Annotated in this window: 34 protein-coding genes; 20 read left to right on the forward strand and 14 right to left on the reverse strand. The window is 64.5% G+C overall.

Going from position 1 to position 40,511, the window contains the following annotated elements; translation table 11 throughout:
* Positions 1 to 148: 148 nt before the first annotated feature.
* Positions 149 to 1,405 (reverse strand): tyrosine-type recombinase/integrase, encoded by a 1,257-nt coding sequence (locus ACE3TU_RS02255; protein ID WP_374619688.1) that lies wholly within the window; start codon positions 1,403 to 1,405, stop codon positions 149 to 151.
* Positions 1,406 to 1,963: 558 nt separating this feature from the next.
* On the opposite strand from ACE3TU_RS02255, the gene ACE3TU_RS02260 reads away from it, so the two are divergent.
* Positions 1,964 to 3,106, forward strand: a complete 1,143-nt coding sequence (locus ACE3TU_RS02260; protein ID WP_374619690.1) for a helix-turn-helix transcriptional regulator — start codon at positions 1,964 to 1,966, stop codon at positions 3,104 to 3,106.
* Between the two features lie 7 nt (positions 3,107 to 3,113).
* On the opposite strand, the gene ACE3TU_RS02265 is transcribed toward ACE3TU_RS02260, so the two are convergent.
* The 3 genes from ACE3TU_RS02265 to ACE3TU_RS02275 all read right to left on the reverse strand — a co-directional run bounded on the left by ACE3TU_RS02265 (position 3,114) and on the right by ACE3TU_RS02275 (position 6,615).
* Positions 3,114 to 3,629 (reverse strand): hypothetical protein, encoded by a 516-nt coding sequence (locus ACE3TU_RS02265; RefSeq protein WP_374619692.1) that lies wholly within the window; start codon positions 3,627 to 3,629, stop codon positions 3,114 to 3,116.
* A 198-nt stretch (positions 3,630 to 3,827) separates the two neighbouring features.
* Complete coding sequence (locus ACE3TU_RS02270; protein WP_374619695.1) at positions 3,828 to 5,894, reverse strand: glycosyltransferase; 2,067 nt, start codon at positions 5,892 to 5,894, stop codon at positions 3,828 to 3,830.
* A gap of 85 nt (positions 5,895 to 5,979) precedes the next feature.
* Positions 5,980 to 6,615 carry a hypothetical protein gene (locus ACE3TU_RS02275; RefSeq protein WP_374619696.1) on the reverse strand — a complete coding sequence of 212 codons (636 nt, stop codon included), beginning with the start codon at positions 6,613 to 6,615 and terminating at the stop codon, positions 5,980 to 5,982.
* An 841-nt stretch (positions 6,616 to 7,456) separates the two neighbouring features.
* On the opposite strand from ACE3TU_RS02275, the gene ACE3TU_RS02280 reads away from it, so the two are divergent.
* From ACE3TU_RS02280 to ACE3TU_RS02305, 6 genes are all read left to right on the forward strand, one after another.
* A complete protein-coding gene (locus ACE3TU_RS02280) occupies positions 7,457 to 8,737 on the forward strand; it encodes a PqqD family peptide modification chaperone (protein ID WP_374619698.1) in 1,281 nt (426 codons plus the stop codon).
* On the forward strand, positions 8,682 to 9,329 hold the full coding sequence (locus ACE3TU_RS02285) for a hypothetical protein (protein WP_374619701.1): 648 nt from the start codon (positions 8,682 to 8,684) through the stop codon (positions 9,327 to 9,329). The genes ACE3TU_RS02280 and ACE3TU_RS02285 overlap by 56 nt, the downstream gene beginning before the upstream one ends.
* A 394-nt stretch (positions 9,330 to 9,723) precedes the next feature.
* Positions 9,724 to 11,388: a hypothetical protein gene (locus ACE3TU_RS02290; RefSeq protein WP_374619703.1), complete on the forward strand. Its 1,665-nt coding sequence runs from the start codon at positions 9,724 to 9,726 to the stop codon at positions 11,386 to 11,388.
* Positions 11,389 to 11,433: 45 nt separating this feature from the next.
* Entirely contained in the window at positions 11,434 to 12,351 is a 918-nt protein-coding gene (locus ACE3TU_RS02295; RefSeq protein WP_374619704.1) for a 2OG-Fe(II) oxygenase, read from the forward strand.
* A gap of 2 nt (positions 12,352 to 12,353) precedes the next feature.
* Entirely contained in the window at positions 12,354 to 13,391 is a 1,038-nt protein-coding gene (locus ACE3TU_RS02300; RefSeq protein ID WP_374619707.1) for a GlcNAc-transferase family protein, read from the forward strand.
* 17 nt (positions 13,392 to 13,408) lie between these two features.
* Positions 13,409 to 14,551, forward strand: a complete 1,143-nt coding sequence (locus ACE3TU_RS02305) for a PqqD family protein (protein ID WP_374619709.1) — start codon at positions 13,409 to 13,411, stop codon at positions 14,549 to 14,551.
* 10 nt (positions 14,552 to 14,561) lie between these two features.
* Here ACE3TU_RS02305 and ACE3TU_RS02310 read toward each other — a convergent pair whose 3' ends face one another.
* The 4 genes from ACE3TU_RS02310 to ACE3TU_RS02325 form a co-directional block, all read right to left on the reverse strand.
* Complete coding sequence (locus tag ACE3TU_RS02310) at positions 14,562 to 15,662, reverse strand: nucleotidyltransferase family protein (protein WP_374619711.1); 1,101 nt, start codon at positions 15,660 to 15,662, stop codon at positions 14,562 to 14,564.
* 186 nt (positions 15,663 to 15,848) lie between these two features.
* Positions 15,849 to 16,820: an NAD-dependent epimerase/dehydratase family protein gene (locus tag ACE3TU_RS02315; protein ID WP_374619714.1), complete on the reverse strand. Its 972-nt coding sequence runs from the start codon at positions 16,818 to 16,820 to the stop codon at positions 15,849 to 15,851.
* Positions 16,821 to 17,251: 431 nt separating this feature from the next.
* Positions 17,252 to 17,776 carry a hypothetical protein gene (locus ACE3TU_RS02320; RefSeq protein WP_374619717.1) on the reverse strand — a complete coding sequence of 175 codons (525 nt, stop codon included), beginning with the start codon at positions 17,774 to 17,776 and terminating at the stop codon, positions 17,252 to 17,254.
* A gap of 20 nt (positions 17,777 to 17,796) precedes the next feature.
* The gene (locus ACE3TU_RS02325; RefSeq protein ID WP_374619719.1) at positions 17,797 to 18,897 is read right to left on the reverse strand and encodes a hypothetical protein; all 1,101 of its coding nucleotides are present in this window, start codon (positions 18,895 to 18,897) and stop codon (positions 17,797 to 17,799) included.
* A gap of 198 nt (positions 18,898 to 19,095) precedes the next feature.
* On the opposite strand from ACE3TU_RS02325, the gene ACE3TU_RS02330 reads away from it, so the two are divergent.
* The 8 genes from ACE3TU_RS02330 (at position 19,096) to ACE3TU_RS02365 (ending at position 26,632) form a co-directional block, all read left to right on the forward strand.
* Positions 19,096 to 19,356, forward strand: a complete 261-nt coding sequence (locus tag ACE3TU_RS02330) for a hypothetical protein (protein ID WP_374619720.1) — start codon at positions 19,096 to 19,098, stop codon at positions 19,354 to 19,356.
* Between the two features lie 33 nt (positions 19,357 to 19,389).
* Positions 19,390 to 20,043: a GntR family transcriptional regulator gene (locus ACE3TU_RS02335; RefSeq protein ID WP_374619722.1), complete on the forward strand. Its 654-nt coding sequence runs from the start codon at positions 19,390 to 19,392 to the stop codon at positions 20,041 to 20,043.
* Positions 20,044 to 20,153: 110 nt separating this feature from the next.
* Positions 20,154 to 21,161, forward strand: a complete 1,008-nt coding sequence (gene dctP / locus ACE3TU_RS02340) for a TRAP transporter substrate-binding protein DctP (protein WP_374619725.1) — start codon at positions 20,154 to 20,156, stop codon at positions 21,159 to 21,161.
* Entirely contained in the window at positions 21,161 to 21,679 is a 519-nt protein-coding gene (locus tag ACE3TU_RS02345; RefSeq protein WP_374619727.1) for a TRAP transporter small permease, read from the forward strand. Before dctP ends, ACE3TU_RS02345 begins: the two co-directional genes overlap by 1 nt.
* Positions 21,679 to 22,974: a TRAP transporter large permease gene (locus tag ACE3TU_RS02350; protein WP_374619767.1), complete on the forward strand. Its 1,296-nt coding sequence runs from the start codon at positions 21,679 to 21,681 to the stop codon at positions 22,972 to 22,974. The genes ACE3TU_RS02345 and ACE3TU_RS02350 overlap by 1 nt, the downstream gene beginning before the upstream one ends.
* Positions 22,971 to 23,870: a shikimate dehydrogenase gene (locus ACE3TU_RS02355; RefSeq protein ID WP_374619729.1), complete on the forward strand. Its 900-nt coding sequence runs from the start codon at positions 22,971 to 22,973 to the stop codon at positions 23,868 to 23,870. The genes ACE3TU_RS02350 and ACE3TU_RS02355 overlap by 4 nt, the downstream gene beginning before the upstream one ends.
* Positions 23,863 to 24,759 carry a dihydrodipicolinate synthase family protein gene (locus ACE3TU_RS02360; RefSeq protein ID WP_374619732.1) on the forward strand — a complete coding sequence of 299 codons (897 nt, stop codon included), beginning with the start codon at positions 23,863 to 23,865 and terminating at the stop codon, positions 24,757 to 24,759. The genes ACE3TU_RS02355 and ACE3TU_RS02360 overlap by 8 nt, the downstream gene beginning before the upstream one ends.
* Positions 24,760 to 24,766: 7 nt before the next feature.
* Positions 24,767 to 26,632 (forward strand): bifunctional sugar phosphate isomerase/epimerase/4-hydroxyphenylpyruvate dioxygenase family protein, encoded by a 1,866-nt coding sequence (locus tag ACE3TU_RS02365; protein WP_374619734.1) that lies wholly within the window; start codon positions 24,767 to 24,769, stop codon positions 26,630 to 26,632.
* A 102-nt stretch (positions 26,633 to 26,734) separates the two neighbouring features.
* Here the strand turns inward: ACE3TU_RS02365 and dgoD are convergent, their stop codons facing one another.
* The 4 genes from dgoD to ACE3TU_RS02385 all read right to left on the reverse strand — a co-directional run bounded on the left by dgoD (position 26,735) and on the right by ACE3TU_RS02385 (position 31,482).
* A complete protein-coding gene (gene dgoD, locus ACE3TU_RS02370) occupies positions 26,735 to 27,919 on the reverse strand; it encodes a galactonate dehydratase (RefSeq protein WP_374619736.1) in 1,185 nt (394 codons plus the stop codon).
* Positions 27,920 to 28,064: 145 nt separating this feature from the next.
* Positions 28,065 to 29,021 carry a trypsin-like serine protease gene (locus tag ACE3TU_RS02375; protein ID WP_374619739.1) on the reverse strand — a complete coding sequence of 319 codons (957 nt, stop codon included), beginning with the start codon at positions 29,019 to 29,021 and terminating at the stop codon, positions 28,065 to 28,067.
* A gap of 35 nt (positions 29,022 to 29,056) precedes the next feature.
* Positions 29,057 to 30,307: a hypothetical protein gene (locus ACE3TU_RS02380; protein WP_374619742.1), complete on the reverse strand. Its 1,251-nt coding sequence runs from the start codon at positions 30,305 to 30,307 to the stop codon at positions 29,057 to 29,059.
* A gap of 11 nt (positions 30,308 to 30,318) precedes the next feature.
* Positions 30,319 to 31,482, reverse strand: coding sequence for a hypothetical protein (locus ACE3TU_RS02385; protein WP_374619745.1), 1,164 nt, complete (start codon positions 31,480 to 31,482; stop codon positions 30,319 to 30,321).
* Positions 31,483 to 31,814: 332 nt separating this feature from the next.
* Here ACE3TU_RS02385 and ACE3TU_RS02390 point away from each other — a divergent pair, with 332 nt between their 5' ends.
* Genes ACE3TU_RS02390 through ACE3TU_RS02405 form a run of 4 tightly spaced genes read left to right on the forward strand, consistent with a single transcriptional unit; the run spans position 31,815 to position 37,998 of the window.
* Positions 31,815 to 33,494 (forward strand): amidohydrolase family protein, encoded by a 1,680-nt coding sequence (locus ACE3TU_RS02390; protein ID WP_374619748.1) that lies wholly within the window; start codon positions 31,815 to 31,817, stop codon positions 33,492 to 33,494.
* A 4-nt stretch (positions 33,495 to 33,498) separates the two neighbouring features.
* Positions 33,499 to 34,410: a hypothetical protein gene (locus tag ACE3TU_RS02395; RefSeq protein ID WP_374619750.1), complete on the forward strand. Its 912-nt coding sequence runs from the start codon at positions 33,499 to 33,501 to the stop codon at positions 34,408 to 34,410.
* Between the two features lies 1 nt (position 34,411).
* On the forward strand, positions 34,412 to 36,772 hold the full coding sequence (locus ACE3TU_RS02400) for a S8/S53 family peptidase (protein WP_374619753.1): 2,361 nt from the start codon (positions 34,412 to 34,414) through the stop codon (positions 36,770 to 36,772).
* Positions 36,766 to 37,998: a serine protease gene (locus ACE3TU_RS02405; RefSeq protein ID WP_374619755.1), complete on the forward strand. Its 1,233-nt coding sequence runs from the start codon at positions 36,766 to 36,768 to the stop codon at positions 37,996 to 37,998. The genes ACE3TU_RS02400 and ACE3TU_RS02405 overlap by 7 nt, the downstream gene beginning before the upstream one ends.
* A gap of 279 nt (positions 37,999 to 38,277) precedes the next feature.
* Here the strand turns inward: ACE3TU_RS02405 and ACE3TU_RS02410 are convergent, their stop codons facing one another.
* Positions 38,278 to 39,144 carry a phytanoyl-CoA dioxygenase family protein gene (locus ACE3TU_RS02410; protein ID WP_374619758.1) on the reverse strand — a complete coding sequence of 289 codons (867 nt, stop codon included), beginning with the start codon at positions 39,142 to 39,144 and terminating at the stop codon, positions 38,278 to 38,280.
* Between the two features lie 90 nt (positions 39,145 to 39,234).
* Between ACE3TU_RS02410 and ACE3TU_RS02415 the strand changes: the two genes are divergently transcribed.
* On the forward strand, positions 39,235 to 40,161 hold the full coding sequence (locus tag ACE3TU_RS02415; protein WP_374619761.1) for a LysR family transcriptional regulator: 927 nt from the start codon (positions 39,235 to 39,237) through the stop codon (positions 40,159 to 40,161).
* 3 nt (positions 40,162 to 40,164) lie between these two features.
* Here ACE3TU_RS02415 and ACE3TU_RS02420 read toward each other — a convergent pair.
* A partial coding sequence (locus ACE3TU_RS02420; protein WP_374619764.1) for a HutD family protein occupies positions 40,165 to 40,511 on the reverse strand: 347 nt, incomplete at its 5' end.

Raw genomic sequence — 40,511 nt, forward strand, 5'->3', positions numbered from 1 at the left:
GGCTGATGCCTCGCGCTGGGCAATCACAAACCAATGGGGAGCAGGCAACATCCCATGCAACTGGGGCCAACCGGATCTCCTCCAACAGCATCATCCACGAGCACTGCGAGGCACACGGGGGCCAGATTCCTGGACTGCGCGGAGACCGTCAGGGCGCTTTCTGCACGGGCGCCTCTGCCCCGATCCCAGACGTCACGAACTGCGCCCAGGCCTCCATCAGCGCCCGCCGCTTGCCGGCCTGCCGGCCCCGGCTGTACGCCCGCTCGACGTCACTGCCGACATTGTGGGCCAGCGCATGCTCGGCCATCTCTCGGGGGAACTCGGACTCCTCGCCCACCCAGGTCCGGAACGTCGCGCGCATGCCGTGGGCCGTCACGTCCGACAGCCCAAGATTCAGCCGCAGGAATGTCGACATGGCGGAGTCCGATAGCGCCCTGCCGGTTTGCTCCGAGGCAAACACCAGTCCCCTCGCACCATCTGCATGCATCGACTTCAGCAGGGCGAGGGCGGCAGAAGACAGGGGCACAAGATGCTCCTCCCCCATCTTCATGCGCGCGGCGGGGATCACCCACTGGCCGGACTCGAGGTCGATCTCCTCCCATCTCGCGCCGCGCGCCTCCATCGATCGGGTGGCCGTCAGGATCAGGAACGACAGGCACGGTGCCGTGACCCCCTTGCGCTCCTGCAGTCGGGCATAGAAGGCCGGCATGTCGCGATAGGGCATGGCCGGCTGATGGCCCTTCGGAACCACGGCGCCTGTGCTGCGGTCGCGCTTGACCTCCGGAGGCGGGCCAAGCAGCTCCCGCAACCCGCCCTCCCATCGTGCCGGGTTCTCGTGCGTGATCATGCCGTTGGCCCTCGCATAGTCGAAGACCCGCCGGACCCTGCCCGCGACGCGATGCGCGGTCTCGGGGACGGTCGACCAGTACGGGCGAAGGGCTGCCGCGACGTCGCTGGTTGTTATCGAGCCAATCGGCATCGGGCGCAACCTGGCGAGATAGTCCGGGCTCCTTGACTTGTCGCCCGGCCCCAGGACCGTCGTCTTCCACTGCTCGACGTGCTTTGGGTTCCGAAGGTTCTCGGTCGCTATCGGAACGAACTCCTCGGCGACCTTGCCGAAGGTCAGCTCCGCGGCACTCAGCGCCTGTTCCCTGGCCTCGCCCGGGTGCTTTCCCTGAACGACGTATGCCCGCGCCTCGAGGTGCCGCCGTCTCGCCTCGTGCAGGTCAACTCCCTTGGCTACCGTCCCCAGGCCGTATTCCACCGCCTTGCCGGCAAGCGTGAAGCGATACACCCAGCGCTTCTGGGTTTCGCCGAGCACGATCAGGTAGAGGCCGCCGCCATCGGCGTACTTGCCGGGCACGGCGGCGTCGACGAACTTCTTGTTGAGCCGGTTGGTAGCCATCCATCGCCTCCTGGGCCGGATGTCAGCTAGCACGGCTTCGGCCGCCAGGCCACCCCAAAAACCACCCCATTTGCGCCTGGATGTGCATGGTCTCGCGACGTTTCAGAGAGCACCATCGAACCACGATAACCTATACATATCAGCGCTCTGTGAGCATCTTGAGGTCTCTTTGTGTCTCACACTGCCTCACGAAATGACGGACTTTCTCTCCGCCACTTCTCCGATGAGCATCGGAAGCGCTGATGCAATACGTCCTCCTTGAGTGCGCCAGACATGCGGTGGTCAGCATGAACCTCGTGGACGGGCGAGGCGGGTTTCTTCTGCCTCTTGACGACGCGTTTGCTTTGCCGACTCTTTCGATCGAAGAGCATGGGCATGGTGCGGCTCCAATGGGGGGGGACCGTGGGACAGCCACTTTCGCCGGGGGAAGAGAGATTTCTTGGCCTGGCCGATAGGGGAGAACGTATTGGCGACGTGCCAGCTCCCCCGTATCAAGCGGTAGATGTCCGCCTGAAGTTCATCGGCGTCCGGTTCAGGCCAGGGGCAGCGCGGAGGCTGTTGCCCCCTGATCTCGAGCCGGCAGGCAACGACGGAGGCCTGTTCTGCGTCTACTCGGTGGCGTCGGGATGGGGAATTGCACCCTACACCGCCTGCTATGCTGCAGTGGAGGTTAAGGGTTTTGACGCGCCCGATGGTTCCTCAGGCTACTATATCGCCGCTGGATATTATTCGGGACGTGGTGGCCAGTTCATGCGAAAGCACTACAATACGAACGCCCTGGACGGGAGCAGCCACCAGTTTCAAGTAGGGGAGAGGCTGATCGGCGAAGGCGGTGCTGCCGATACGGCTGCACTAAGGCTCGTTCTAGGGGCGCCCGCGAGCGGTCCGCAGGTCTGGACTGGCGTGCATCACTACCTCGGCCTGGGCCCCAACGGCAAGGCGACGGTGTTTCCGATTGCGTTCAGTTGTCGCGTCTTCAGCGCGGAGCCAATCGCGGTGGAGATCACCGACGATGCGAGCGAACGGATGCAATGGGCCCGCCCGACCGAGTTGGTCTGGGGCATGGAACTGATTGAAGCATCACTGACATTCGGTGTGCCTCAGCCTGCCGCGGGACCGAACTACCTGACCGACACTGGCGGACAGGCCGCGCTCCTCGACACGTTTGCGCGCCTCGGACGCGGCGCAGTCATCGTCACCCCCACGGCCGAGGTCATCTCGATCAGCGCCGGCGCAAGGCCCTTCCTTGGCAGGGGCCTGGCTCTGGTGGACGGAAGACTTCGGGCCAGCAATCCCGCAGATCAGGCGGAATTCGTAGACAGGATCGCCTCTGCTACAGGCCAGACACTCGAGAGGGTTCTGTCATTGCCAATGGGAGTGCGGCGGCCGGATGGAAAGACCACCATCGTTGATGTCGTTCCCATGGGGCGAGCAGCGACAGGAGGCCCCGCAGCGTTGGTGCTCTTGAGTGATCCTGAGGCTCGTGAACCAGCCAATCGTTCCGCTACGCTCCAGCTACTCGGCCTGACTCCCGCGGAGGCCCGCATTGCCGAGTTGGTTGGCGCCGGCCTCTCACCCCGAGAGGCCGGCGAGACGCTTGGCAAGTCCGAGGGCACGGTTCGAACTACACTCAAGCATATCTACCAGAAGCTGCAAATTGGCAGACAGTCGGAACTTGCCCGCATCGTTGCGCGTCTCTAGCCAGGGGTCACGGCAGGCCGTAACTGCCGACCTTCACACCAGCCAACATCTCATAACCCGCATTCGCGCTCATCACGATGTCCGTGAACTCGAAGGCTCCAGAGATACCCTCGTACTTGCCTGTACCACCGGTCCACTTGCCGTTGAGGCCGTCAAAGCTCTCAAACAGCATGTCGCCGTCGGCGTCGGCGTATGCGCAGTTGCCGACAACGAGGTCGAAGCCCTGCGGGTTCTGGCGATACGCCATCGCGCACTTGCCCGTTAGCTTGTGACCGAAGCCCGAGCTTCCATCCGCCCGCATGAGCCACGACATCCAGCCGCCCGCCGCAGAGATACCGTCTGCCGCCTTCGGTCCGCGTGGGACGGGCCCAAATTCAGAAGTCGTCGTGTTCGTAAAGGTGTAGCGGAGTGCAACTTCGCCGGACCTGGGGAGGGCGTCCTGCGCGACCGCAGCCGAGGCCATGACGGTCGCGAGGCCAGCGAGAGAGCATAGGACGAATCGGTCGAGGAATGTGGTCTTCATCGGTGTTCTTTCCATCTATGTTGCTGCTCGACAAAGCGAGACGCAAAGCAACTAGAGCACAGTTGCCCTCCGCGAAGCTCCCATTTGGGAGCGGCGACGGACCTTGCTCTGGCCGGCATCCGAGCTGCGTTGGCCAGGTTTCAACGGCGCCGATGCAAAAGGCGACGGCGTCACGGTCACCCCGGCGATCGGTGCGTGTCATGCCCGTTCAATAATGAAACGCGCTTCGAGCTCGACGGCCAGCCTTCCCAGATCCGGCGCGAGGCGACTCCAGCCGACCCGGTATCTGTCCGATATCGCCGACAGAACGCGACCGTGGCTGCGCTTGCCGTCCAGCAGCGCGAGGAACGCAGCGGCACTGTCGCTGCAGATGAAGTCCTTCCCGGTCCCGCTGTGGCGCACGACGGTTCTGCCGGCGACGATCTCGATACTCGTCTCGGGCGAGTGCCGGAATACCGTAGCGCGGTCGATGACGGCCCCCGATTCCAGGAAGAGGGCTTCCCGCAGGTCGTCCTCCTGTGCATCCAGCGTGTCGATGATCTCGGTCGCACGGTGGATCGATCGGTGCCGCTCCAGAACGAAGGCGCGCCCGCGTTCGGCTATGCGGCGCCTCTCCTCCTCATGGCCGAGATAGTGGACAATCTGCCGCTCGAGCACCTCCAGGCCGGCGTCGGTCAGGTCGTAGAACAGGACGTGCTGGCCGTCGACCAGGGGATGGGGGATCGGCTGGACCATTCGGTCCACAAAGACCAGAGCGCCGGAGCAGATCGCTTCCCAGGTCCGAGAGTCTCCCTCCCAGGGATCGGGGTTGGCGTGCAGGACAATCCTGCTGGAATACAGGCACTCCTTGTACCTGGGATTTGTGCCCGATCGCCCGGCTGACCCGTCGGCGGAGACGGTCCCCACCTGCATCGCGAAAGCGTATTTCTGCTGCAGCGACTTGGCGAATGCGAGCAACCGGCCCCTGCCCTGGCGATACACCCAGCTGTCCGAAACGAAGTCATCGAAAAGGCAGCTGACATCGATGGGCCGCGCCGCCGGCAACCCGACGGGCGGCTCGACCATATCGTCGAGAACACAGTAGGCCGTCGGCACGACGGCGAGTCCGCCGTGGTCAACGGCCTGGTTGTCGGGCCGGTTGACGCAACTCCGCTTGAAATACAGTCTCCAGGTGAAGTCCTCCCGATCGATCACGACGCCGGGGTCGTCGTCGTAGTCGAGCATGACGGTCTTGTATCGGTAGTGGTCCTTGAGCCGCCGGAACTCGCCATGGCGAGGATTGTGCTCGACCAGATGGTTCTGGCAGAGCACGAGGATGTCCGCGGTGTCGGCATTGTCCACCAGGCGGACCCTGGGATGGGCGCCGAGGCCCTCCAGGGCCAGACGGACCTCGTTGCTCCGCGCCTCAACGTGATCGAAGCGCGGGAAATGCACGTCGTAGGTCTTCGCGGCAGGCGCCTCGGGCGCTCCCACCTGCCATAGCCGGCCGCCGCTGATGTCTTCCCAGAGCTCGCGTGCCTTGCTCAGCGGGAAGTTCTCCAGCCGGACGTGCGCCGGGTCCCGCCTTCGGATGCACTGCTTGATCTCAGCCAGGGATTGGCCCTTGCGCGCGACCATGGTGAAATCGTGCAGGACTTCGTGCTCCTCGAACATCAGCCCGATCGAAACGTCGTCGACAATGTCGTAGCGGATGTGCTGCCGGCGCTGCACCAGGCTCCTGGCCTCGGCAGCGCCGAGGAAGAAGCCGGAACCGCCAAAGAACGAGTTGCCGGGATAGCCGTCGAGTTCGTCCAGCGTTTCGATGCTCTTGCCGATGCCGACACGGCCCTTGCTCACCAGGTCGGTGCGGAGGACGTTGGTCCAGGCGATGCCGCCCGCATATCCTATCCGGTCCCTCAGTTGAACAAACCGGTCAAAGGTCGGCACCCGGATCAGGCTGCTCAGGTTCGTCCGGAAGAAGACGTCATACCTGTCCTGCAGCAGCGCCAGCGCATGGACGGTCTTGCTCAGTACACCCGGTATGATCTGCGTCTGGAAGGCGGGCGCGCACAGGCTGTCGAGATCGGATTCGGCATCCCTGATGCAATTGTCTGCAATGTGCCGGAATGGCCGGGGATCCGTATTGCGCTCCAGCAACATGTAGACGTCGATGTGCGGCCGCTCCGCCTTGAGGTGCCGGATGAGCTCGGTCCAATAGCCGGAGATATACTGAAGATAGACCGGCTGGTTGGTGGCCGCGATGACCAGGACGGCGATCTTCTTCATGGCCGCCCTGTCCCGTCTTCCGACGCGCGTGCGGCGTCGATGGAGAGAGCATCAACGGGCGCAGCAGCCGCTGCTGCAGAGCGGCCTAGCACGGCAGGCACTCGAGGTTGTGGCGCTGCTGGAAATCGAGGTCCTTGCGGTAGATTTCCTGCAACGCGCCGCGCAGCCGATCCTCGGTGAGGAGCACGTCGATCAACGACAGCTTCAGCGGAGTCGCCGACCTGTTGGCCGTATCATAGGGAAAGCCGACACCGGTGAGTTCGCGGAACGGCCGGTTGTTCTCAAGCTCGATGAAATGGTCGACCCGATCGATCCGGTAGCGGTCCAGCACGTCTGTTTGCGGCCGCGTGTGGTCATTCCATGCGGCAATGGTCTCGAGGTTCTCGAGGAACATCCCGAAGGCATCGGGGTGCTGCCCGCCTCGCAGCGCCCCGAGGAAGTCTCGATACGCGGCGTCGGTCATGGCCCGCCCGAGGTTGGTGAACAGCCATCCATCCTCGGTCTCGTACCGTGCATCGGTGATGCACCAATTGACGAATACGCTGATGGTCCGCAGGTATATGCTCCTGTAGAAAAAGACGATTTCATCGCTATCGGCGATCGCGTGAACGGGTCGATGGGGCAGCTTGTTGCTGCTGGAATATCCGCACTTGTAGTTGTTTATGAGAATGAAGCGCGGGTCGTGCGACAGCCGCTTCAGGCGAGAGTCGTAACTCGTCAATCCAATCTCCACCCGGTGGCTCGGCCAGCTGCCAGTCATGCCGACACATCACATTGTCGAGGTGCATACCGAGCCGCCGACGCCGTCACGACAGCCATCCAGACCCACGTCGCATGCCGCAAACGCGGAGACAGCCTAGTAGACCTGCGACCAGAAGTGCAGACACGACGAGCTGGTGCGGCCATATTGTCCGAGTCCGGTCGCTTGGTTGGCGGCCCGGTGATGCGGGCCGCTGCCCTGCCGTTTCGCAGGCCGTCGACGCGCTCAAGCAAACGCAACTATTCCGTAGCGAACCGGCGCTCTGGACGGCGCCCGTCCGGATTCCATCTTGAAAGACGGAGCGTCTTCATACTATCCATGATGGTCTTGCACAGTCGATCTGGGCTGAAGCTTTTTCATCGAGGGGTGCTGCTTTGAGCAGGGACGATTCCAAAGAGGAACTGAGGCGAGCGAAGGCCCTTCTGCAGTCGGCCGAGAGCGAACTACAAGGGTTGCGCGAGCAGGTCGAGAGGCTCGAACAAGCCGTCGCGGCCGGAGAAGACGACGAGATCAGTCCCACTCGCCGCGCGCTGACGCAGGCGGCGTGGACGGCCCCGATCCTCCTGTCGGTCAATCTGCCCAACGCCGTCTTTGCGAGTAACGCGTCGAGTCCGGTGAGCACTCCGGGACCGACGACAGCGCCGACCCCATCAGCGGCGCCGACACCGGCGGCTCCGACTTCGGCGCCGACGCCAGGGGCTCCGACCTCTGCTCCGACTTCGGCTCCGACAACGCCTCCGACCAGTGCTCCGACTTCGGCACCGACCAGCGCGCCAACCTTGGCACCAACACCTGCCCCCTGATGGACGGCGAGGTGGGCAGCGGCGCGATTCTGCCGCGCCGCAGCCTGGGTGTCCGGCAGTTTACCGCGGGCGATGAGCTCGTGCTGGTCTGCGACGCACGTCACGTGCGGAGCGATGGGCCGGCAGGGGCTCGGGCGGCGCTCACTCTGAACGCCTCGGGGCGCGCGATCTGGGAGCTGTGCGACGGCGAGCACCGCTTCGATCAGATCGTCGGCACGCTCGGAAGACGCTTCTCCGTGGGCGAGGACGTGCTTGGCCCGCAGGTCCGGCACGTGCTGGCACAAATGGAGCGGCAGGGCTTTCTGCGCGGGGTCGAGACACCGGCAGCATCCGGCCCGGACACGACATTCGTCATCGGCATCGAGGACAAGCCGTACTTCTGGTGGCAGGCGGCCATCTTTCTCGAGTCACTCGAAGGCAAGCTCCCCGCGGGATGGCGCCCCTTCGTCGTGATCTGCAACAATGGCAGGCCCGTCTCGCCGGAGCTGCGCAAGATCCTCGAGTGCTATGGAACCGAGTTCTGCACCGGCACCAACCATGCCGAAACCAACCGCATCGATGTGGGACTGAATGGCGGCGAGTGCCATGCCGCGCTCAACCGCGTGGAAGCGCTTGCTGCGGCCGGTCGGACCGTTGGCAGCGGCGAACTCGTCAGCGTGCTGGATTCCGACATATTCCTCTACGGGGACCTGAACCTGCAGGTCATGCCGACCAAGTGCGCCCTGTCGCGCAACTGGCACATCGCGGCCCCGAAATTCTTTTCCACCGTCGACAAGAACAACGGCAAGGGAATCGATCTCGGCAAGCTGCTCGATGCGATGGGATGCGAGCAGCCGTTCCGTCCGGGCGGCGTCAACGTCTTCGTGACGGGGGCAGTCGCGCAAAACCCGAAGTTCATTGCGGATTGCTTCCGCTTCGCCCATGCGCTGTTCCTTCTGGGGCGCGCTGCCGGAGCCGAGTCGGCCTGGATTGCCGAGATGCCGTGCTTCGCGCTGGCGCTGACCACCAACGGAATCGAGTACGAGCTCATCGAAGCCAAGGAACTGCTGGTTTCCGACTGCGACGAAGCGGAAATTCCCAACGGCGCCTTCTACCACTACTACAGCGATCCTAGGGATTTCGGCAGATCGGCATTTCGGGGTTCGAAATGGCATAAACAGGCCTACAGGAACAATTTCCTGGACACCGACTTTGAGCATTTCGCGCGCGAGGCAACGACAGACCATGAACGCTACTTCTTCGAACTCGCGAGGCGCTGCCGACAGCGGCTCGATGTATGAGACGCCGCCGGACCTGGTCGTCGACCAGATGGAGTTTCTGAAGAAGACTCCGACGCTCGGCCTCGGCTTCCGGAAGACGTCCGTCGACCCGGTCCTCCACGAAAGGCTGCTGCATCACCTGCGCAGCAACGTTCACAAGTTCACCTCGGAGCCGGAGACCGGGTTCATCCGGTCCGAGAATCCGAGGGCCTTTCCATCGCTGCTCTACCAGGACGAGGCGTTCAACCAGGCGTTGATGTCCGACCTGCTGCCCCTCCACGAGGAATGGGCCGGCAGGCCGCTGGTCAAGGCGGCCTGCTACGGCATTCGCGTCTATCAGCCGCGCAGCTACCTCTACAACCACTACGACCGGGCCCGCACCCATGTCGTCAGTTCAACGATCTGCGTCGACCATCGGCTGAACAGCCCGTGGCCCCTCTATATCGAGGATGCCGAAGGGCGCCCGCACGAGGTGTCGGTGGAACCCGGAGAAATGGTGTTCTTCGAGGGTGCCCGGCTGAAGCACGGACGCCCGTACCCGCTGGACGGGGAGTATTACGCAAACATCTTCGTCCACTATACGCCGCTCGGTTGGGAAGCCAATTTCAGCTGACGCCCTCCGGATCCTCGCAAGCGGCATGAAGTCCCTCATCCACAGCGTCTACCTTGGCGGGGCCGCCGGCCTCAGCAATCTGGTCATGTCGATCGAACTCGGCGTGGTCATGGCCAGTCTGACCGATCGTGTCCTCGTCCTGAAGGGCAATCATTTCCCGCGCGCCAACAGGGTCGACTATTCCGGGGAAGTCTCGAACCGCTACCCCAGTCGCGTGACCGACCTGATGGATCTGGGCGTTCCCTGGCTGAACGAGGAGAACGTCAATCTGGCGGGATACGCCGCGCAGGAGATCTGCGGGCAACCGGCCTGGGAGGCGGTCTGTTCCTTTCCAGGTCACCTGTCCACCGACACCGCCGACTTCAGGTCCTTTGCCGGACGCAGGTCGGCGAGAGTGATCGTCGGCGAGGAACAACAGGACATCCCTGCCCTCGCCTTCAGCGGTGGGCCGGATGCGATGACGCTCAGCTTCTATTCGTCGTTCTTCTACCTCGACCGGCCTTCGCAACTGGTTGCACACGACGCCCTGCGCCGCATGCGGCCCAAGCCGGAGATCGCGGACCTCGCAAACCGGATTGCCCGCGATCTCGGCGCCTTCAATGCCGTTCACATCCGTCGCGGCGATTTCAAGGTGACGTCCGGCGTCACGACGCTCGACCGCACCGGCGCAGAAGCCGTCGCGGCGATGGACAAGCATTTCAAGCGAAATGACCGGCTGGTCGTCTTGACCGACGAGGCGAACGACCCCTTCTTCGACGTGATCCGGGAGAGCTACGACGACCTGGTCTTCATCGACTGGCACATTCTGCGCCAGTACGGCCGGGAGTTTCACGACCTGCCGGCGCACGACAGCATTGCGCTCGCATACCTGTCGCAACTCATCGCGGCTCAGTCGATGGATTTCATCGGCACCATGACCAGCACCTTCACGGCGCTCATCCAGCGCTATCGCGGCAATTCGGGCAAGGAGGAGCGCTTCAAGTATCTCTGGAACGAGCTCCCGCCCGCCGGGGCCAGGATCGAGCCGGGACGGCATGCCCTTGGAGACGACGTGCCGCTCGACAACGGTGTGATGATCGAAGCCGGAAGCGGGCCATATAGCTGGAATCGCGTCAACCAGCGGTTCAACAATGGCTGGATGCGCGAATGGCCGGAGAGCTTCCTCGATGACGGGGCCGCACTCGAGAGATCTGCGCGGCGCGAGTACTCCGTCGGTTCCCGCAGGGAACTCGGACCTGCTCAAGCCTCGAAGGGGGACGCCGCCGAGGTCGAGACCCATGCGATCGGATTTCGGGGCCGATCGCTGCTGGTGAAGAGCAACGACAAGCGCCTCTCCGAATCGATCCGTCAATTGTTCAAGACCATGATCGTGTCGGACGCCGGCCCGGGTGACGGCGAACTCGTCATCGAGGTGGGCGACGGCAGTGCCCGGCTATTGCTGAACGGCGCGGAAATCGGGGCGCGGCCCGGCGGCGGCGCACTCCTGCGACCGCTGTACCGTGAAGTCGTCCGACAGTTCATTCACCTCCACCCCGAGCTCGTGTGGATGCACGCCGCATGCGCCGCGAGCGAGAGGGGCGCGGTGATCCTGCCCGGATCATGGGGCAGCGGGAAGACCACGCTTGCCCTCGAACTCGTCAAGAAATCGTACACGTTCCTGTCCGACGACATCGTGCCCTTCGACCCGGAGAACGGTACGGTGATCCCGTTTCCGGCGACCCCGCAGGTGCGGCCGCAAAGCGGCGCGAGTTCACGCGACGCGCTGGGCAGCCTGCCGAAATCCCCATTCCTGCTCGACGAGCAGCAGATCGCGGCCTCGCCCGCCCACCTGTCATTGATCGCATTCCCCTGGTTCGTAGCGGGCTCAAGGGCGGAACTTGCTCCAGTCTCGCCGGGCCACATGGTCGGCAAGCTGCTTGAAAACAGCCTGAGTTTCCCGGCCAACGAAGATGCCACAATCCAGAAGATGTGCGACGCCGTGGCCTCTCTTCCAGCCTACGACCTGTTTTACGATCGCGCCGATGAGGCTGCGGACCTGCTGGTGGGTGTCATTGCCTGAGCGTATGTCAACGTTCTGGAGCGTGCCGTCGAGGGAGCAACGGAAATGCGAAACGTCGAAGTCACCGTATCGTTGACGGATGGCCGCAGTCACACGTGCGTGCTGCCGGAGAACGCGCCGGTGCTGGCCGATCTCTATGTCGGAATGGCCGGCTCGCGGATGGCGGGGCACCAGGGAACGCTGATCCAGTTGCCAGCAAGAGGCGGACGGGCTGCGTTCTCGTTCATGTCGACATCCGTCCTGTCGGTGATGACCGAGCCGCCTGTCCTCGTCAATGCCTGCGGGCCGCTACCGGGGACCACACCTGCCGCCCTGCCCGCGGCACCCGGCGACCGGTTCGTGCGGATCGATGACTTCCTCACGCCTGCCGAGAACGAGGACCTGCTCCGGTTCGCGATCGAACAGGAGGAGAACTACACGACGAGCGGAGTCTACAACGACAAGCAGCACACGACCAACGCAAGCGTCCGGCGGTCAAGGGTCCTGTTCAAGATCGCGGAAACCCCATGGAAGCCGCTGTTCATCGAGCGCCTGAAACTGCACCTGCCCCACCTGCTCAAAACACTGAAGGTTCCGGCGTTCACTGTCGGTGAAGTCGAGATCCAGCTGACCGCCAGCAATGACGGCGATTTCTTCAAGCGGCATGCCGATACCGATCGCAACAACGAGTCGATCGCCTCGCGCCAGCTGACCTTCGTCTACTACCTCAATCGGACCCCGAAGCCCTATTCCGGCGGCAATATCCTGTTCTACGACGAGCGGGCCGGGACCGCCGACGATCGGGGTGCCGGCGTCAGTTCCGTGACTCCGGCGAACAACTGCCTCGTCTCGTTTGCCAGTGACCGCTGGCACGAGGTGGACATGGTCCGCTGCCCGAGCGGCGCGTTCGCCGACAGCCGCTTCACCGTCAATGGCTGGTTCCGCAGCCAGGCCACGACCGCAAGCGCCGGCCACCCGGGGTGAGGATGGACGCCAGGATCTTCGTGGCGATTGCGGCCTATTGCGATCCGGAACTGCCGCGGACGCTGGATGATTGCCTGTCCAGTGCCAGGTACCCGGAGGCTCTGCGCTTCGGGATATGCTGGCAGTACGACGAGAACGTGCCTGTCGATCTGTCGAGGTTTCGAGGCGACAAGAGATTCCGCTTTTCCGAACATCCGATCAGGGAAAGCAATGGAGGATCGTGGGCGCGCAACATCGCGCAGGGCCTCTGGGATGGCGAACCCTATTCGCTGCAGGTCGACTCCCACATGGCCTTTGCCCGCTATTGGGATGTCGAGCTCATTCGGATGATGCAGACCTTCCCGGCAGACAAGCCGCTGATCACGATGATTGCGCCGTTGTTCAGGATCGGCCAGGACAAGGAACTGCGGCGGCAGACCGACAAGGGAATCCGCGCGTCGCGCGTCGCGGACTGGTCGGCCGAATCCGGCTGGTCGCCCTGGCTCGACTGGGGGCTGGTCGGCAATGCGCGGTTTGTGCGCAACCGCTTCCTCTCCGGCGGCTTCGTTTTTTCGCCCGGACGATGGAACGAGGACGTGCGCCAAGACCCGGATCACTATTACTGGGGGGAGGAGTTCGCTCTGACGCTGAGGTCCTTCACCCACGGATACGACATGTTCCTGCCGGACTTGATACCCGTCTGGCACATGGAGCACACCAAGGCCCCGCCCAGACGACACTGGGAGAACGGGAGGGAGGTGGTCGATGCTAAAAATCGAATCGCCTTCGATCGCCTGCGGAAACTTGCCTATTCCGGTGAAGGCACAAGCGAGCCTTCGCTCGGTCGATATGGTCTTGGCCCCACGCGAACGCTGGCCGAGTATGAACGTTTCGCCGGGCTTGATCTCGTGAACAAGCGGGCCCATCCTGACGTCTTCAGTGGTCTTCCACCGGATCCGGTCACGATCCGCGACGAGAGCGACTGGGCACAATGCGTTACCATTGAACGTTTCCGGCAATTGGCGGGTGGCGACCTGCGGGCGCCACAACAACAATCGTAGACGTACAGGACCCGGCAATGTTCTACACAGTCTTCAGCACCAACGATTCCCCCTACATGCAGTGGCAGTCCGACCTGCTGGAGCATTCCTGGAAACGGGTCGGACAGGAAGGCGTGCTGATCCGGCTCGTCGCCACGGACAAGCCGGACAAGCTGCCGCTGCAGAAATACGCCCATTGCGTCGCCACCAGGCTGCACGACGTCAATCCGGACACGGGCGATGCCTACGTGATCTACAACAAGCCCGCTTCGCTGCTGGAGTGGGTGTTCAGCGACAAGCCGGAAGGCACCGTGCTCCTGGTCGATCCGGACTGTGTCTTCCGCGGGCCGGTTACGCGCCGTGTCACCCCGGGTCGGCCGGCCGGTCAGGACTGGATCGACTTCCGCGTCGGACCGGCCGGGGCCGACAGCCCCTTCGGACTGGGGGACAGGTTCTCGTTCCTCAATGCGCATTGCGCGCGCACCGACCTGTCGATAGCGCCGGTGATGATCCCGACGCTCATTCACACCAGCGACCTGCGCAAGATCTGTGCGCGTTGGCTTCAGCTCTGTGCGATCGTCCGCGACCATCTTCGCGACGCCAAAGGCCAGAAGGTCTGGGAATCGGACATGTTCGCCTACCTGGCGGCCTGCGCCGAGTACGGTCTCTCGCATGAGCCGGCGTCACTGGGAATCTGTACGAACTGGGATGCCGCCAGAGCTCCGGATTGCCCGGTGATCCACTACTGCCAGCCGATCGCGGCGGCCGACGGAACCAGCATCTTCTCGAAGTTCACCTATGAACCCTGGAAGCGTATCGACACTGCACTGGAGCCGCAGACCGACTATGGGCGCGACCTTGTCGAGATCATCAACGATTGCGCCACTGCCAACGGCGTGCCGCCCGTTGCGACATCGACAAGCCGACCCAGATGGCGCGATGGCGTAATGGAGGGTCGTGTCCTCGACGAGATGCTGCTCGAGAACACGGCGAACGGCGGCAGCATCTGGCTCAACGGCGCCGGAAAGGCCGTGTGGGAACTCTGTGAAGGCAAGCTGAGGATCGACGAGATCGGGACTGTGCTCAGCCAGAGGTTCGCCGCGGATCGCGGTGCGGTGGTTGCCGATGTGGTGCGCACGGTCGAGGCGCTTCGCGAGGCCGGATTCATCGACGTCAACTGAGCCGACGCATCTAGTTTCGCTTGCCCTTCCAGAAAAAGCCGAGGTGTCGCCGCCACCAGGCGGGATTGGCCATGTTCCTCAGCAAACGGGTACGGAGCGCGGAATCCGACAATTCCCGGCGAAGCAGGATCAAGGGCCGAAGCACGCGGGAGCCGTGCCTCTGGAGGCCCGGCCTCGACACCTGGTAGACGGCGCGCCGGTAAAGCAGGTTGACGGCAGGGCCGGGAACGATGCCGGCCGGAATGGGCGTACCCATCAGCCGGCCTGCCGCAAGGCAATGAAAGGCCAGCTGGCGACTTCTGCCTTCGGCGGCAAACCTCTCGCGGATTCTCTGCCAGTCGATCTTGTCCGGAGCAAGGTCCGCCAGGAGGGAGAAATCATGCAGTGCGCGCAACGGGAATTGCCCGAGCGCCATGGCATGGTCGTTCAGTTGCGCGTGGGCAACGTTGTTGACGATCTGGTGGGTGATCGAAGGCACGCCGAGCCTCGCACCGGCAGCACGCACGGTCTCGCTTTCATCGATGAGTTCCCGCGCCGTCAGCACGTTCTGGTTGGGATACTCCATGACCTCGCCATGCAGGTCGATGCTGGCAAGCCGATCGCGGCGAAAGTAGACGCCGATCAGCTTCTCGCGTGGGTGCGGAACCTTTGGTGCGCGATGGTATCCCATGTCCGCCAACACCGTCTCGCATCTGCCTGACACCGCACGAGGAACGATGACATCGAGATCGCTCATCACCCGGGTTCCGGGGTCGGGGTAAAGACCCGAGAGCAGCCCCGCGCCGCCCTTGATCAGAATTGGCACCACGTCGACCGCGTTCAGCCTGGATGCCAGATCGATTGCCTCCTCACGCAGCTTGCCGTTGCGTCGACGATTGAGCTCAAGCAATGCCTGGCTGTGCCTCGTCACCAGCGACGGCACCTTGCTGGAGAGATCCAGCTCTTCAATTCTCGATGCGATGGCCGGCCCGACCATTTGATCCATGTACATTTGCACGAACCCGGACCAGAACGCTTTGGGATCGTCCAGGCGTCTTTCCAGCTGCTCCACCAGTCTGTCGCGGCTGGAACGCCCGAGCAGGCCGCACACGAGGTTGAAGACATTGTCCATCAGGGGCTCAGCTCGCATGATACTCCTGCCCGGGGGCGTGGACTGCGCGTGACGGCCAAGCGCAGCGTGACGCAGCAATTGCCACGTGTTCCGCCGCGCACATGTGCAATGAAGCGTCCGATCGTCTCCTCGATCGAGGAGATATCCAGCCCCAGCCCGAGCCTGTCGATCCGTTCGGGCCGCATGTCAGCCGTTCTTCCGAACCTGGCGCTCGATCCACTCATAGGTGCGCTCGAGACCGGCGGTCAGCGTCTGCGACGGGCGCCAGCCGAGCTTTTCCTCGATGAGGCGGTTGTCCGAGTTGCGACCGCGCACGCCGGTGGGACCGGGGATGTGGTGCTTGTCGATCCGCTTGCCGGCAATCTCGGCGACGATGTCCACGAGGCCGTTGATCGTCACCATTTCCTCCGAGCCGATGTTGACCGGCCCCTCGAAGGCCGAGCGCATCAGCCGGGTGGTGCCTTCGAGGCATTCATCGACATACAGGAACGAGCGCGTCTGCTTGCCGTCTCCCCAGATCTCGATGGCGTCGCCGGAGCTGGCCATCGCCACCTTGCGACAGATGGCGGCCGGCGCCTTCTCCTTGCCGCCCATCCAGGTGCCTTCCGGCCCGAAGATGTTGTGGTAGCGCGCCACCCGGTTCCGCATGCCGTAGTTGCGGTTGTAGGAGAGGAAAAGCCGTTCCGAGAACAGCTTCTCCCACCCGTACTCGCTGTCCGGCGCCGCCGGATAGGCCGAGGCTTCCGCGCAGTTGGGGTTGTCCGGGTCTTCCTGGTTGTAGGCGGGGTAGATGCACGCCGAGGACGAGTAGAAGACGCTGCGGATGTTCCGCCGGTGGCAGCGGTCGGCGATGTTGAGGTTGATCATCGCCGAATTGTGCATGATCGCGGCGTCGTGCTCGCCGGTGAAGATGTAGCCGGCGCCGCCCATGTCGGCCGCCAGCTGAAACACTTCGTCGAAGCGCCGGTCGATGGCGAGGTCGCAAACCTCGGCGCGCCGGAGGTCGCCGACGATGAAGTCATCCGCATCCGTTTCGGAATACTCGGGGAACTTCAGGTCGACCCCGCGCACCCAGAAGCCTTCCCGCTTCAGGCGGCGCACCAGGTGGCTGCCGATGAAGCCCCCGGCTCCCAGGACCAGTGCGTGCTTTGCGCTCATGTGCGGCTCCAGACTCTCATTGGCACCTGCGACCCCCGACCATCATCCCGCCGCCATCGGCAGGTATGCTGTTTACTACATCGCGTGCCGGCCGGAAGAGCGGAAGGCCTTCGGCGATCGCGCCGTTCGGCGTCGGTCGCGACACTGTCGACGTTTCCGCCTGCACCGCGGGCGACTTAGCACTGGCCATACCTCCGAAAACGTCATCGTGCCGCCGAGACGGCGCAAGGAGCGTCCGAAGGGCAGACCGGCCTCCTCGAGAGTTCGGATGAGACGAGGGCGGCCACGAGATAAAAGCTTGGCGCTCGACCGGCTCGCATCTGCAGGCTGCTTCGCAGCGGTGTTGGCGGGCGGATGCCGCGGACGAAAACGCCCGGGTAGTCCGGGCGTCTGGCGAACGGCACTGAATGCTGCGGGCATCGCCACCGTGACTAACCCTTCTGCAATGCGCGCTGGAGGAGCGCGGTCGAATAGAACTCGTACGAGGCCGCCTTGTCCGGGAAATCGATCAGATGGACCGTGAAGCGGCAGGGTACGCCATTTTCGGGCAGGTTGTCGGCGAAGAAGGATGAGTACGCCTCGGCATAGGCTTTCCGGAGGCGATCCTGCTCGGCGGCATATCCGGCGGGGTCGGCGAGGATGTTCGGGGTCTTCGGCTGGGCACCGAACGCGTGCATTTCGATGAAGTCGATGTCCCGCAAGGACGAGCAGAGTCCGGCTTCGACCAGCCATTTCTCCCAGCACCTGAAGACCAGTGCGACTTCCTGGTGGGGATCCATCGAAACGAGTTCGGTGAGTCCCAATACGCCCTTCGCCGAGTAGCCACCCGTCAGGCCAGCGAAATGGATCTTGAGGTCGCCATCCGCCTGTTCCTCGGTGACCAGCGCCGAGAGAACAGGGCGATCCCCTTCATAGTAGTAGGTGAGTTTGCCGCGCTTCCGGACATTGAATGCCATCGAATTTCCTCGAGACTTGATTAGCTGGTCAGAACCTGTCGCAGTCGAGCAGCGACGATATCGGCCTCTTCGCGCGTCAGGGTTTGCGGATTCAAGGCTATGGCGTTCGGTTCCAGTGCAGCTACCTCGATCCAGATCTCGCCGTTCCTGAGCTCGTCGACGACCTGGTCGCGCGTCTTCCGGAATCCGGCATCGAGACGAACGATTGCCCGCGCGTGCGGTTGACCGGCCTCACTGGGGAAGCCGCGTTCCGTCGTCACTCCCGCAATCCCGGCCAGGTGCTTGATCCAGTTCTGGACGATCGCCTCGTAGCCTTCGAGCATCGCCTCCTCGTCCTGATCCAGCGTGTACTGGACGGCGGCGAGCATTCCGGCGAGTTCTTCCTTTCCGACCTTGAGAGGTCGACCGATGCCCTGCGCTGGCGGTGAAAGTCGGCGGCAACCTGCGATCAGTTCCCTGGTCCCAAGGACCAGGCCGGCAGCTTGCGGCCCACGGATACCTTTGCCGCCACTAAAGACGACACCCTCGCAGCCGAGGACTTTCGTGAAGTGCCAGAGGTTCGAGACCGGTGGAATCTGGGCAGCAGCGTCAACCAGAACCGGGACCTGGTGCTTCCTGGCGATCGCGATGACATCCTCGATCGGCGGAGATTTGACTGCCAGCGCACCGGCAAACCAGACCAGGCACGCCGTCCGCCCGGTTATGGCAGACTCAAACGAGTCGAGCGTGTCGTCGCACTCGACGATGGAGGCGCCGGTCTGGACAATCGCGAAGTCGTAGCCGTTGCGCTGCGAAGCAAAGACGATGGCTTCGTTCCGGGTGATGCCCTTCAGCATTGGATAGGCCATCGGATCGGGTTCGTTCGGCGCTGCCATGAGAGTGGCGACCGCGAGCACGATCCCACCTGCCGCGCCCGAGGAAACGAAGGCGGCATCATTCCGGGTGAGCTCGGCGATACGGTCGCCGACCCGCGCCTGAAGGAGCGGTAGATCGACAAACGAGCCAGCCGCCGCATGCATGGCCTCGAGGACTTGCCGCGGCATGCGCGAGCCACCCAGTCTGGTGAGTGTCGCTGACGCGTTGATGATCGGCTTGATGCCCAGGTCTTCGTAGATACTCACCCGCAGAACTCCTCGCGAGAATTGCGAACCCAACCGTCGGGCGTCAGCCTACCCAATCCGGATGGCTGCTGCATGCACCGATTCTGCCCGAACGACGCGGACCGAAGCTTGCCGACGAGCTGAAGATGCTGCTCGACGCGCGCGATGGCGTGACTGCCGCCTGCGACGCGTTCGCCTCCGTAAGGCAGGTGGCGGCCGGTGGGGTGGACGCAGCTCGAGGAGAGCTTCGACGCCGTCGACATACCCGGCCGCAGCAGCGATGCCGCCGCGCTTCAGCATGCGCAGGGACTCTTCAAGCGTCTCATTGCCCTCGCTGTTGAGGACGACATCTCCGGCTCCGGCATGTCTCCGCGCCGGATCGATCGATGGGGCCTCGGCGTATTGCCGCCTCCCCGGCTCTTGCAGCCGAGCCGCCGGGTCGCCCGCTTTGCCACTTGTGACGCGGTGGAAGTGGGATGATATGATAGAGCAGAGTTTATCGGAGATTTCACCTTGGACTTCGCGGAATCCGAGGCGGTTGGCGACAGCGTCTACCGTCGGGTCAGGACTGACATCATCTTCGGGCGGCTGGCGCCGGGGCGAAAGCTCAAACTCGAGCAGATGCGCAAGGATTACGAGGCCAGTGTTTCGACGCTGCGCGAAATCCTCAACCGGCTGGCCTCCGAGGGTCTCGTGGTCGCGGAGGGACAGCGGGGCTTCGAGGTGGCTCCGGTGTCGGCCGAGAACCTCCGCGAAGTGGCTGCGCTGCGGGAACTTCTCGAATGCTACGCGCTAGAGCAGAGCTTTGCCGCCGGCGACCTCAACTGGGAGGCGCACGTCGTGGCCGCGCACTACAAGCTGGCGCAAATGGAGGCCAAGATGCTGGCTGGCGACAAGTCCGTCACCGAGCAGTGGAAGCGCTATGACTGGGAGTTCCATCAGGCCCTTATTTCGGCCTGCGGCTCGCGCGTGCTCATGGATACCCACGCTGTCATCTTTGACAAGTATCTGCGGTATCAAATGATTTCGCTGACGTTCCGAGGGCAGATCGCGGCGGATGAACATCGTCAGATGCTCGACGCAGCGCTCAAGCGCGATGCCGTGGCAGCCCAGGCCGTGCTCCGCAGGCATGTGCGGGGAGGGGTCGAGCACGGCCTGACGGCATAGGAGATATAGCGAAGTCTCATACGAAAACGACTTTGCGTGTTGAAGACGAGAACGCCATGTGCAATGCTCCGTCAAATGATCGGGAGGGAGCCCGATCAGATGGGAGGATATTGATGACCAACTACAGCCGCCGTGCCTTCCTCAAGACCACGGCCTCTGCCGCAGCCCTGGCCTCCGCCGGAGGCCTTTTCGCTTCGTCCGCCTTTGCTGCCGGTGTGCAGCTTCGGCTGTCTTCGCCGGCCACCGAAACCGACCAGCGCGCCGTGGCGCTGACCGAGGTGTTCGGTCCGGCGGTCTCGTCCTTTGCCAGCTTCGAGCCGCACTGGAACGCCACCCTGTTCAAGCAGGGCACCGAACTCGAGGCGATCGCGCGCGACAATCTGGAGATGTCGATCACCTCGCCGCAGGAACTGGCGACGCTCATTCCGTCCTGGTCCATCTTCACGGCCGGTTACCTGCTGCGCGATGCCGACCACCAGAAGAAGGTGTTCGCTGCCGATTTCATGGCGCCGATGAAGGCCGAAGTCGAAGCGACCCTGGGGGTCAAGCTGCTCTCCGTCATGTATCTGGGCCGTCGCCAGCTCAACCTGCGCGGCGAGCAGGAAGTGCGCACGCCCGACGACCTCGCCGGCGTCAAGCTGCGCATGCCCGGCACCGACGCCTGGCAGTTCCTTGGCTCGGCCTTGGGTGCCAATCCGGTGCCGATGGCCTTCACCGAGGTCTATACCGGCCTGCAGACGGGCGCCATCGACGGCCAGGACAATCCGCTGCCGACCGACCGGGACTCGAAGTTCTACGAGGTCACCAAGCAGATCGTGCTGACCAGTCACCTCGTTGACCAGAACTACATCGCCTTCAGCAAGAAGGTCTGGGACGGGCTCTCGGCGGATCAGCAGGCCATCGTGCAGAAGGCGGCCGACGATGCCGCCGAGCAGGGCCGGCAGCGTCAGCTCAGCCTCGAAGCCGAACTCGAGCAGTTCTTCAAGGATCAGGGGCTCAAGGTCTATACGCCCGATGTCGAGGCCTTCCGCACCCGGGTCCAGAAGGCCTATCTCGAATCCGAGTTTGCCAAGGATTGGCCGGAGGGCCTGCTCGACCAGATCAACGGTCTGAACTGATGCCGGGCCGGTCGGCAGCCTTCTCCTGGCTGCGCCGGCGGTCCGAGGACGTGGCGGCGGGATTTCTCGCCGTCATGTTTCTCTCGTTCCTGCTGCAGATCTTTGCCCGCTATGTCATCAACTACCCCCTCGCCTGGACGGTCGAAGCGTCGCTGACCGCCTGGCTCTGGCTGGTCTTCTGGGGAGCGGCATTTGTGCTCGAAGACCGCGATCATGTGAAGTTCGACATGATCTACCTCGCCACCTCCATCCCGGTGCGGCGCATCCTGGCGCTGGTCACCGCCCTCGCCATCGTCCTGGGGTTCCTCGCCGCGCTGCCGGCGACGTGGGACTACATCACGTTCTACAAGATCAAGAAGAGCGCCACGCTGCGCATCCGCCTCGACATCGTGTTCAGCGTCTATGGCGTCTTCGCCATCGCCATCGTCACCCGCTACGCGCTGCGGGCCTGGCAGTTACTGCGCGGAGGCGAACCCGATGCATCGTCAAATCCGCACGACCAGGTTACGCTGGAATGATCAGCCTCGCCTTCGGTCTCTGCCTCATCGTGCTGTTTGGCCTCGCCGGCATCGGCGCCCCGATTTCGCTATCCATGTTCGTGGCCGCCATTCTCTATCTCTTCGTCAAGGGGCACGATCCCGGGCTCGCCGCCGAGCAGAGCATCCAGGGGCTCTACGACAGCTTCGTGCTGCTCGCCGTGCCGCTGTTCATCGTTGCCGCCAACATCATGAACCAGGGCGCCATCAGCGATCGCCTGCTTGCCTTCTGCAAGGCGCTGGTCGGCCGCTACCGGGGCGGCCTGGCGCAGGTCGACATCCTCGTCAGCCTGGTGTTTTCCGGCATGTCGGGCTCGGCCGTTGCCGATGCCGCGGGCGTGGGCAAGGTGAGCATCAACATGATGCTCAAGAGCGGGCACTATTCGCCCGGCCTCGCCGGCGCCGTTGTCGCCGCCTCCGCCACCATCGGCCCGATCATTCCACCCTCGATCCCGATGGTGATGTACGCGCTGATCTCGGACACCTCGATTGGCTACCTTTTCCTCGGCGGCATCGTGCCTGGCCTGCTGATGACGGCGGTGATGATGGGGATCACCACCGGGATCGCGCATCGTCGCGGCATCCCGGCCGAAGAGCCGGTGCCGCTTCGTGAACTGCCTCGGGTCACCTTTCGCGCCATTCCCGTGCTGATGATGCCAGTGATCCTCCTGGCCGGCATCTATGGCGGCGCCACCACCCCGACCGAAGCGGCGGCCATTGCCGCGCTCTACGCACTGCTGCTGGCCGCCTTCTTCTACAAGTCCGTGACCTGGCGGTCGCTGCACAGCGTGCTGGTGGACAGTGCCAGGTCCTCGGCCTCGGTGGGCCTGGTGATCGGCAGCGCTCTGATCTTCAACTACATCGTCGCGTCCGAGAACATTCCGGCCGGGCTTGCCGGCTGGATCGAGGGCATGAACCTGTCGCCGCTGGCCTTCCTCCTGCTTGCCAACCTGATCATCCTGCTGCTCGGTTGCCTGCTCGATGCCACCACCCTAATCCTCGTTATCGTGCCGCTGTTCATCCCCACCTGCCGCGAACTGGGCATCGATCTGGTGCATTTCGGCGTGGTCATGGTGGTCAATGCCATGATCGGACTGATCACGCCGCCCTATGGCATGCTGCTGTTTGTCATCAACGCCACCACCGGCATTGCCATCAAGGACATCGTTCGCGAGGTGCTACCCTATGTCGGCGCCCTGATCCTGGCGCTTCTGCTGATGACGCTGTTCCCCGAGATCGTCCTGTGGCTTCCACGGCTGTTGGGGTACCAGGGATGACGCATCGGCCCTCCGCGTATCAGCCCTCGGACGTGCAGATGCGGCTCGGCCTCATCGGCGACAACATCGCCCGGTCCCGCGCACCCGACCTGCATCGTCTCGCCGGTGAGCTTGTCGGCCTGCCGGTGAGCTATGAGCGGCTGATCCCGCCCCAGCTCGGCCAGACTTTCGACGACGTCTTCGAGTCCTGCGCCAATGGCGGCTACCGCGGCATCAACATCACCTACCCGTACAAGGAAGTGGCGGCCCGCAAGGTGCGGGCTCCCGATCCCCTGGTGCGGGAGGTCGGCGCCGTCAACACGGTGATCTTCGGCCCCAATGGGGCCGAAGGCCACAATACCGACCTCACGGGCTTCATGGCGGCCTATCGCGAAGCCCATGGCACCACGCCGCCCGGCACGGTGGCACTGGTCGGCGCCGGCGGAGTCGGCAAGGCGATCGCGTTTGCCCTGCTCGGTCTGGGCGCGACGCGGCTCTGCCTCACCGATCTCGACACGGCGCGGGCGAACGGACTCGCCTCCGCCCTTTCGGCCGCCAGCAGCCGCATGCAGGTCAGCGTCGTCGCCTCCGCCGAAGCGGCCGTCCGCGGCGCGGACGGCGTTGTCAACTGCACTCCGGTGGGGATGGTGGGCCACGAGGGCACGCCGGTGCCCGCTGCCGCCCTCGCCGGCCTGCGCTGGGCCTTCGATGCCGTCTATACTCCGGTCGATACCCAGTTCCTGCGGGATGCGGCGGCGGCCGGTGTGCAGTGCATCAGCGGGTTCGAGCTCTTCTTCCATCAGGGCGTGCAGGCCTTCCGCATCTTCACCGGCCGCGATGTGCCGCCGACGAGCCTCCGCCAGCTGCTCGCCGCCTCAACCTCGACCCAACAGGGAAAGCAGACCACCCATGCCTAGCTCCACCAGCGGCCACCCACTGCGTCAAAAGCTCGGGCTGAGCGCGGCCATGACCACGCCTTTCGACGCCCGTGGCGACATGGACTGGGCTCGCTATGCGGCTCACGCGCGAAACCTGCTGGGCCGCGGCATGAAGGTGGTAACGGCTTTCGGCACCACCGGCGAGGGCATCTCGGTCCCCGCGCCAACCCGTGCCCGGCTCTACGAGCGCATGGGCGCAGCCGGCATCGCGCCTGGCCAGCTGGTCGAGTGCATCTATGGTCTTTCCATTGCCGATGCGGCCGCGCACGCCAGCCGGTCGCTCGACGCGGGCTGCGCCGCGATCCTGCTGACGCCGCCCTTCTACTTCAAGGCACCCAGCGACGCCGGAATGGAGCAATGGCTGAGCCGGATGCTGGATGCGGTCGGTGGTGGCCTGCGCGACATCATCCTCTACAACATTCCCCAGCTCACCGGCGTCACCATCGATCTCGGCGTGCTGGCCCGCCTGCGCCAGCGCTTTGGTCCCGCCATTGCCGGGGTCAAGGACAGCTCCGGCAACTGGCCCTACACCGAGGCGCTCCTCGCCGCCCATGCCGATCTCACCATCCTGGTCGGCAACGAAGGCCATCTGGCGCAAGCGGTGCGGCTGGGTGCCAGCGGCGCCATCAGCGGGCTCGCCAATTTCGCGCCGGAACTGGTGGGCAGGCTGGTCGCGGGCGAGGACGATCCGCGCATCCTCGGCATTCTCAAGGCGGTGCTCGCCCGCCCGGTCAATCCCGCCATCAAGGCCTATATGGCCGCGCGGCTCGATCCTGCCTGGACAAACATGCTGCCCCCGCTGCTGCCCATTGCGGCGGACGACGCGGCCGCACTGGTGGCCGAGATCGACGCGAGTCTGGCCGGCTAGGCGCGCCATGAAGTCCTCGATCGCCACCGTCTCGATCAGCGGCGACCTCGGCGAGAAGCTCGAGGCCATCGCTGCGGCGGGGTTCGACGGCGTCGAAATCTTCGAGAGCGACTTTCTCGCCTTCGGTGCCGCTCCGGCCGAGGTTGGCCGCATGGCGCGGGACCTCGGCCTCGAGATCACCCTGTTCCAGCCCTTCCGCGACTTCGAGGGATTGCCCGAACCGCTGCGCGGCCGGGCCTTCGAACGCGCCCGGCACAAGTTCGCGCTGATGAACGAGCTGGGCACGGGCCTGATGCTGGTCTGCTCCAATGTCTCCCCCGCCGCCCTCGGCGGCATCGACCGCGCCGCGGCAGACTTTCGCCAGCTGGGTGAACTTGCGCAGAAGTTCGGTGTCCGGGTTGGTTTCGAGGCGCTCGCCTGGGGCCGGCATGTCAGCGACCACCGCGACGCCTGGGAGGTGGTGCGCCGCGCCGACCATCCGCATGTCGGACTGATCCTCGACAGCTTTCACACGCTGTCGCGGCGGATCCCTGCCGACAGCATCCGCTCGATTCCGGGCGACCGGATATTCATGGTCCAGCTCGCCGATGCGCCACGGATCGACATGGACCTGCTCTACTGGAGTCGGCACTTCCGCAACATGCCAGGCGAAGGCGATCTGCCCGTGGTGGATTTCATGCGGGCCGTCGCCGCCACCGGCTATGCCGGCCCGCTCTCGCTCGAGATCTTCAACGATCAGTTCCGCGGTGGCTCGCCGCGCGCCATTTCCGTCGACGGCCAGCGCTCGCTGCTCTCCCTGATGGACGAGGTCAACCGCGTTGAACCGGGGCCGGGTCTGAGCCCGCCGCCCATGCCCGACCGCGTCCCGGTCGAGGCCGTCTCCTTTGTCGAGTTTGCCGCCGACGAGGAAGAGGCCGAGCAGCTCTCGTTGCTACTCGCCGGCCTGGGTTTCGTGCGCGCCGGCCGCCACCGCTCCAAGTCCGTTTCCCTCTACCGGCAGGGCGACATCAACATCGTGGTCAACACCGAGCGCGAGGGTCTCGCCTACGCCAGCTGGGTGACGCATGGCACGTCGGCCTATGCCATCGGTCTCAAGGTAGCCGATGCCCGCGCCACGGTGCAACGCGCCCGGGTGCTCGGCGCCCAGCCGTTCGAACAGGCCGTTGCCGAAGGAGAGCTTCGCATTCCGGCCATTCGCGGCGTCGGTGGTGGCGTCATCTATCTGCTGGATGCCAGTGAAGGGCTGGGGCGGGTCTGGGAAACCGAGTTCGTCGCCGAAGCTGAACCCGCCACCGGGGGCGGACTGACCCATATCGACCACATCGCCCAGACCATGAACTCCTCCGAGATGCTGACCTGGGTGCTTTTCTACCGCTCGATCTTCGCCACCGAGAAATCACCAATGGTCGATGTGCCCGATCCCTCCGGGCTGGTCCGCAGCCTGGTGATCGAAAATGCCGACGGCTCGCTGCGCCTCACCCTCAACGGTGTCGAGAACAGCCGCACCCTTGCCGGACACTTCGTGACGCGCACCTTCGGCTCCTCGGTGCAGCATCTCTGCTTTGCCTGCTCCGACATCTTCGCCGCCGCCGAACGCATGTCGCTCCAGCCGCTGGCGATCGGCGACACCTACTACGACGACCTCGAGGCGCGTTTCGGGCTAGAGCCCGATTTCATTGCCCGGTTGCGGCGGCACAACATTCTCTACGACCGGGACGATCGCGGCGAGTTCTTCCAGTTCTACAGCCAGATGTTCGGCGAAGGCTTCTTTTTTGAAGTGGTCGAGCGCCGCGACGGCTATCGCGGCTATGGCGCGCCCAACGCCCCTTTCCGCATCGCCGCCCAGAAGCGCGGCCTTGGCCCCCTCGCCTGAACCGCCATTGCCGCCGAAGGGCCGCCGCTGCACCAGCGCGGCGACGAGATCCTGGCGATCGCCCCCCTGGCACCGTGACCTGATCCTCGTCCAGTCCGCCCCCTAGATGTCGAATACGCTGCCATCGGCGGCGAAGGCCGTCGGGGTTGCGTCGAGGCGTGGCGGGTTGGCCAGCAGCACGTCTTCGTTCAGCTCTACCCCGAGGCCCGGCCGATCGGGCACGTGCAGATGGCCCTCCCTGACGGTCCAGGCCTCCTGCATTGCAGCGTCCCGGTAGGGCTCCTGACGCACGTATTCGAGGATAAGGAAGTTCGGGATGGCGAGGCAGAGGTGCGCGGCCGCTGCGGTCGAGATCGGCCCTTGCGGATTGTGCGGCGCGACCTTCACGTAGTAGGTCTCGGCAATCGCGGCGATCTTCTTGACCTCACTGATGCCGCCCGCGTGGCAAAGGTCGGGCTGGATCACGTCAACGAACCGCCCCTCCAGAAGCCGCCGGTAGTCCCACTTCGAATAGAGCCGTTCCCCCGTCGCCAGATCCATTTGCGGATCGGCCAGGCGGAGGCGCTGCAGTCCTTCCACGTCATCAGGCTGGGTTGGCTCCTCGAAGAACAGCAGGCCGAACGGCTCGAGCGCATGCATCAGGCGGACCGCATTGGACGGTTGGCCGCGCCCATGGTCATCGACCATGATGCCGATATCGGGCCCGACCGCCTGGCGCAGACTGCCGATCCGCTCGGCAAAGGCGGCGATCCTTTCGGCTTCGGGCATGCCGGCACTTCCCGTCCACGCCCCGGTCTTCATCGCCGTGAAGCCATCGGCCATATCGCGCTGGGCGTCCTCGATCATCCGCTCCGGCTGGTAGATGCCGACATGGGTGTACAGCCTGAGCGAGTTTCGCGCGGCGCCGCCAAGCATCTGGTAGACGGGCACGCCGTACGCCTTACCCGCAATGTCCCACAACGCGTGGTCAAGTGCCGCGATCGCCGAGTTGCCGACCGGCCCGCCGCGCCAGAAGTGATGGCGATAGAGGCGTTGCCAGTGATGCTCGCGACGCAGCGGATCCTCTCCGATCAGTGCTTCGCCGAAGCGCTCAATGCACGCCGCCACGGTGGGCTCGAAACCCTCGAGCGTCGCCTCGCCCCAGCCGTGAATTCCTGCGTCGGTCATGACCTTGACGAGGACCCAGTTGCGCAGCCCTGCCCAGCTTATCACCGTGCGAATTTCCGTGATTCTCACCGTCGTCCCTCGCCCCATCCCAGCCAGGAAGGTTAGCACGGAGATGGCCAACCTTCGCCATTGCAGCAGAGCTGCTCCCAGCTTTGCGTCCCAGAGTATCCCAGGCGGTGCGGAACGGATATTGCAGCACTGGACTCCGGCCGCGAGCGGCTTTGGCAAGGCGGACGGTTCACGGCGCAATGAGTGCGAAATGGTCCTACCGGAATGTCACCTGTGCGCCGTTGTCCGCGAGCCATCTGGCGACGTCGGAGTGCCCGACGGCCGTGTAGATGCCGCCACCGCCGCAGGGTAAGGCGGGCAGGTTCTGGACCCCGGCCAGGCCGCGGGACGTTATGCCGACAAGAGCATAGGCTGGCGGTCCGGCATCCTCGGGTCGTGCCACGAAGATCGGTCCGCCGCTGTCGCCGGAGCAGGTGTCGGTTGGTTTGACACCGGGCGCGATGACGTTCGAGAGGGAGAATTCCCGGAACGATGCGCATGCAGAGCGCGCGGCCCGTCCGGTGGAGCAAAAGTAGGAGAGGATGTTGATGTCCGCCTGCTGGCGCCTGACAGGAAAGTCGCCGACCTCGGTCTTGCCATAACCGACAGCGCGCAGTCGCACGGCGTTCGTCATGTAGACCGCCAGCATGCTCGTCATGGCGACCGGGCGGGCGCCGAACTCCCCGCCGGCCCCAAGTTCGGCGATGGAAACCGCCTGACCGTCGGTCGAGCGGAAATCGCGCTCGATGTCGATGGTCAGGAGGGCCAGGTCCCGGCCGGGTTGTTCACCGGCCGTGCGGGCACAGTCAAACGAGCGGTAGAGAATGGGCGGCGCGGCTATGGGGCCGCGGAAGCGGTGCAGTGCGTCGTCCTTGAGCACGGTGAACTCGACCGAATAGGTGCTCTGCCGCGCGCAGCCGCAATGCCCGGCCGTGAGGATATGCCCCAAGTCGACAAGCACGCCCGTGCAGACGCTCCGTTCGCCATAACGTACCTTCACCGTCTCGGCAAAAGCGTCCGTGTCGTTGCCGAAGGTGATCGAGGCGTCGTCACCGTCGGCCGGCTCCTCGTCCGGCGCCACGACGAATGGAGTCTGGAGCATCTGCCCTAGCAGCCAGGCGGCCGGGTCCATCTCCTGGGCGGCGGCGTGCCAGCCGACCAGCAGCGTGCCCATACAAGCGGCGAACCGCAGTGCAGTGCGCAACCGGATCACAGCCTGTTCTCGATGATCGCGGCACAGGTGACGTCGGGCGACGGAAGCGTTGTGACGAACGCGTTGTCCAGACACTCATCCATGGTTGCGTTCACCGTCGGCGATTGACTGTCGGTTGGTCCGACAGGCGCAATGCCGCTCCGCCCGGCCTGGTCCGCATTCACGGTGGCATCGAACTTGGCGAGATTGTCGAGGAGCAGTGCGTTCGCCTGGATCAGCCGGATCTGGTTCTCGTACTGGGCCTTCTTGTAAGCACGGGCATTGATCGGAACCGACAGGGCGGCCCGGATAGCGGCGCCGGGGATCTCGACCACAGCGTTGAACTCGCTCTGCTTTGAGAGCTGGATGTCGTAGGGAGCGCCGGCGTCGAAGCTGATCACGGCCTTGGAGTCGCCGATCCAGGCCCGGTCGATGCGGAGCAGGAAGGCAGGCGAAGCGTTGGGCAACTCGAAGTAGCGCGATTCCGCCAGTTCCCAGGCGCGGCCGGCCTTGCGCATCACGACCATCTTGTGGCTCAGCAGCGGGCGATAGAGCACGCCCTGGCCCTGGAAGCGGGTAAGGTCGACCGAGCCATCGATGGCCTGGGCAACGCCGGCTGCACGTACCACTTGGGGATAGCCGGTCTGTTCGCACATGTGGTTGGACGCGGGCGGCACGAACGGATCGTCCTTGGCGTCCAGGAACACGCAATAGCCCGCATCGGCGAGCCGCAGGTTGATCTGGGACATGGTCGACAGGTCGAACGGATCGACAAAAAAGGGACCGGCCTCGAGCAGCGGCTTGTCGTTCTCCTCGGCGGCCCGCTGTGCCGTTATGGCGGCTGCTGCGTCGGCCAGCGCATTGATCAGCTGCAGCGCCACATCCACCGTCTGGTCGTCGGCGTTGAAGGCAATGGATTGCAGCAGGCTCGTTTCGGGATCGACGTCCACCTTGACCTTGTCTGCAGCAAATATCGAACCCTCGTAGCCCAGACAGAAGGGGCCGCGGCTCCGGTCTGCCGTGGCGACAATGTCCGGCACCGTCGTCCCCGATCGGGTAGCGGTGGTGTAGCCGACCTCCAGCACCCCTGCCTTCAGGCTGATCTGCAACAGTCGTGCGGGCAGGTAGTAGGCAGCATGGCCATTCGAACAGCCGGCGGAACGATCGCCGCTCGTCACGAGCGAGGTCTTGATCACTGCGGCGCTGCAGGCACCGACAACGAGAAGGAGCAGGGAGGCCCACAGGATGCGGATCACACGCTGCGACATGGATGGCCTGCTCATGAGACGTCCGCCTCGGTGCAGATTGCGCTGCGATCGCCGAAACTGGGCAGTGCGGCGGCCGGACCAGCCTGGACAGCCGCCGTCAGATTGATCGGGGGGAGCGGTGTCTTTGGGGCCTGCAGGTTTGGCGGCAGCGCGAGGTTCGGGTCGGACAGCTTGGCCTTCTGATAGGCTGCGAAGGCATTCTGCACCTGGACCAGCTCGGTTAGCTTGGCGACGACATCGGCGTCGCCGGTGGTAGCGCTGATCCGGGCTTCAGCGGCCCGGCGCGGTGCAGCCCCGATGCCGTTCAGGACGCGGATCGGGATGCTGATGAACCCCGCTGCTTCACTCCCTTTCACCACGCAGAACTTGTCGAGAGTCCCATCGCGAAACACGAAAGCCATTTTCACCTGCGTGAAGGCGGCGCGATCGACGGAGACCTGGATCAGCGGGGACAGGTTCTCGAGGCTGAGCGGCTTGGTTTTCTGGAGCCGCCAACCCTTCTTGTCGAGAGCGTAGACCCGCATCTCGTAGCTGGCGCGGACCCGGATGTAGAGGCCGGGTTCCTTGATCGAGGGCGCCTCCGCGATGCTGGTGCGCAGCTCCAGGGCCTGCCGGCCACTCGCGGCGAGGCCCCCCGGATCGTCGCAGTAGCGCTGGTCGGTCGCAGTACTGTCGTCGTAGGAATAGCCGGCCAGGACGAGGCAGAGCCTATAGGCGCGCAGGGCCCGGTTGACGGTCGCCAACTCGACAGCATCGAATGGATCGACCTCGAAGTGGCTCTTCTTGTCCGGCTGAGCGCCCTCTTCGCCCCCCCGATTGGTGTTGGCGAGGACGGTGAAGATCGTGTCGATGATCTTGTTGAGGATGAGGGCGGTCTCATCGATGCTGGTCGAATGCACGGCCTGCAGGAACGGGGTGGCACTCTGGCCGGACGAGCCGCCCATGCTGACGGTGATGGTCTCTGCCGCTGTCGGCGAACCCGTGAAGTCGAGGCAGTACCACTTGTCGGGCTTTCGGGTCACGTCGATGGCAACCGACTCGACGCCTGCGCTGCGGGCAGCATCGATCAGCAGCACGGCCTTCGGCACGGCGTAACTCGCCAGGTTCGAGGCGCAGCGAGGCTTGCCAAGTCCGGCGCTGGCCGGACCGATGTCGATCGGCCTGGACGCGACCATGCTGCACGCTGTCAAGAGCAACGCCAGGCACGTTGCTGCGGCTGCAAGAGTGAAATCGACCGTTCTCAAACGCGCCCCCGCGACTTGAGTTGGATTTCGATAGGTCAAATTGTATCTAGAACGACTAGTCCTGTAGCATACAGGTCGTCTGGACTTTGTGAACCACATTGACAACGCTGCCAGCTGGTGCGCTTAAATACAGGCTGCCAATAAACGAGAATGTGGCGGCATAAGTAGTTTTTGCTTGTGTGAGAGTGATCTATCAGTACTTGTCGCCAAGTACCTCACATAGTTGGCAAACTATCAGGTTGGCTCAATCCGGGAGTGGGCGAATGTCGAGCGTTTTCCGTGGGGGAACGGCAAGCCAGGATGCCGTGCAGCGATCAGTCGACATTGCCCGCGTCAGCCGCCGAACGCTGCTGGGAGCGCTCGCGGCATTTGTTGCCTCGGCCAATAGTGTGCGCCAGAGCCGGGCCCAAGGAGGGGGCGCCACAGTCGACGTCCACTGCCACGTGTTCAACGCCTCGGACCTGCCGGTGCGTGGATTCCTGCAGCGCGTGGTGTTCGAGGACTACGGCGAGCAGGCGACGGACTTCGCCCTGCCTAGCCCGCTTGCCGCGTTGATCGCGGTACTGGTCGATTTCCTGCAGGTCGGCGTGCCGACGGCGGAGGAGGAACTGGCCGATCTGGGGCCAGGCGCGGGCGATCTTGCGCTGCCGTTCGATCCTGCCGGAGGCGACGCCGTGGACGCGCTCGCGTCGGCACTCGATCGGGTCGTCGGATCGGGAGGGGCGTCGGCGTTTTCGGCGGATCCAGATGCGGGGTCCCTCAGCGAGCAGGATGTCGAGGCCTTTCGTACGGCCGTGCAGCTCGAACTGGCGCTGCAGGGGGAGTCGAACGGGTCGACCGAATTCCTGTCGGAGTTCGGAGGCCTTGCGTTGGCGTTGTTCGACAGCGACGGCGCGATCGGCCGCACCATTCGCTGGGCGGGCTGGCTGCGTGCATCGCGCATGCAGATCGTCGAGGAGTACCTGAGGCTCTATTCACCGAACGGCGAGATAGCGCTGCTCACCCCGGCGCTGGTCGATTTCGGCAAGTGGCTGGAAGACGAGCCGGACTCGTCGATTGCAAGCCAGATCCTGACCATGGAAGCGGTGCAGAGGCAGTGCCTGGAACAGCACGGCACGCTGCTCCATTGCTATGCTCCCTTCGATCCGTGGCGACAACTCGCGCATACCGGTTCCGGCCGCTCGCCACTGGAGCTTGTTCAGGACGCCGTCGAACAGCGCGGGTTCATTGGGGTGAAGCTCTATCCGCCGATGGGGTTCAAACCCGCCGGCAATCGAAACGGCACCCTCACATTTCCGGCCGGGAGCGCGGCTGTAGCGGATTTTGCCGGCAAGCTCGATGGTGCGCTCGAACAGCTCTTTGCCTGGGCAGCCGATCGTGATGTGCCGATCCTCGCGCATGCCGCCAACGGCAATGGCAGCGGTCCGATGTACTCGGAGCGCGCCAACCCAGCGAACTGGAGCGCGGTTCTCGAAGCCCATCCCGGCCTTCGCATCTGCCTCGCGCATTTCGGCGACTTCGACCCGGTGCCCGATACCGGCTGGGAGCAGCAGACCACCGACCTGATGCGCGATTTCGGTAACGTCTATGCCGACATCAGTTTCCTGCACAGCGTACTCGCCGGTGGCCGCCGCGAGGACGAGGCCGTCGAAGAGCTTGCCATCGCCTTTGGCAACAGCGCGGTGCTGGCTCAACGACTGCTCTACGGCACCGACTGGAACATGCTCGGTCGCGAGGCCGGGCATGAGCGCTATTTCGAGAGCATGACTCGCGTCCTGCGTCGTGCGGGTCTGCGGGACGCAGGGGTCGGCGCCGTCTGCCGCAGCAACGCGATTCAGTTCTTCGGCTTGAGCGCTGGCAGCGGGACACGGGAGCGGCTCGCTGCATGGTACGAACGGCACGGTCTGGATGGATCGGGCCTCGAGAAGCTGGCAGGGCCCTAGGTCGATGAAGAAACGCTACACGGCGATTTCCGCAATTGCCCTGCTGCTCGCCCTTGCGATCGCCGCCCCGATGGCGATCAGTCCGTGGGCACGGGCCGACGGGGCAACGGAACAGGATCCCTTCATCGCGGCTCTGGCCGCAGCCAATGCCGAGTTGAAGGCGGGAGGCGCGGGACCGGTCTTCGATGCCTTTCTCGCCATGCTGCCCGAGGATGAGGGGAGCTACCTCATCGAGGGCGACCTTGCCATGTCGAAGGCGGAAGTGTTCGACTGGGTAACCCGATACGCCGAGGGCGGTGCCAGCATTGTCGCCAACCCTGAGGCGAAGGTGAACGTCCTCGTGGATGGCAGCCTCGACCTTTACCCGCAGGACAAGCGTCACCTGCGCTACGGCATCGACGCCGCCTCGTTCACGCCGGAGCGCTACAACGAGATGGTGCAGCTCATGGCAGCGGCCGCCAGCGCGTGGGAAGCGGGCTGCACGGGATGCGGGCTCGACTTCGAGCATGACATGAGCCTCGACGCCGCCGCGGTCGCGCCCGAAAACGGCTTCATCGTCCGGTTTCGTGACGCGGGGGGGAAGTTCATTGCCCGCGCCTTCTTTCCGCACCAATTGGGCGAGGAGCGGGTCCTGACTGTCGATCCGGTGTTCTATAAGCCCACCGGCTACGAAAAGACCGGGGTGCTCACGCATGAGCTCGGCCACGTGCTGGGGTTGCGACACGAGCATATTGCCGGCGTGCCCGGATGCAAGACCGAGCATGGCACCTGGATCGAGGTGACCCCGTACGACCCAAAGTCGGTGATGCACTACTTCTGCGGTGGTGGCGGCGGCAAGGTGATGAAACTCAGCGATTTCGATCGGGATGGCATCACCAAGGCCTACACCACCGTCGCCGGGCTGCCGGGAGGTTGAGATGCTGCGATTCCTGCTGACCGTGGTGGCGCTGGTGTCTGTTCATGGCGCGGCCCTGGCGCAGGGCTGGGTTGGCCAGACCTTCGAGCCGTTGTCGGAGCAGCTGATCGGCAAGTCCGTGTACAGCGCCTATGACCGCGATGCGGCGCCGATCGGCGACATTGTCGATCTCACCGTCTCGTCCGATGGCACGGTGAACGGGCTCATCGTCGATACCCGCGTGGGCGGCGAGAGCAATCAGATTCTCGTCGATATCGGCCAGACGTTCATTGCGCCCAACGCCGTCGACAATCAGGTGTGGGCCGGCATCGGTGTCGACGATGCCGCCAAGGTTGGCGCCTTCGTCGAGGACGAAGACAACCGGCTATGGACGACAATCAAGGACGTGCTGTCGGTCACCGAGGAACGCACCCAGCTGATCGTCGAGGCCGGTGGCAACAAGGTCGCGAGCGACATTGCGAATCTCTTCGCAAGCATGCGTGCGACGTATGGCGAGCGGGCCTTTCCGACCAGGCCCTATACGGTCCAGGCGGGGGACACCTATTGCGCGATCCTCGAAAAGCAACTGTCCATACCGACATCGGGAGGCTGTGACGTCCAGTCGAGGCTGGGGGACATGCTGAACTCCGCAGGCATCAGCGCCCTCAAGGAGAAGGCCGTCATCCAGATTCCCGACATTCAGGTCACGTCGAGGCTTGCTGATGTCTGGACCGGCAAGCAGTTCGAACCGCAGACGATCTACGAGGTGGGCGTCAGTCTCGACGGGCTGATCGCTCGCGGCACGGTGGACGATCTCCTGCCGTCACTGGGTTCGAGCGACATCACCGCCTACACGGTGGATAGCGGTGCCGGCGTGGACAAGGCACTGCAGTCGTGGATCCCGGTCCCCAGGGAACCCGAGGCCTGCACGGCGGCGCCGGCGAGTTCCGCCGAGGAGAGTTCTTTCTACTATCTGTTTCCGTGGCTCGAGGCCTCGAACTGGACCCCGTCCGAGCAGATCATGCAGTGCGCGTTCCACTGCAATGAGGCCGGCGGACCGGGGAGTGCCTGTGCCGACCTTATCCTCGTGGACAGCCTGCCGAACCAGACCGCCGATCTGGGCAAGTTCGGTGTCCTCGGCGCTGATGGCGTCACGTCGCTGCCCGCCGAAGCCCACCCGCAAAGCATGTGCACTGCCGAGTCCCTCGACGTCGATCGGGATCACGGCGCGCACCTGGCGGCGCTACTGGCCAGCAAAGCCGACGGCCGCGGCTATGTGGGAATGGCTCCGGGGCTGGACCTGTTCAGCTTCGAATGGACCCGCCGAACCCGGAATGGTCCCCTGCAGAATCTGGTCGATGCGCAGCGCGAAATCTTTGGCGAAACCGGACCCCAGATTTACCTCTTTGCCAGCCGGTTTCCGGGGCCGGGTTCCCAAAATCGCTTCAGCTACCCGCTTGGCGACATCGCGCACGAGGAGCTCACGTCTGATCGCGCCATCGAGGGGCCGGCAATCGTCCAGCGCGTCAGAGATCCAAACCGCAAGGCAATGTGGATCGTGGCCGCCATGCAGGGCGGCGGAGATATCGGAAGCGCAAGGGAAATCAGGGATAGACTTCCTTATGCCCCCGCGAACCTGGGCAAACGGCTTTCCAATGTCATCGTGGTGACGGCATGCAGCACGTGCGGCGACGGCGATGCGGAAATCATGGCGGACACATTCTGGAGTCAGGACCACGTCCACGTCGCGGCTCCCGGCAATATGATCGTCGCGCCGGTGGGCGAGAACCGGCTGGCCTATGCGTCGGGCACGTCGCAGGCGACTGCGCTCGTTGCCGGGCTGGTCGGGGCCATGACCAACTGCTACCGCGATCACTTTCAGGAAAGCGGCGGCGATGGCGCGCTCGAGACGCACCTGATCAAGCAACGGCTGCTCTACACATCGCGACCGGTGTTTCGCGGCGATGACCTCAAGAAGCTGGAGGCCGGTGTCGTCGATCCGGTCGCTGCCCTGCTCGACCCAGAGGAGAACTGGATCAAGTGGAGAGGGGAGAGAGACTACGCCAAGCTCGATTTCGCCCACTGGTGCAGCCCCAAGATCACAACTGCGGACAATAGCGAGGAGGAGAAGTCCTTCACGTCGAAGAACGTTCTACGCATGGTGCGGATGAAATTCCCGGGCGGCATCCAGGGCGATGAGAGCCCGTGGGTGTTCTACTCGTACCTCGACGAGGACTCGGTCATCCGCTTCGACCCGCGCGTGTTCGTCGGTGATGGCGACGAGACGCCGATCTTTGCCACCACCAATGGCGACAAAGTCAGCCCCTCCGACTTCGAGGACCTGATCCTCGAGGAGACCATCAGCACGTTCAAGCCATGCTGAAACGGCGCGCAGCGGTGCGGACCATATTGCTGGGCGTCGCGACCCTCGCGCTTTGCCTCGATGCTGTCGCTGTCGGCGCGGCCGAGCCATGTGGCAGTACGGAGTCGGGCATGTTCGGGGACTGGCGGCCGATCGCCGGCTTCAAGACGTCGCGTCTGCAGAGTAGCGGCAGGACGTTCCTCGAGGTCGCGGACGATACGCGCTATGTGCGCCTGTTTGTCGAGCGTCCGGCGCAGGCCGGCTCCGGTTGGTCGCTGACCATTCGCGACCGCGACGGGCGGGTGATGCAGGTGCTCGGGCCGAACGATTTTGGGGAAAGCAACGTGACCTTCAGCCGGCGGCTTGCCAATGCGGAGGGTCAGCAGACGATCGAGCTCGAGCTTGCGGCGATCGGGGAGAGGCCGAAGCTGCTGCTGCGCCAAAAGATCGAAATGCCGGAATCGGGAGTCATCGGCGAACCGTATTACTCCAGGCGCGGCGACTATCCGTGGTCGGCGCTCTACGCGGCCGATGTCAATTATCGCTCCTGGGGCGACGACGTGGCCTTCATCATGGTTGGCCTCGTCGAGGGACAGGCACCGAGCACATGTTCCGGCCTTGCTATTCCGCCGGACCTGCTGCTGACCAACTGGCATTGCGGCCCCGTCTATGGCCTCGATCGGAAGCCGATTGTCGAACGCCAGTGGGAGCAGGCGATCTGCGACCGCACTACGATCGATCTTTCGTGGGACGATGACGGCATCAGTCGCGAGTTCATCTGCGATCGGGTGCTGAGCTCGGACCAGCAACGGGACTATGCGCTGCTGCGCATCCGCCCGCTCGATGGCATATCGACCATCGCTCCGGTCAGTTTCGGCCCGCCCGTCAGTGACGGAAAGGTGACGATCGTCCACCATCCCGCAGCAATGAAGAAGCAGATCAGCATAGAGTGCGACGTGCTGCAGCAGATGCGGGACAAGGACGGGATCGCGGGCATTGCATTCGGGCATGCCTGCGACACCGAAAAAGGCAGCAGCGGTGCGCCGGTGTTCGATGCAGCCGGAAATGTCGTCGGCTTGCACTATAGCGGCTTCGAGGTCGCGAGCGGGCTGTGCGACCGAGTCAACAAGGCGCTCTGGATTGGGCCGATCCTGCAGCACATCGAGGACCAAATCGCTGCCACGCCAGAGAGATTCACCGTTCCAGAGGTCCGGGAGATAGCGGCCGCGGCAAGCGGCGCGTCGTAGCACTGGCCCCGCTGCCGTGTTGGCTTCGCTACGGACCAGCGACGGGCGGCTCCGAGCGGGCGATGCCAGGCCCGTTCGACGGCCGTGCGACCCTGGTCCGCGCGCCTGGTCGTGCCGACCTGGCACGGTGCTGGCGCGACACGCCGTCCAGTCCACCTCGCGCTGGATACGAGCAGGGCAATGTCACGACCCTGATGCCCGCCGGCGCGCCACTGCTGCGCCCGCAGAAAGGTCGGTGCCGCGCGGCCATCGGCGCGGCGGCACCGAGAGCGCCGAAACCTAGGCGAAAACCGCCGGTTTCTCCCACAGCAGGGGGAACAGCGGGTGGTCCATCGGCGCGCCTTCCGGGAGGTCGTTCTCGAGGCCGGGGAAGGCCGGCGAGGTCTGCCACTGGCGCGGGGCGTGGCGCATGTCGTCGCCGAGGAAGCGGATGGAGAGGACGCGGCGGCGGCCGTTGCCGACGCCCGCCGCGGCATGCAGCGTCAGCATGTGGAAGAACACCGCGTCGCCCGGCTGCAGCTCCCATCCGAGGATGTTGTAGGCGCCGCGGTCCGCCTCGATATCGGGCAGGTCTTCGAGCGACCCCTCGGGGAACCACTTGGCCTCGTTGCTCATGAACGAACGGGGCATGAGCCAGGGGCCCCTGTGCGTGCCGGCGACGAATTCGAGCGTCGCCGGCCGGCTCACCGGATCCATCGGTGCCCAGACGCTGCAGTTCTGGAAGCCTTCCACATTGTAGTAGGGCTGGTCCTGATGCCAGGGCGTCCTCTGCCTGGTGTTCGGCTCCTTGACGAGCAGATGCTCGTGGTAGAGCCGCACCCGGTTCGACTCCATGAGCATGCCGGCAATCGCCGCGGCGGCCGAGTTGAAGATCAGCTCCCGGTAGTGCGCGTTGCCCTGCCAGTTGCAGAAATCCTCAATGAAATAGCCGGGGTCTTCCGGGCGGCTCGCCACCTTGGCGCGTTCGCTGGGCGCGGCCATGTTTTCGGTGATGCCGGCAATGCCGGTGGCCACCTCGGCCGGGGTGAAGAGGCCGCGCACGCAAACGGCGCCGTCGCGCCGATAGGCGTCGATCTCGGCGCTTCCGATCAGCGACCGGGCACGGTCGGTGGCCCTGCGGATGGTTTCGGCGGTCGGCTCGGTCATGCTGGCCAGGTCTCCATTGGCGTCGGGAGCCGGACCCTAGGGCGAACGGGGCATAGCCGGAAGTATGCGATGCTGATATGGTATTAGGCGATGCCTATACCCTTCACCTTCCGTCAACTCGAGTATTTTCTCGCCGTCGCCGAGTTCGGCAGCGTCACCGCCGCCGCCGAAGACCGCCATGTCTCGCAGCCGTCCGTGTCCGTGGCGATCACCGAGCTCGAGGCCGTCATCGGCCAGCGGTTGTTCCAGCGACAGGCGGGGCATCGCCTCACCATCAGCCCGGCGGGGCGCCGGCTTCTCGTGCAGGCGCGCACCATCGTGGCCTCGGCGCGCGACATCGCCGCCCGCAACCAGACCGACGATGGCCGCCGCCAGCTGTCGGTGGCCTGCTTCCGGGACATCGGTCCGATGTATCTGCCACGCCTCATGCGGCTGCTCTCGCGGGACGATCCGACGCTCGGCTTCCGCCTGCATGAGGGCGATCTGGCGGATGTGCAGGCGCAACTGCTCGATGGCCGCTGCGAAATCGCGGTGACCTATGAACTGGGTCTCGCCGAACACGGCATCGCCTTCGACGAGATGCATCGACTGATGCCCTACGTGATGCTGCCCAAGGAGCACAGGCTGGCGGCCCGGGACCGGGTCGGCCTACCGGAGCTCGGCGCCGAGCGCATCGTGCTCGAGGACTTCCCGGTCACGCTGGACTATTTCCTCGGGATGTTCCGGCGGCAGCGGCTCGACCCGGCCGAGATCCAGAAGGTCGCGAGCTTCGAGATGCAGCGCGGGCTGGTCGCGGGAGGCTGGGGCGTCGGCTTGTCCTGCGTGCGCCCATGGTCCGACACGAGCTATGACGGCTCGCCCCTGGTGTGCCGGCCGCTCGATCATGCCGAGGACAGCCAGAGCATCGTGGTCGCCCATCTGGGCGACAAGACCCTGTCGCAGGCCGGTCGGCGCTTCCGGGACGTCGCCATGCGGTCGACATTCGATGCCGCGCCGGCTCGCATCCGGCAGCGATAGCCTTCAGTCCCGGTTGCGGGTGAGCCCGACAGGGACCGCCTCATGCATGCCGGGGCCCCCCATGGGTTCGAAATGGACGGCCATCGCCTCGCCGGCCGCAATCCTCACACTCTCGCCGGGTGCGAGCGCGATCAGGTCGGCGGCGGCCACCTCGATGTCGGAGGCCACGAGCCTCAGGGGGGTGAGGGCGAGCACGAGGGTATGGTCACGGCCGACGATCGCATCGGATGGCCCGGCCAGCGACAGGCCGTGGCGGACCAGCGACCTGCGGGACATCACGTTGATGTCGATGACCGCGCCGTCGAGCAGCCGGCAGGCGGTCGCGGCGTCACCCGAGAAAGCGAAAGGTC

Origin of the sequence: Devosia sp. (assembly GCF_041917035.1) — a bacterium.
GTDB lineage: Bacteria > Pseudomonadota > Alphaproteobacteria > Rhizobiales > Devosiaceae > Devosia_A.

What these genes read in the sequence shown, in the direction of transcription:
- ACE3TU_RS02255 (WP_374619688.1), bottom strand. Translation starts at nt 1,405, where the DNA reads ATGGCTACCAACCGGCTCAACAAGAAGTTCGTCGACGCCGCCGTGCCC.
- ACE3TU_RS02265 (WP_374619692.1), bottom strand. Translation starts at nt 3,629, where the DNA reads ATGAAGACCACATTCCTCGACCGATTCGTCCTATGCTCTCTCGCTGGC.
- ACE3TU_RS02270 (WP_374619695.1), bottom strand. Translation starts at nt 5,894, where the DNA reads ATGAAGAAGATCGCCGTCCTGGTCATCGCGGCCACCAACCAGCCGGTC.
- ACE3TU_RS02280 (WP_374619698.1), top strand. Translation starts at nt 7,457, where the DNA reads ATGGACGGCGAGGTGGGCAGCGGCGCGATTCTGCCGCGCCGCAGCCTG.
- ACE3TU_RS02285 (WP_374619701.1), top strand. Translation starts at nt 8,682, where the DNA reads ATGAACGCTACTTCTTCGAACTCGCGAGGCGCTGCCGACAGCGGCTCG.
- ACE3TU_RS02295 (WP_374619704.1), top strand. Translation starts at nt 11,434, where the DNA reads ATGCGAAACGTCGAAGTCACCGTATCGTTGACGGATGGCCGCAGTCAC.
- ACE3TU_RS02300 (WP_374619707.1), top strand. Translation starts at nt 12,354, where the DNA reads ATGGACGCCAGGATCTTCGTGGCGATTGCGGCCTATTGCGATCCGGAA.
- ACE3TU_RS02305 (WP_374619709.1), top strand. Translation starts at nt 13,409, where the DNA reads ATGTTCTACACAGTCTTCAGCACCAACGATTCCCCCTACATGCAGTGG.
- ACE3TU_RS02310 (WP_374619711.1), bottom strand. Translation starts at nt 15,662, where the DNA reads ATGGACAATGTCTTCAACCTCGTGTGCGGCCTGCTCGGGCGTTCCAGC.
- ACE3TU_RS02315 (WP_374619714.1), bottom strand. Translation starts at nt 16,820, where the DNA reads ATGAGCGCAAAGCACGCACTGGTCCTGGGAGCCGGGGGCTTCATCGGC.
- ACE3TU_RS02320 (WP_374619717.1), bottom strand. Translation starts at nt 17,776, where the DNA reads ATGGCATTCAATGTCCGGAAGCGCGGCAAACTCACCTACTACTATGAA.
- ACE3TU_RS02345 (WP_374619727.1), top strand. Translation starts at nt 21,161, where the DNA reads ATGCCGGGCCGGTCGGCAGCCTTCTCCTGGCTGCGCCGGCGGTCCGAG.
- ACE3TU_RS02355 (WP_374619729.1), top strand. Translation starts at nt 22,971, where the DNA reads ATGACGCATCGGCCCTCCGCGTATCAGCCCTCGGACGTGCAGATGCGG.
- ACE3TU_RS02360 (WP_374619732.1), top strand. Translation starts at nt 23,863, where the DNA reads ATGCCTAGCTCCACCAGCGGCCACCCACTGCGTCAAAAGCTCGGGCTG.
- ACE3TU_RS02365 (WP_374619734.1), top strand. Translation starts at nt 24,767, where the DNA reads ATGAAGTCCTCGATCGCCACCGTCTCGATCAGCGGCGACCTCGGCGAG.
- ACE3TU_RS02375 (WP_374619739.1), bottom strand. Translation starts at nt 29,021, where the DNA reads ATGGGCACGCTGCTGGTCGGCTGGCACGCCGCCGCCCAGGAGATGGAC.
- ACE3TU_RS02380 (WP_374619742.1), bottom strand. Translation starts at nt 30,307, where the DNA reads ATGTCGCAGCGTGTGATCCGCATCCTGTGGGCCTCCCTGCTCCTTCTC.
- ACE3TU_RS02385 (WP_374619745.1), bottom strand. Translation starts at nt 31,482, where the DNA reads ATGGTCGCGTCCAGGCCGATCGACATCGGTCCGGCCAGCGCCGGACTT.
- ACE3TU_RS02390 (WP_374619748.1), top strand. Translation starts at nt 31,815, where the DNA reads ATGTCGAGCGTTTTCCGTGGGGGAACGGCAAGCCAGGATGCCGTGCAG.
- ACE3TU_RS02395 (WP_374619750.1), top strand. Translation starts at nt 33,499, where the DNA reads ATGAAGAAACGCTACACGGCGATTTCCGCAATTGCCCTGCTGCTCGCC.
- ACE3TU_RS02400 (WP_374619753.1), top strand. Translation starts at nt 34,412, where the DNA reads ATGCTGCGATTCCTGCTGACCGTGGTGGCGCTGGTGTCTGTTCATGGC.
- ACE3TU_RS02405 (WP_374619755.1), top strand. Translation starts at nt 36,766, where the DNA reads ATGCTGAAACGGCGCGCAGCGGTGCGGACCATATTGCTGGGCGTCGCG.
- ACE3TU_RS02410 (WP_374619758.1), bottom strand. Translation starts at nt 39,144, where the DNA reads ATGACCGAGCCGACCGCCGAAACCATCCGCAGGGCCACCGACCGTGCC.
- ACE3TU_RS02415 (WP_374619761.1), top strand. Translation starts at nt 39,235, where the DNA reads ATGCCTATACCCTTCACCTTCCGTCAACTCGAGTATTTTCTCGCCGTC.